The 57,671-nt window shown below is 28.2% G+C and carries 50 protein-coding genes, 4 tRNA genes and 2 pseudogenes (1 of these 56 running past the window's edge); 40 read left to right on the forward strand and 16 right to left on the reverse strand.

Features of this window, described 5'->3' with window-relative positions:
- The 10 genes from fliK to X275_RS02520 form a co-directional block, all read left to right on the forward strand.
- Window positions 1–1,322, forward strand: a 1,322-nt coding sequence (gene fliK, locus X275_RS11660) for a flagellar hook-length control protein FliK (protein ID WP_047267377.1), incomplete at its 5' end; no start/stop codon positions are given.
- A complete protein-coding gene (locus tag X275_RS02475) occupies window positions 1,315–1,977 on the forward strand; it encodes a flagellar hook assembly protein FlgD (RefSeq protein WP_047267378.1) in 663 nt (220 codons plus the stop codon). The genes fliK and X275_RS02475, both read left to right, overlap by 8 nt.
- 28 nt (window positions 1,978–2,005) lie before the next feature.
- A complete protein-coding gene (locus X275_RS10980; RefSeq protein WP_052913549.1) occupies window positions 2,006–4,651 on the forward strand; it encodes a flagellar hook-basal body complex protein in 2,646 nt (881 codons plus the stop codon).
- Between the two features lie 66 nt (window positions 4,652–4,717).
- Window positions 4,718–4,930: a flagellar FlbD family protein gene (locus X275_RS02490; protein WP_231588279.1), complete on the forward strand. Its 213-nt coding sequence runs from the start codon at window positions 4,718–4,720 to the stop codon at window positions 4,928–4,930.
- Window positions 4,931–5,701 (forward strand): motility protein A, encoded by a 771-nt coding sequence (locus X275_RS02495; RefSeq protein ID WP_047267380.1) that lies wholly within the window; start codon window positions 4,931–4,933, stop codon window positions 5,699–5,701. It begins immediately after the preceding gene.
- Window positions 5,702–5,706: 5 nt separating this feature from the next.
- Window positions 5,707–6,585: a flagellar motor protein MotB gene (locus tag X275_RS02500; protein WP_047267381.1), complete on the forward strand. Its 879-nt coding sequence runs from the start codon at window positions 5,707–5,709 to the stop codon at window positions 6,583–6,585.
- A 14-nt stretch (window positions 6,586–6,599) separates the two neighbouring features.
- Window positions 6,600–7,145: a flagellar basal body-associated FliL family protein gene (locus X275_RS02505; RefSeq protein ID WP_047267382.1), complete on the forward strand. Its 546-nt coding sequence runs from the start codon at window positions 6,600–6,602 to the stop codon at window positions 7,143–7,145.
- 14 nt (window positions 7,146–7,159) lie between these two features.
- A complete protein-coding gene (gene fliM / locus X275_RS02510) occupies window positions 7,160–8,188 on the forward strand; it encodes a flagellar motor switch protein FliM (protein WP_047267383.1) in 1,029 nt (342 codons plus the stop codon).
- 24 nt (window positions 8,189–8,212) lie between these two features.
- A complete protein-coding gene (gene fliY, locus X275_RS02515; protein WP_047267384.1) occupies window positions 8,213–9,511 on the forward strand; it encodes a flagellar motor switch phosphatase FliY in 1,299 nt (432 codons plus the stop codon).
- Window positions 9,508–10,140, forward strand: coding sequence for a hypothetical protein (locus X275_RS02520; RefSeq protein ID WP_047267385.1), 633 nt, complete (start codon window positions 9,508–9,510; stop codon window positions 10,138–10,140). Before fliY ends, X275_RS02520 begins: the two co-directional genes overlap by 4 nt.
- Here the strand turns inward: X275_RS02520 and X275_RS02525 are convergent.
- On the reverse strand, window positions 10,120–10,860 hold the full coding sequence (locus tag X275_RS02525; protein ID WP_047267386.1) for an MBL fold metallo-hydrolase: 741 nt from the start codon (window positions 10,858–10,860) through the stop codon (window positions 10,120–10,122). The two genes, X275_RS02520 and X275_RS02525, sit on opposite strands and share 21 nt — an antisense overlap.
- A 104-nt stretch (window positions 10,861–10,964) precedes the next feature.
- On the opposite strand from X275_RS02525, the gene X275_RS02530 reads away from it, so the two are divergent.
- Window positions 10,965–12,701: an ABC transporter ATP-binding protein gene (locus X275_RS02530; RefSeq protein WP_197072580.1), complete on the forward strand. Its 1,737-nt coding sequence runs from the start codon at window positions 10,965–10,967 to the stop codon at window positions 12,699–12,701.
- A gap of 1 nt (window position 12,702) precedes the next feature.
- Entirely contained in the window at window positions 12,703–14,625 is a 1,923-nt protein-coding gene (locus X275_RS02535; RefSeq protein WP_052913552.1) for an ABC transporter ATP-binding protein, read from the forward strand.
- Between the two features lie 101 nt (window positions 14,626–14,726).
- On the opposite strand, the gene X275_RS02540 is transcribed toward X275_RS02535, so the two are convergent.
- Genes X275_RS02540 through X275_RS02550 form a run of 3 tightly spaced genes read right to left on the reverse strand, consistent with a single transcriptional unit; the run spans window position 14,727 to window position 17,700 of the window.
- Entirely contained in the window at window positions 14,727–15,557 is an 831-nt protein-coding gene (locus tag X275_RS02540; RefSeq protein WP_047265913.1) for a carbohydrate ABC transporter permease, read from the reverse strand.
- Window positions 15,554–16,429, reverse strand: a complete 876-nt coding sequence (locus tag X275_RS02545) for a carbohydrate ABC transporter permease (protein WP_047267387.1) — start codon at window positions 16,427–16,429, stop codon at window positions 15,554–15,556. Before X275_RS02545 ends, X275_RS02540 begins: the two co-directional genes overlap by 4 nt.
- Before the next feature lie 8 nt (window positions 16,430–16,437).
- A complete protein-coding gene (locus X275_RS02550) occupies window positions 16,438–17,700 on the reverse strand; it encodes an ABC transporter substrate-binding protein (protein WP_047267388.1) in 1,263 nt (420 codons plus the stop codon).
- Window positions 17,701–18,053: 353 nt separating this feature from the next.
- Between X275_RS02550 and X275_RS02555 the strand changes: the two genes are divergently transcribed.
- The 12 genes and pseudogenes from X275_RS02555 to X275_RS02605 all read left to right on the forward strand — a co-directional run bounded on the left by X275_RS02555 (window position 18,054) and on the right by X275_RS02605 (window position 32,456).
- On the forward strand, window positions 18,054–19,856 hold the full coding sequence (locus tag X275_RS02555; protein WP_047267389.1) for a TIGR03960 family B12-binding radical SAM protein: 1,803 nt from the start codon (window positions 18,054–18,056) through the stop codon (window positions 19,854–19,856).
- Window positions 19,853–20,617, forward strand: a complete 765-nt coding sequence (locus tag X275_RS02560; protein WP_047267390.1) for an inositol monophosphatase family protein — start codon at window positions 19,853–19,855, stop codon at window positions 20,615–20,617. The genes X275_RS02555 and X275_RS02560 overlap by 4 nt, the downstream gene beginning before the upstream one ends.
- A complete protein-coding gene (locus tag X275_RS02565; protein ID WP_047267391.1) occupies window positions 20,614–21,687 on the forward strand; it encodes a glucose-1-phosphate thymidylyltransferase in 1,074 nt (357 codons plus the stop codon). Before X275_RS02560 ends, X275_RS02565 begins: the two co-directional genes overlap by 4 nt.
- A 10-nt stretch (window positions 21,688–21,697) precedes the next feature.
- Entirely contained in the window at window positions 21,698–23,347 is a 1,650-nt protein-coding gene (locus X275_RS02570) for an alpha-amylase family glycosyl hydrolase (RefSeq protein WP_084825080.1), read from the forward strand.
- Between the two features lie 134 nt (window positions 23,348–23,481).
- Complete coding sequence (gene aroF, locus X275_RS02575) at window positions 23,482–24,300, forward strand: 3-deoxy-7-phosphoheptulonate synthase (protein ID WP_052913555.1); 819 nt, start codon at window positions 23,482–23,484, stop codon at window positions 24,298–24,300.
- Window positions 24,297–25,574, forward strand: a complete 1,278-nt coding sequence (gene aroA / locus X275_RS02580; protein ID WP_047267392.1) for a 3-phosphoshikimate 1-carboxyvinyltransferase — start codon at window positions 24,297–24,299, stop codon at window positions 25,572–25,574. The genes aroF and aroA overlap by 4 nt, the downstream gene beginning before the upstream one ends.
- Before the next feature lie 271 nt (window positions 25,575–25,845).
- The gene (locus X275_RS02585) at window positions 25,846–27,681 is read left to right on the forward strand and encodes an ABC transporter substrate-binding protein (RefSeq protein ID WP_047267393.1); all 1,836 of its coding nucleotides are present in this window, start codon (window positions 25,846–25,848) and stop codon (window positions 27,679–27,681) included.
- Between the two features lie 155 nt (window positions 27,682–27,836).
- Window positions 27,837–28,874: an ABC transporter permease gene (locus X275_RS02590; protein WP_047265921.1), complete on the forward strand. Its 1,038-nt coding sequence runs from the start codon at window positions 27,837–27,839 to the stop codon at window positions 28,872–28,874.
- 11 nt (window positions 28,875–28,885) lie between these two features.
- A pseudogene (locus X275_RS11890) lies at window positions 28,886–28,999 on the forward strand (ABC transporter permease); the annotation flags it as partial.
- A 510-nt stretch (window positions 29,000–29,509) separates the two neighbouring features.
- A pseudogene (locus X275_RS11895) lies at window positions 29,510–30,256 on the forward strand (ABC transporter permease); the annotation flags it as partial.
- Window positions 30,257–30,273: 17 nt separating this feature from the next.
- A complete protein-coding gene (locus X275_RS02600; protein ID WP_047267395.1) occupies window positions 30,274–31,281 on the forward strand; it encodes an ABC transporter ATP-binding protein in 1,008 nt (335 codons plus the stop codon).
- Window positions 31,281–32,456 (forward strand): ABC transporter ATP-binding protein, encoded by a 1,176-nt coding sequence (locus tag X275_RS02605; RefSeq protein WP_047267396.1) that lies wholly within the window; start codon window positions 31,281–31,283, stop codon window positions 32,454–32,456. The genes X275_RS02600 and X275_RS02605 overlap by 1 nt, the downstream gene beginning before the upstream one ends.
- Before the next feature lie 202 nt (window positions 32,457–32,658).
- Here X275_RS02605 and X275_RS02610 read toward each other — a convergent pair whose 3' ends face one another.
- Window positions 32,659–33,864 (reverse strand): ISL3 family transposase, encoded by a 1,206-nt coding sequence (locus tag X275_RS02610; RefSeq protein WP_047267397.1) that lies wholly within the window; start codon window positions 33,862–33,864, stop codon window positions 32,659–32,661.
- A 67-nt stretch (window positions 33,865–33,931) separates the two neighbouring features.
- Here X275_RS02610 and X275_RS02615 point away from each other — a divergent pair, with 67 nt between their 5' ends.
- Window positions 33,932–34,651, forward strand: coding sequence for an ATP-binding cassette domain-containing protein (locus X275_RS02615; protein ID WP_197072581.1), 720 nt, complete (start codon window positions 33,932–33,934; stop codon window positions 34,649–34,651).
- Window positions 34,652–34,865: 214 nt separating this feature from the next.
- Here the strand turns inward: X275_RS02615 and X275_RS11820 are convergent, their stop codons facing one another.
- Window positions 34,866–34,988: a hypothetical protein gene (locus tag X275_RS11820; protein ID WP_255350034.1), complete on the reverse strand. Its 123-nt coding sequence runs from the start codon at window positions 34,986–34,988 to the stop codon at window positions 34,866–34,868.
- A 330-nt stretch (window positions 34,989–35,318) separates the two neighbouring features.
- Between X275_RS11820 and X275_RS02620 the strand changes: the two genes are divergently transcribed.
- The 6 genes from X275_RS02620 (at window position 35,319) to X275_RS02645 (ending at window position 40,519) form a co-directional block, all read left to right on the forward strand.
- A complete protein-coding gene (locus tag X275_RS02620) occupies window positions 35,319–36,188 on the forward strand; it encodes a metal ABC transporter substrate-binding protein (RefSeq protein WP_047267399.1) in 870 nt (289 codons plus the stop codon).
- Between the two features lie 4 nt (window positions 36,189–36,192).
- Window positions 36,193–36,576 carry a Fur family transcriptional regulator gene (locus X275_RS02625; RefSeq protein ID WP_047267400.1) on the forward strand — a complete coding sequence of 128 codons (384 nt, stop codon included), beginning with the start codon at window positions 36,193–36,195 and terminating at the stop codon, window positions 36,574–36,576.
- Window positions 36,569–37,309: a metal ABC transporter ATP-binding protein gene (locus tag X275_RS02630; protein WP_047267401.1), complete on the forward strand. Its 741-nt coding sequence runs from the start codon at window positions 36,569–36,571 to the stop codon at window positions 37,307–37,309. Before X275_RS02625 ends, X275_RS02630 begins: the two co-directional genes overlap by 8 nt.
- Window positions 37,302–38,126 (forward strand): metal ABC transporter permease, encoded by an 825-nt coding sequence (locus X275_RS02635; protein WP_047267402.1) that lies wholly within the window; start codon window positions 37,302–37,304, stop codon window positions 38,124–38,126. The genes X275_RS02630 and X275_RS02635 overlap by 8 nt, the downstream gene beginning before the upstream one ends.
- Window positions 38,127–38,321: 195 nt before the next feature.
- A complete protein-coding gene (locus X275_RS02640) occupies window positions 38,322–39,248 on the forward strand; it encodes a magnesium transporter CorA family protein (RefSeq protein ID WP_047267403.1) in 927 nt (308 codons plus the stop codon).
- Between the two features lie 86 nt (window positions 39,249–39,334).
- A complete protein-coding gene (locus tag X275_RS02645; protein ID WP_047267404.1) occupies window positions 39,335–40,519 on the forward strand; it encodes an Eco57I restriction-modification methylase domain-containing protein in 1,185 nt (394 codons plus the stop codon).
- A 75-nt stretch (window positions 40,520–40,594) separates the two neighbouring features.
- Here the strand turns inward: X275_RS02645 and X275_RS02650 are convergent.
- The 5 genes from X275_RS02650 to fabG all read right to left on the reverse strand — a co-directional run bounded on the left by X275_RS02650 (window position 40,595) and on the right by fabG (window position 44,529).
- Window positions 40,595–40,671 (reverse strand) — tRNA-Cys (locus X275_RS02650).
- A 58-nt stretch (window positions 40,672–40,729) separates the two neighbouring features.
- Window positions 40,730–41,185: a flagellar export protein FliJ gene (fliJ, locus tag X275_RS02655; protein WP_047266554.1), complete on the reverse strand. Its 456-nt coding sequence runs from the start codon at window positions 41,183–41,185 to the stop codon at window positions 40,730–40,732.
- Window positions 41,186–41,195: 10 nt separating this feature from the next.
- A complete protein-coding gene (locus X275_RS02660; protein WP_052913557.1) occupies window positions 41,196–42,848 on the reverse strand; it encodes a sigma-54-dependent Fis family transcriptional regulator in 1,653 nt (550 codons plus the stop codon).
- A gap of 11 nt (window positions 42,849–42,859) precedes the next feature.
- The gene (locus X275_RS02665) at window positions 42,860–43,780 is read right to left on the reverse strand and encodes a radical SAM protein (RefSeq protein ID WP_052913559.1); all 921 of its coding nucleotides are present in this window, start codon (window positions 43,778–43,780) and stop codon (window positions 42,860–42,862) included.
- A complete protein-coding gene (gene fabG / locus X275_RS02670) occupies window positions 43,780–44,529 on the reverse strand; it encodes a 3-oxoacyl-[acyl-carrier-protein] reductase (protein ID WP_047267405.1) in 750 nt (249 codons plus the stop codon). The genes X275_RS02665 and fabG overlap by 1 nt, the downstream gene beginning before the upstream one ends.
- Window positions 44,530–44,684: 155 nt before the next feature.
- On the opposite strand from fabG, the gene X275_RS02675 reads away from it, so the two are divergent.
- The 5 genes from X275_RS02675 to X275_RS02695 all read left to right on the forward strand — a co-directional run bounded on the left by X275_RS02675 (window position 44,685) and on the right by X275_RS02695 (window position 50,947).
- Window positions 44,685–46,841 carry a RelA/SpoT family protein gene (locus X275_RS02675; protein WP_047267406.1) on the forward strand — a complete coding sequence of 719 codons (2,157 nt, stop codon included), beginning with the start codon at window positions 44,685–44,687 and terminating at the stop codon, window positions 46,839–46,841.
- Between the two features lie 2 nt (window positions 46,842–46,843).
- Window positions 46,844–47,296 (forward strand): D-aminoacyl-tRNA deacylase, encoded by a 453-nt coding sequence (dtd, locus tag X275_RS02680; RefSeq protein WP_047267407.1) that lies wholly within the window; start codon window positions 46,844–46,846, stop codon window positions 47,294–47,296.
- Window positions 47,297–47,362: 66 nt separating this feature from the next.
- Window positions 47,363–47,560, forward strand: a complete 198-nt coding sequence (locus X275_RS02685) for a hypothetical protein (RefSeq protein WP_047266558.1) — start codon at window positions 47,363–47,365, stop codon at window positions 47,558–47,560.
- An 11-nt stretch (window positions 47,561–47,571) separates the two neighbouring features.
- On the forward strand, window positions 47,572–50,253 hold the full coding sequence (gene polA / locus X275_RS02690; RefSeq protein WP_047267408.1) for a DNA polymerase I: 2,682 nt from the start codon (window positions 47,572–47,574) through the stop codon (window positions 50,251–50,253).
- A gap of 10 nt (window positions 50,254–50,263) precedes the next feature.
- Window positions 50,264–50,947, forward strand: coding sequence for a hypothetical protein (locus tag X275_RS02695; protein WP_047267409.1), 684 nt, complete (start codon window positions 50,264–50,266; stop codon window positions 50,945–50,947).
- 21 nt (window positions 50,948–50,968) lie between these two features.
- Here X275_RS02695 and rbsK read toward each other — a convergent pair whose 3' ends face one another.
- Window positions 50,969–51,883, reverse strand: a complete 915-nt coding sequence (gene rbsK / locus X275_RS02700; RefSeq protein ID WP_047266561.1) for a ribokinase — start codon at window positions 51,881–51,883, stop codon at window positions 50,969–50,971.
- 21 nt (window positions 51,884–51,904) lie between these two features.
- Entirely contained in the window at window positions 51,905–52,966 is a 1,062-nt protein-coding gene (locus X275_RS02705) for a hypothetical protein (RefSeq protein WP_047267410.1), read from the reverse strand.
- A 206-nt stretch (window positions 52,967–53,172) separates the two neighbouring features.
- Between X275_RS02705 and argF the strand changes: the two genes are divergently transcribed.
- The 3 genes from argF (at window position 53,173) to X275_RS02720 (ending at window position 55,843) form a co-directional block, all read left to right on the forward strand.
- Entirely contained in the window at window positions 53,173–54,153 is a 981-nt protein-coding gene (gene argF / locus X275_RS02710) for an ornithine carbamoyltransferase (protein ID WP_047267411.1), read from the forward strand.
- A gap of 23 nt (window positions 54,154–54,176) precedes the next feature.
- A complete protein-coding gene (arcC, locus tag X275_RS02715; RefSeq protein ID WP_047267412.1) occupies window positions 54,177–55,118 on the forward strand; it encodes a carbamate kinase in 942 nt (313 codons plus the stop codon).
- A 104-nt stretch (window positions 55,119–55,222) separates the two neighbouring features.
- Entirely contained in the window at window positions 55,223–55,843 is a 621-nt protein-coding gene (locus X275_RS02720) for an HAD family hydrolase (protein WP_047267413.1), read from the forward strand.
- 40 nt (window positions 55,844–55,883) lie between these two features.
- Here the strand turns inward: X275_RS02720 and X275_RS02725 are convergent.
- From X275_RS02725 to X275_RS02735, 3 genes are all read right to left on the reverse strand, one after another.
- Window positions 55,884–55,960, reverse strand: a tRNA-Met gene (locus X275_RS02725).
- A 10-nt stretch (window positions 55,961–55,970) separates the two neighbouring features.
- Window positions 55,971–56,047 (reverse strand) — tRNA-Met (locus X275_RS02730).
- Window positions 56,048–56,068: 21 nt separating this feature from the next.
- Window positions 56,069–56,157: transfer RNA gene (locus tag X275_RS02735), tRNA-Leu, on the reverse strand.
- A 429-nt stretch (window positions 56,158–56,586) separates the two neighbouring features.
- Here X275_RS02735 and X275_RS10985 point away from each other — a divergent pair.
- A protein-coding gene (locus X275_RS10985) for a GGDEF domain-containing protein (RefSeq protein ID WP_052913561.1) crosses the window boundary here: on the forward strand, window positions 56,587–57,671 show its 5' portion. It continues 436 nt past the right edge of the window; 1,085 of the gene's 1,521 nt are visible here — the first part of the coding sequence; it begins with the start codon at window positions 56,587–56,589; its stop codon lies beyond the right edge, outside the window.

Consider the following 57,671-nt stretch of genomic DNA (forward strand, 5'->3'; position numbering starts at 1 on the left):
AAGGACAAAAAGAAGGAGTAAAGATAAAAGAAATATTGGCAACAGAAGAAGTAAAAAATAAAAAGATAGAAACAAAAGCAAAAAACACAGAGAAGATAAAAGGAAAGATAAATAAAATAATAAAAGAATTAATAGAAAAAGAAAACAAATTGCCAGAAGAAATAAAAAAAGAAGATTATATATTTTATAAAGAAAAATTAGGATTAATTATTTCGAATTTAGATGAAGCAAATCTATTAATAATCCAAAAAAACGTTATAAGTTCTAATATTCTAAAGAAAGATATAAATGAAATTATAAAAGTAAAATTTAATACAGGATTGGTAGGATATATAGAGAATAACAAAAAAGAAAAAATGAAATTAATTTTATTAAATGAAAAAACAAAAAAAATTGATAATGCAAATAGTAATATTGATATATTAAAAAACGATTTAAAAAGCATAATAGAAAATAAGATAAAAATATTTAAAAGAAGCAATGAGAAAAATAAAATTTTATATTCTGATGAAAAGGTGGATTTACTAATAGCAAAACATTCTTTGAAAAAAAACACTTTGAAGAAAGTATTAAAGGAAAAAACCAGTATTACATCGAAAAATATAATGTCTAATGTAAAAATAATAAAAAAGGTTATATCAGATGATGCAGAAATAATACTAAAAAAGAAGAATTCTGATATAAATGTAAAAAATATAATTAAATACATGGATTCTATGACATATAAAATATATAAAAATGATTATAAAGAGGATGAAAAGAATATTTTAAATTTAAAAACATTAAATAAATATAGAGGAAAAACGAACTTAAATTCAAATAATATTAATTATTTACATCCGTTAATAGAATTAAATAATTCAAGTAATAAAAACAATAACGTATACGTAAAAACTGTTTCGCTAAATAAAATACTACCTGAAATACAGAATTTAATTGAAAAAGCACGAAATTTTCCAAAATATTTTGAAAGAACGGTATTTAAAATTAATCCTCCAGATTTAGGAAATATTGAAATTACAATAATAAAATCACACAAAAATGTAAAGATACAATTTTCATTAGAAAATAATGAGAACAGAAAGGAACTAGAAAAAAGAATAGAACCACTATTGATAAATTTAAAAGAAAAATATGAAAAAGTAGAATTTTTATTTGAATCAGAAGTTGAAGAACAAAATAAAGAAAATCATAATAATGATCGTAATAATAATGAAGAGGAAAAATTTTCAGATGAAAACAAATCTTCTAAAAAAAATGAAAAGAAAAAAAGCGAAGACAAACAATTTTTTAATATTTTAAGAGGTGAATATTATGATTAATGGGATAAACAATTTAAATTATTTTTCACCATCCTCTCAATTAAATAGCAATGAACCTAAAAAAGAATTAGATAAAGATGCTTTTTTAAAAATATTAATGACACAGTTAAAATATCAAGACCCAACAAATACAATGAATGATAAAGAATTTATTTCGCAAATGTCGCAATTGTCTTCTACTGAACAGATTATGAATATGAGTAAATCTTTTCAGGAAATGGTTTCTTCACAAATGAATTTATTTAAAGTTCAGGCTTCCAATTTAATAGGAAAAACTGTTGTGGTAGAAAATAACAAAATAAATTTAACAGGTGGTTTTTCAGATGCAATAGTTTATAATCTTGAAGAACCAACAAAAGTATATGTTGACATATATGATAAGAAAAACAATTTAGTATATACCAGAGAATTAGGAATTCAGGAAGAAGGAATGAAAACTTTCAATTGGGATGGAATAAGTACTAACGGAGTAAAAATGCCTGATGGAGAGTATAAATATGAAATATATACATTTAGAGATGGAAAAAAAGAAAAGATTGGTGGGTTGGATGGAGGAAAAGTTGATGCAGTTCAATTTGATGATAATAAATTTTATGTATTAGTAAATGGCCAAAAATACAGTACAGAAAAAATTATTGAAATATCAGAAATATAAAATAATATAAATTTAGGAGGAGATTATTATGTTAAGAGCTATGTTTAGTGGACAAAGTGGATTGAAAAATTTTCAGACACAATTAGATGTAATAGGAAATAATATTTCAAATGTAAATACAGTTGGATATAAAACATCAAGGGTGACTTTTCAAAATACATTGTCTCAAACATTATCAGAAAGTAGAGGTGCAAGTGGGCAATTTGGTGGCACAAATGCCATTCAAGTTGGGCTTGGTTCTAAAATAGCTTCTATAGATAAAATAATGACACAAGGATCACTTCAAAATACAGGGAATAAAACAGATATGGCAATAAAAGGAGAAGGTTTTTTTGTTTTATCAGATGGACTTTCAAAATATTTTTCAAGAGCTGGTAATTTTACATTGGATTCAGAAGGCCATTTTGTAAATCCTTCAAGTGGAATGAAATTGCAAGGATGGAATGCGAAGGTTACAGATACTGGAAAAAGATATATAGATTCTAATGAACCAATACAAGATATTACAATTTCGCCTAATTTAGTAATGGAAGCAAGAGAAACAACATTCTTAAATTTATCAGATAATTTAAATTCTGATGTTGGTATAAAGGAAACAACAATGACAATAAAATCATCATCTGGAGATGTTGTTCCGGTTAAATTTACATTTGAAAGAATAATGTCTGAACAATATAAAGACAGAATTGTATATAGATGGCATGCTGAACCTGTAGATCCAGATAAAAACTATGAATTGCTCGGTGGAAGTAATTACGGAGAAGTCGAGCTTGACGAAGTAGGAAATGTATTAAGATGGTCTAATTATCCAGGGCATGTTGTAAGAGCGAACGCAGCAAATGATTTTAATTCATCATTTCCTGCAGGTTCAAGAATAGATTTAGGTAAAAATGGTATAGATTGGCCATTAAGAGCTTATGGAGATATTTCTGTTTCAGATAGTAATGGATCACCTGTTACACTACTATCTCAGGATGATGATGATGGAAGTGGAACTATAGATGCATCAGATAGACCAGATATTTTAATTTATAGAGATGCTACTAATCCAAATCAAGTAACAATACAGGTTTCTGATAATGCTGGAACAACATATACAGGTACAATTACAACAGATGGTACATTTTATGACTTAAACAGATTATTTGCGCAAGGGGTTACATTAGATGATGGTGCAGGAAATAAGATAACATTAAAAAATTTGATATTAGACTCAGGTATTTCAGAATCCGTAGCGTTATTGCCAGTTGGTCAGGCAAATGCATTGTCTGTAGAACTTTATCAATCAAGTTCTGATGATAAGACAGAATGGGGGCTTGATGGAATATATATGACAGATACAAAAGGAGAATTAATACCAAAATATCAAGATGAAGATAATAGATTGCAATTGACAGATGGAACTAATCAAAGAGATGTGAAATTTTTAGGGGGTATATCTTTAAAAGATAGTCAAAATAATGAAATTTTTTATGATCCGAGAGATATAGCATTTAGTGTAGATGCAACTGGTAATGTAACAATAACTTTAAAAGTAGAAGAGAGCGGAACATTAAAAACTGTAACGTTTACAGATGCAGACGGAAATAGTGCATCTGCTGATACAGTTGAAGAATTTAATTCTAAAATGGAAAGTGGTTGGAAATCTGCAGATGGAAAATATACAATTTCTGGATTGTCTGTTATTGAAGCAAATGCAACAGATACATTTGTGAATACTACTACGAATACAAGTGGTGAAACTTCTGAAGCAGGTACTGTTCGATATGTTGCAGCAAAAAAGATTATTCAAACACCTGTCTCAGGAGAGTTGAGATTAATTGATACAGAAAATTCACAAAATTATAAAATAGCAGAGTATGAAAACCCGAATGTTGTAATATCTACGAAGGTTTATGATTCACTTGGAAATGATTATGATATTAATATAAAATATTCAAAAATTTCTGATAATACATGGTATTGGAAGGCAGAAACAGTTGATGGACAACCATTATATAAAATAACAGAAGATGGTACAACAACATCAGATCCTGCAGAGGGTGTAATAGCATTTGATGGTAAAGGACAATATTTAACCTCAAGATGGAGATTGGACTCTGTTGGATATGTTGATTATAATACTTCAGATAATGATAATGGTTCAATAGGTTTCTGGTTTGATCCAGCAAGTACAGGAGCATCACCTAATGAAAGAGTAGCTCCAGCATCTGTTGCTGCTGCAGGACCTGTAAAGGTGAATTTGAATATGTATGATTTAACACAATTTGCGGCTCCAAATTCAGTTAATATTGCAGATCAGGATGGAAATGCAAAAGGAGTATTACAAAACTTTACAATAAATGATTTAGGCGAAGTTTTAGGGATATTTTCAAATGGGAAATCGGATTTAATAGCTCAAGTTGCAGTAGCAAAATTTACTAATCCTGGTGGGTTAATTGATATGGGAAATTCATTATTTACTCAAAGTGAGAATAGCGGTATTGCTAAAATAGGATCATTTGGAGAAGAAGGAGCAGGAACATTAATATCAGGAGCATTAGAAATGTCAAATGTTGATTTATCAGAAGAATTCACAAAAATGATTACGGCTCAAAGAGGATTTCAAGCTGCAGCAAGAGTAATAACCACATCAGATCAAATATTAACAGAACTTGTAAATCTCAAAAGATAATAATTTATAGATTTCAAATTAATTCACATTAGAGAAAATAATTATTTTGTAATATAATCATCGGAGGTGTGTTATTTGATTAAAGTAACGAATTTAGGAGGTAAAGAGTTTTATATAAATCCTGATATGATTGAAAAAATAGAGGCAAGACCAGATACAACAATTCTTTTAAATAATGGGCATATTTATATAGTTAGAGAGAATATAGATGAAATAATTAAAGAAATAGTAAACTTTAAAAGTAAAATATTTTCTGCTGGTTTTCAAAGAGGTGATTAGATGGATATTTCAAGTATTGTTGGACTTGTTTTGGCACTTGCTGCGATAGGAATTGGGGCAGCAGCTGATCCTACGGCTTTAATTGATGGGCCATCGTTTTTTATCACGGTTGTAGGATCAATAGCCGGAATGTTTATAGCAGCTCCTAAAGATGTATCATTTAAGTTTTTTAGTGCTGTGATGATGGGTATTAAAGAACCAAAAATAGATTCGGTAGATACCTTAAAAACATTATATTCCTTTGCAGAAAAAGCAAGAAGAGAGGGACTTATTTCTTTAGAAGCAGATTTGGAAGGATTAGAAAATGAATTTATGAAAGATGGATTAAGAGCTGCTGTTGACGGAACGGACCCAGAAGAAATAAGAAAAATTTTAGAAATAAAAATGGAATTATTTGAAGCAGAGCAGGGAAAATGGGCAAGTGTTTTAAATACATGGGGAACATTAGCACCAGCATATGGAATGATAGGAACATTAATCGGGTTGATAATGATGTTAAAAACCTTAAATGATCCAACAACAATAGGACCTAAAATGGCAATAGCACTTATTACAACATTATATGGTGCATTTATCGCAAATATTTTTTCTTTACCTATAGCAGAAAAAATTGGTAGAAGAACAGGATTACAGGTAAATCAATTGAGAATGATAACAGAAGGAATATTATCTATAGTTTCTGGTGAAAATCCAAGACTCATGGAAGAAAAATTAAAAGCATTTTTATCACCAGCAGATAAGCAAAAATATGAGTCTGAAAAAGAAGGGTGATTTAAATGGCAAAATGTAAAAAAGAAGAAGGGCCACCACCACCACCTGGTTGGATGGCAACATTTAGTGATTTGAATTCGTTATTAATGACTTTTTTTGTTATGTTGTTTTCTATGTCGTCAGTTTCACCTGGGAAATTTCAACAGGCAGCTGTTAGTTTTAGAAGTCCTTTTAGTGGGACTCCGCCAAGTGTTTTAACGGGTGGGCGAAGTCTTTCAGAAGAGAGTTTGATTACTTCAAATCCTGGTATAAGAGTTGAACTTTTCAGACTTCAAGATAATCCAAAATACAAGGGAAGAATAACAATAGAGGAAAATGATAGAGGAACAATTATTAAAATGCAGGATATGGCATTTTTTGAACCAGGGAGTGCCAGATTGACAGCAGATGCAAAAGAATTGTTATATAAACTGGGTATAATATTAATAGAACATTCCAATAATGAAATAGAAATATATGGTTTTACCGATGATAGACCGCCTCAAAATACATCAATATATCCATCTAATTGGCATTTAGCAGCAGCCAGAGCGGCAAGTGTTGCTAAATTTTATGCGGATGAAATGAAACAAAAAAGAACACTTGAGAGATTAGCAGATGTAAAAGAAGGAAAATTTGATCCAGAATATTATTATAATGCAGATAGATTCTTTCCAATTGCAGTTGGAGATAAAGATATAATAAATGATATAGAAAATTTAAAATCAAATATAGAAGCACAAAAACTAAAATTAAAAGAAGATTTTGAAAAGGGGAAAATAAATATTTCCAATATGAAATTAGAAGAAAAAAAATTAGAAGAGCAATATAAAAAAAATTTGGAAATTTTGAGAAAAAAATATAGAAGAATAGATTTATTGATATTGAGGCAGCGCTTAAGATAGTGAGGTGAATTTTAATGGCTGATGAAGAAATTCAAGAAGAAGGTCAGGAAGAAGGCAAAAAAGGTCCCAATATTATACTATTATTGATAATAGCCGTTGTTATATCTGTAGTATTATCAGTTGGTGGAGCTTTTTTTCTCATAAATATCTTAGGTAAAAACATAGTTCAACAGGCTCAACAACAAGCTCAACAACAGGCTCAAGGAGTTCAACAAACACCACAGGTAGGATTGGCAGAAGTAATACGTGAAGGTCACCAAAGACAGTTTATGTTAAAAGGCGGTAATGAAATAGCCATAGTAAACGCTTTGCAATTAAAAGTAGGAAGTGATGAATGTAGAGCAGCAATAGCCGAATATAATGTGGAGATATTGGAAGCAATAGGATTAATATTCATTACGAAAACGCGTGAAGATTTAACTACTGTTGAAGGTAGAGAAATATTAAAAAATCAAATAAAAAATGCAATAAATGAGATTACGGGATTTGTTGGTGAAAAGGAGAAATTTGGAGTAATTCAGGTTATAATAGATATAGTAGTAATCACATCAGCTTACTAAAGGGTGGTGAAAATATGCCTCCAGATAATGAAACATTGTCACAAGAGGAAATAGATGCGTTATTGCATGCTATGGAGGCAGGGTCGTTAGCTGTTTCCAATGTAAGTGAAGAAGAAGATATTATGGCTAATGTTCGGGAATATAATTTCCGAAGACCAATGAAGTTCTCAAAAGAGCAATTGAGAACATTGCAACTTATTCATGAAAATTATGCAAGAGATGTATCAACATATCTTTCTTCACGTGCAAGATCATATGTAAATGTAACCTTTGCAAGTGTTGATCAAATCACATTTAGTGAATTTCAACAATCTTTGACAAGTCCGACATTTATATCTGTTTTTTCTACGGATATATTACCTGGAAGTGCAGTATTTCAAATGGGGTTGGATATAGGATATGTTTTAGTCGATAAATTATTAGGAGGACCAGGAATTCCCCTTGAAACATTAAGAACACCTACTGAACTGGAACTTGCAATATTAAGAAAAGAAGGATTATCTTTAATTAAAGCATTGAGTAAAGCATGGGCAACAATAGTTCCGTTTGATACAATACTCGAAAAAACAGAATTTAATCCGCAATTTGTTCAAATTGCAGCACCAAATGAAATGACAGTTTTAATTACATTATCTATTAACTTTAGAGATATACAGGGCTTTATTAATGTTTGTTGGCCATCTTCTCTTTTAGAGCCGATTAATGAAAAATTGACTACCAGATTGTGGTCACCCGATCGAAAAACCACGCAAAAACAGATTGAAAAATTGAAAAATTCTGTGTTAATGACCAAAGCAGATGTAAAAGCTATATTAGGTGAAACAACAATACAATTAGGCGATTTTATTAATATTGATGTAGGGGATGTAATAAGATTAAATGCATTTAATGATGAACCTATAAATATAACAATTCAAGACACACCTGTTTTTAAAGGTATTCCAGGTGTTCATAAAGGTCATTATGCTGTTAAAATTGAAAAAGAAGATCCAGAATTGCTTGAAAAAGTTTTAGTTGAAAGATATTTGAAAAGCTTGCAATAGGTAACAATAGCGGAGGTGTGTTACATGTCAGATGAATTTTTGTCTCAAGAAGAATTAGATGCATTATTGCAGGGATTAAATCAAGATGAAACAACGTCAAATCAAGAAAGTACAAATACCAGCTCTTCCCAAATAAACAGTGGAGCAACTCAAGTTGATCCAATTATATTAGATTTAGTTGGAGAAGTGGGAAATATTGCTATGGGAGCTGGAGCAACAACTATGTCTACGCTATTAAAAAGAAAAGTTGATATATCCAGTCCTACTCCGTTAACTTTATTAAAATCAGAAATAAAAAATCAATTCTCAGGGAAATACGTGATAATTTCAATAAATTACAAAGATGGTTTAAAAGGTACAAATTTTTTCCTGTTTCCTGCGAAAATTTCATCTGTAATAGCTGATCTCATGATGGGAGGAACAGGAGAAAATGTTCCAGAAACATTTGATGACATATCAATAAGCGCTTTAGCAGAAGCAATAAACCAGATGATGGGTGCTTCAGCAACATCTTTATCAGAATTTTTAAATACCAAGGTAGATATAACACCTCCGCAAGTAGAAGTTTTAGATTTTGACGATCCTAATGTGTCATTTCCGCCAGAATTAGAAGGAGCATCTGAAACCATAATAGGTATTAAATTTATTTTAAAAATTCAAGGACTGCAAGAAGGGGAAATGTGGCAATTTGTACCAATAGATATAGCAAATGATATAAAAGATAAAGTATTAGCCGCTCAAAATGTAGATGTTGATAAAAGTCAGAAAACTGCCCAGCCGCAACCACAGATGCAACAACAAACTGTACCACAACAAATGCCAATGCAACAACCGATGTACCCACAACAAATGCCAATACAACAACCGATGTACCCACAACAAATGCCAATGCAGCAACCGATGTACCCACAACAAATGCCAATGCAGCAACCGATGTACCCACAACAAATGCCAATGCAACAGCCAATGGGATATATTCCTCCAGAACAACAAATTAATGTTCAGCCAAAGTCATTTAATCAAATTTCAGGAAGTCCTATAGAACCTACTGAAAATGTTGATCTTGAAAAATTACAACTTTTATTTGACGTTCCACTAAATGTATCAGTAGAGCTTGGTAGAAGAAAATATTCTTTAAGAGATATTTTAAATTTTCATCAGGGTTCTATGATACAATTGGATAAACTTGCAGGTGAACCTGTGGATATATACGTAAATGGAAGGTTAATAGCCAGAGGGGAAGTTGTAGTTATAGACGAAAATTTTGGAGTTAGAATAACAGAAATAGTATCATTAGAAGAAAGGTTGAGAGCTTTAAAATGAAGAGAAAAAAAATAATTTTTTTAATGTTTTTCCTTATTTCAGTTAATATGATTTTTTCTTATAATGTTATAGATGTTTTTTCAAAATATACTAAACTTGGTGAATTTAAAATAGAATTAAATATAAAATTTGAGGTGGATTCAACACCCACCTCTGTTTCGATGTATATATACATTGATAATTTTAAATATTTTTATTTTAGAATAAAAGAGCCGTCAATTTTATCTGGTATTGACTACTATTATGATCTTCACAATGATGAGTTTTTAACGGATCTGGAAAAAGATGTTGATAAGTATAAAGGTATAAAAAAAAACCTGGAAATATTTAGAAATTTTATCAGAATTTTATCAGTAACATATTCTTCCGATAAATTTTTTATTAAAGAATTAAAAGAACAAAATTATAAAATATTTTATTTTTATCCAAAATCCAAAAATGCTTTAAGATTTTTAGGTATTGATTACACGCAAATGAAAGTATATTTAAAAGATGAAATGGGAATAAGTTTTTTAGAAAAAATAGAATTTTTAAATTCAAATAACAAAAAAAGAGTTGAAATAAAACTTAGAATAATACCATATAACACCCAATTTATCAAGAAAAAATTATTGGAAATTCAAAAGTAATTCAGGATATTTATAATCTTTAAATTTCTTTAATAAGGCATCTTTTCCATGAGCTTTAAATGTTTTCAAATAGTTTAGCTGATTATCAATTAATTTTTTATCTCCAGGTCTCCCATGACCTGGTATTATTATATTTATCTCCTGTTTTTTTAATTCTTCTAAGATTTTAATCCAATTGTCAATATTTGATTCGTTTAATTCAGAATGTATTTCAGAAACTATAATATCACCAGTAATAACAATATTCTCTGGATAAATTTTATAAATAGTTGAATCTTTTGTATGTCCACCTAAAGTAATCCCACTTATTACTGTTTTAGAAGAAGTATTTAAATTATCTTTTCTAAAAACATTAAACTTACATTTGGATAATTTTTTTTGTAAATTAGAAAAATCAAATTCAGATTCTTCAGAGATTTTTTTTAATAAATCATCATCATATTCAAAAAGTTTCATAAGAGTTTTTTCAGATAAAATGATTTCAAGTTTTTCATAAAAAATAGCACCAAATGAATGATCTGGATGGTGGTGGGTTAAAAAAACCTTTTTTACAGTTTTTTTTGTTCTCAATTGAACCAAATCTATAATTTTTTTTAATTTTTCTGGATATAATGAGGAATCGATTAAAATAACTTCTTCATTCAACTCTATGGCTGTAACATTACTTGCAAAGTTTTCAAACCAGAAAATCAGTATTTTGTTTCCAATCACTTCTAACATAAGTGTTTTCCTCCTTAAATGTATTTCATTTAATAATTCTTTATATATTGATTTTTTTCCTTAAAAATGATAAAATAGTTTGTAATACAAACAAAGTTCAGGGGGTGTTCAAAATAATTAAAGAGTTTTTTAAAAAAAATTGGTGGAGGTATTTAATAGGCATAATATTTTTACTGTTTATTGATTATATGCAAATATTTATTCCAAGAAAAATTGGAGCAATAATGGATGATTTAAAAACAATAGAAGATATGAGTGTAATAAAAACGTCCATCTATTCAATTTTAATATTGGCATTTTCAATAATGATAGGCAGATTTATATGGCGTTTTTTTATATTTGGAACCTCGAGATTATTTGAATTTAAAACAGCCAATAAAATATTTTCGCACATATTAGATCAATCATATGATTTTTATGACAAATGGAGAACGGGGGACTTGATGACCAGATTTACAGAAGATTTAAATTCCGTAAGAATGGCAATGGGTCCGTCAATTGTAATGATAATCGATACGATTTTTATGTCAACAATAACGATAATTGCAATGATGAAATTTGTAAATACTAAATTAACAATATTATCATTAATTCCTTTACCCATAATAGGATTAATAACATTATTTTTTGGTGGTTTAATAAGGAAATTATTTAAAAACCTTCAAAAAACGATTTCAGATTTATCTGACCATACAGAAGAAAGCTATGCGGGAATACATGTAGTTAAAGTTTTTTCACTAGAAAATACAATGAAAAAACGATTTAATGAAAGGTCACAAAAATATTATGACGCTCAAATGAAATTAATAAAAACCTGGGGTTTGATGTTTCCGCTAATACAATTTTTAGCATCGCTTTCAGGAATTCTTGCAATATATTTTGGTGGAAAAATGGTAATAAATAATGAGATAACCTTTGGACAGTTAGTAATGTTTTATTCGTATATAGGAATGCTTGTTTGGCCAATGATGGCGGTAGGATGGGTTGTAAATGTGTTACAAAGAGGGAAAGCCTCTTATCAAAGATTGATGGAAATAATGAAATCAAAATCAAGTGTCTCAGAACCAGATGAAATAAATAAAAATTTTGAATTTAAAGGACATATAAAAATTAATAATTTAAATTTCAAATATCCAAATACGGAAAAATATGCTTTAAAAAATATTAACATGGAAATAAAACCAGGAGAAATGGTAGCATTTGTAGGTAAAATAGGTTCAGGTAAATCGACTCTTCCAAAATTATTATTGAAATTTTATCCAGTTGAAAATAATACAATTTTTATAGATGGAATGGATATAAATAAAATACATTCTAAAATTATTAGGGATAATATAGCCTATGTTCCTCAAGAATCATTTTTATTTTCAATGCATATAGAAGATAATATAAGTTTTGCACACCCTGAAGAAGTAGAAAAATCTCCTGAATATGCTAAATTAGCAAATGTTCATGAAGATATAATGGAATTACCAGGAAAATATAAAACATTAGTTGGTGAAAGAGGAGTTACTCTTTCTGGTGGGCAAAAGCAAAGGGTTTCTATAGCTAGAGCTTTAGCTAAAAACGCGCCATTTATCATATTAGATGATTGTTTATCTGCAGTAGATACCGAAACTGAAGAAGCAATAATAACAAATCTTAGAAATAATGTAGTTAATAAAACAATGATTGTTATATCGCACAGATTAAAAGCAGTTAGAAATGCTGATAAAATTTATGTTTTTGATAATGGTGAAATAATAGAACAAGGAAATCATAATGAATTATTATCATTAGAAAGTGCATATTATGGAATGTATATGAAACAACTAATTGAAGAAAAGTTGGAGGAGGAATAATATGCGAACAGCTCATACAGATATATTAAAAGAAGAAAATCAACGAAGTGTATCTAATATGAAAATATTTTCTATGTTGTGGAAATATATGAAAAAATATTATGTAATATTAATATTTTCTTTTTCATTTTTATTCCTATCCACTGTAGTAGATTTAACAATACCTACTGTGATGAGATATGTAATAGATAATGTGATAAATTCAACATATAAATTTAAAATAGAAAATAATGAATTCATTTCTTCACCGGAGGGGGATTATATATTAAAAAATATAGAAAATAAATACTATATGACAAAAGGTAATGAAAAAATACCAGTAAGCAATGAATTTGTTAATAAAATTAAAGAGAAATCATTAAACGATATTACAATATACTCGTTAATAATAGTTTCGCTTTTTTTTGGACAATTATTATTTAATTATGGGCAAGTGATATTTTCAAATTTATTAGGTCAAAAGGTTATTTATGATATAAGAGATGAATTATATACTCATATTCTTTCTGTTCCCTTGGATTTTTTTACAAAAAATCCTACTGGTAAAATTACAACAAGAACTGTAAATGATACCCAAAATCTTTCACAATTTTTCACAGATGTATTAACAAGTTTAACAAAAGATGTTGCAATTATAGTAGGAGTTATAATTGTCATGTTTAAAATGAATATTAAACTCTCAACATATGTAATATTAATGTTTCCTTTAATAATGATATCAACATGGATATTTGGCGTATTGGATAAAAAAATATACTCAAAAACACGAACGAGGATTTCAGCAACAAATTCTTTTCTTGCTGAAAACATATCTGGAGCCAATGTTACAAAAGCATTTAATCAGGAGGACAGAAAAAGAAAAGAATTTTATGATTTAAGCCATAAATTATATAAGTCAAGAATGCAGCAAATAATATTGAATGGTTTATTTCGACCATTTATGAACGTAATGTATTATATTACAATATCTCTTTTGTTCTGGTTCGGATCAAAATTATTTAAACAAAATATTGTATCTTTTGGAATACTGGTTGCTTTTACATCATATATAGATATGTTTTTTAGACCTTTATTTGATATTGCAGAAAAATATGATATATTACAAAATGCGTTTGCTTCAGCAGAAAAAATTTTCAGACTAAAAGAATTAGAACAAGAAGATTTTGGTAGAGGAAAATACAAAGAGATAAAAATGGGGAGTATAAAATTTAAAAATGTGTCGTTTGCATATGAAAAGGAGAATTATATATTAAAAAATATATCCTTTAAAATTAAAGAAAAGGATAATATAGCAATAGTAGGTGAAACAGGTTCTGGAAAAACCACTATAATTAAGTTAATAAATGGATTATATAGACCTCAAATGGGTAATATATATATAGATGAAAAAGATTTAAATGATTATGATTTACACGCATTAAGAAGGCAAATTGCTGTAGTTCCGCAAGATGTTTTTCTATTCACAGGGACAATATTAGATAATATCAGAATGTTCGATGATAGTGTAAGTGAAAAAGAAGTAATTGAAGCTGCAAAACAGGTTCATGCTCATGAAATGATTGAAAAATTTCCAGATAAATATTATACAAAAATTTTAGAAAGGGGAAGTACATTATCAGCTGGCGAAAGGCAATTAATAGCATTAGCAAGAGCAGTAGTGTTTAAATCAAAAATAATAATTTTAGATGAAGCTACAGCAAATATAGATGTAGAAACAGAGTATTTAATTCAAAAAGCAATGGAAAATCTGATAGGCAAAGTAACTATATTGTCAATAGCTCATAGATTATCGACAATAAAAACATCAAGAAAAATATTAGTTGTTCATAAAGGAAAAGTAGTTGAAGAGGGTTCTCATAATGAATTAATGAATAAAAGAGGAATTTATTATGATTTATATAGATTGCAATATAGCAATACATAAAAAGAAATTATAAATATTTATTTTACACAGCTTATATAATATCATTGTAAAATTCAATATTTAACCACAAAACAAATCCCGGTTTTTACCGGGATTTGTTTTTAGTCCTTTAGACTACCTTGAGTTAAACCTGATATAATATATTTTTGTGCAATGGAAAAAACAATTATAGTTGGCAAAAGAGCTATGACTATTCCTGCAGATAACACATTCCATTGAATTCCTGCTTTTGATACAATTGAATATAAACCAACAGGGACAGTATATTTATCTGCAGTGTTTAAAAACATAACAGCTGTAAATAGTTCATTCCAGTTATTAACAAACGAAAAACTTAAAATTGCAGATAATCCAGGAAGCATTAATGGAACAGTAATTTTAAATAATGATTGTATTTCATTACATCCGTCAATTAAAGCAGCTTCTTCTATGCTCTTTGGAATTCTATCAAAAAAACCTTTAGCCATAATTGTGCTAAATGCTGCACCAAAACCACTATATACTATTATTATACTAATTAATTTATTAATCAAATGGAATTTTGAGAACATAATGTATTGTGGAACCATAATTAGATAGGACGGTATCATTTGGGAGAAAAATAGATATAAAATAACAATATATCTCCATTTGAACTCTTTTCGAGATAATATATACCCACTTAACATTGCAAAAATTGTTGAGATAAAAGCTGCAATTAAAGAAACAAAAATACTATTAGAAAAATATTGTTTGAAATTAACAAATTCAAATAATTTTCTGTATCCGTATAAACTTGGATTATTTGTCCAATATTTTATTGGAAATGTATATAATTCATATACAGGTTTAAATGAAGTTAATATAATCCAGTAAAGAGGAAATATAGCAAATAATAAAAATAATGCTAATAATATAAATCGTACAATTTGCCATATTGTTTTTTTCTTCATAATGAAAACTCCTTTTTAGAAGTCAATTTTAAATACATAATAGTATATAATACAAGAACAGTAACTATAATTACACCATGAGCAGCAGCTTTACTATAATTTGATTCATAAAATACAGTATTAATCATTTTTACTGATAATATTTCTGTGCTTCCAGCAGGTCCGCCTCGAGTCATTCCATATATAACATCAGGGAAATTCATAACCCATATTATTCTTAATAAAATAGTATTTATTAATGTAGGTTTAATATATGGAATAGTTATTTTAAAAAGTTTTGTAAAATAACCTGCACCATCAATTTCAGCTGCTTCATACAATGAATCTGGTATTGATTGCAATGCGGCTAAAATCATAATAGCGAAAAATGGTATTCCATACCAAACATTAACTAATATAACAGAAAACATTGCCAATGACGGATCAGATAAAAAGTTAAAACCTTCTTTAATAAAGCCTATTCGTAATAATATATCGTTTATTACTCCAAATTGACCATTAAGTAACCATGACCATATTAGTCCTATAGCAAAACCAGATATTGCCCATGGATAAAAAACAAACCCTGCATATAATCCTCTTCCTTTAAACGGTTCTTTCATTAATAATGCCAGAATAAACCCAAAGATTAATTGAAAAAATACAGAAAAGAAAATCCATTTTATTGTATTCCAGACAATATCAATGTAAAAAACATCAGAAAAGATTTCTTTATAATTTTCAAAACCTACCCATTTGACTTTTCCAAAATTAAAAATAGAATAATTTTTGAAAGAAAGCAAAACCCCACTTATCGTGGGGTATAAAATAATAAATGAAATTAAAAGAATTGTTGGCAATAGCATAAGTATAATAAATTTTCTTTGTTTCATTTAATCACCTATTTAATACCAGCATCTTTCCAGAAGTCTGACCATTGTTTTAAACATCTAACAACAGAAAGTTTTCCTAATAATACCTGTTGCATAGTTTTTTCTTGAAATTCATTCCATTTTCCCCAATTTTCATTATCTAATGGATATTGTGTGAATTGATAATGTTTAGGATCTTTAAACATTTCTGTCCATCCTTCGAAAATATTAGAACTAAAATATGAGTCGTATTTATAGACGGACTTTAATATAGGTAAAGCACCATAACTCTTACTCCAATATCCGTTGATTTCTGAAGAACTAACAAATTTTATAAATTTCCATGCTAAATCTTTGTGTTTGGAATATGTTGGTATTCCCCAACCAACAAAGCCAAATGTTGGATAAGCTTTTCCGCTTACACCAACAGGCAATGGGGCAGTTTTATATTGCCCAGGTTTTAACATTTCATTTAGCATACCTGTGGTATCAGGATCCTGGAATAATAGCGGAGTTATACCAGAAACAAAAGCGTTAACCTGTTCATCCCATCCCCAATTAACAGAATCTTTTGGAGCAGTATCTTTAAATAAGCTAACATAAAAGTTTAATCCTTCAATAGCTCTAGGGTCATCAAAAATTAATTTCCCATCCTTTGTTAAATACATATTATTTGGATCAATATCATCAAAGAAAGAAGTTACTACAATATCTATAAATGCAGTAGGGTATCCTTTTCCTCTGAAGTCAAAACCATATTGATTTTTCCCAGATTCTGTAAGTTTTTTTGCCATATCGTACATTTCTTGCATTGTTTTAGGGTAATTTTTAAATCCGTATTTAGATAAAATATCAGGTCTATAAAATAACGTTTTTACAAATATTCCATGAGGCAATAAATAAGGTGTATTTTTATATATACTTGCAGCTTCTAAAACCCCATCTATTAAATCATTTTTTTCTGGCCAATTATTAATATAAGGAGTTAAATCTTCTAATTTTCCCATTGCAGCTAAAGTGCTTAAATTCCAATCTCCAATTTCTACAATGTCAAGTGGTTGTTCTGTGCTAACCATTAAATTTATTTTTTGATATGCTGTCTCATAAGGTGGTGAGATGACATTTATTTTTATTCCGGGATTTAATGTTTCAAACATTTCAATTATTTTGTTTAATGTAGGTGTTCTCCACGGACTTGAAAATGCTTCAATTAGATTTAACGTGATAACTTCTTCTGAAAATACAAATAGAGAAACTAAAAGAATAGAAATAATCAAAAACAACCTTTTCATACATAACACCCCCTGACTTATGATTGTGTTTACAATTTAGATCGTCCAAACAGTAAAGCCGCTCAAACCTTGATTGTTAATCTTCAAAAATAGCTCATTCTCGCCGATCGTATCAGACTCACATCCATGTTCGGCTTCACTCAATTTTGCATCCGTGCAAAATTGACCGGCTTCATTCGCCATTTTTTCAGACAATCTGCGAGTTTTCGCTTGCTTTACTTTTTAGACATTCTATTCACAATTTATTATATCATATTTAACATAGATTAATCAAAAAGTTTTTTTCTAAATTTTACATATATTAAAAACAATTATGATATACTTAATCATAAAATGGTTTTAGGAGGAAATATATGAATATAGGAAAGTGGTTATTTGCATCTGGAGTTTTACATCGAGTTAGGAAACCTGCAAGATATATAGGTGGAGAATATAATTTAAAAATAAAAAAAGTGGAAAATAAAATAAGAATCGGATTGATGTTTCCTGATTTATATGAAGTTGGAATGTCTCATACAGGATTTCAAATATTAATACATTCATTTAATCAAAAGGAAAATGTATTTGCGGAAAGAATTTTTTTACCTTGGAAAGATATGATAGAAGAAATGAAAAATGCAAATATTCCGTTATATACTCTGGAAACATATACACCAATAAAAAAAATGGATTTAATTGGAATAACGCTTCAATATGAGCTTTCATATACAAATATTATTCATGCTTTAAAACTTGGAAATATACCAATATATTCTAAAGATAGAACAGAAAATGATCCTATAATTATAGCAGGCGGCCCTAGTGCATCTAATCCGGAACCCATTGCTGATTTTATCGATGCTTTTTATAATGGCGATGGCGAAGCAGTAATAGATGATTTAATAGAAATATTATCCGGTGATTTAACCAGAGAAGAAAAAATAAAAAGAATTTATGAAACAGAAGGTTTTTATGTGCCGAAATATTATAAATTAAAGGAGACTGAATCAGGGTTTGTAGTTCCGGATTATGAGAAAAGGATAAAAATACGAAAAATTAGGAATCTCAATAATATGGCATTTCCAACTGAGCAAATTGTTCCTAAAATTAGAACTATACATAATAGAGCGATAGTGGAGATAATGAGGGGATGTAATAGAGGATGTAGATTTTGTCATGCGGGGTTTTATTATAGACCAGTAAGAGAAAGAACAGCGGAAAAAATAATAAAATTATCTTTGGAAACGCTTGAAAAGACAGGTTATAATGAACTATCCCTATTATCTTTAAGCACGTTAGATTATACTGATTTGGAAAATGTTTTAAATGAATTAGAACCATTTCTTAAAGAAAATAGAATTTCCATATCTCTTCCTTCAAGTAGAGTTGATAAATTTGGAATAGAAATTGGAAGCAAAATATCAGGTGCAAGAAAAACAGGATTAACCTTTGCACCAGAAGCTGGTTCTCAAAGGTTAAGGGATGTGATTAATAAAAATATATCTGAAGAAGAAATTTTGAATGTTGTAGAATATGCTAAAAAAAGTGGCTGGAGAAGGATAAAATTATATTTCATGATAGGTCTTCCAACAGAAACAGAAGAAGATGTGAGAGCCATAGTTGAATTAACAAAAAAAATAAAAAAAGAAATAAAAATAAAGGATATAACAGTGAATGTGTCAATATTTATTCCAAAGCCGCATACACCTTTTGAAAAAGAGAGATTTTATCAACCAAAAGAGATAAAAGAAAAAATAAAGATATTAAATGAAGTGAAACGTTTTGCTAAATTAAAAGTACATGATCCGTACATTAGTTTAATTGAAGCGTTATTGTCAAGAGGAGATAGAAGATTATCAGAACTAATATATAAAGTAGCATTAGAAGAAAATGCAATATTTGATGAGTGGGATGAAGAATTTGATTTCAGAAAATGGGCAAGAAAAATAAATGAATTAGGCATTGATACTAAAAAATATCTTGAAAAAATAGAAACTAATGAATTACCATGGAAAATAATAGATATTTTATTAAAGGATGATTTTATAAATAACGAGATGAAAAAAGCGACAGATGGAAAAACAACAGATGATTGTCGATGGGATATATGTACATTATGTGGTGTATGCATAAAAACAGGATTAAAAAATATTTTAGTTAAGCGGGTGGAAAAATGAAAGAATTTGATTTTTTGAAAGAAAAAGTAATTGAAGTTGGAAAAAAACTTCTTGAATGGAGAGAAAAAGAATTTACAATATCGAGCAAATCATCAAAACATGATTTAGTAACTTCTTTGGATTTGAGAGTTCAAGAATTTTTATATAATACATTAACACAAAAATTTCCAGATATAGGTTTTTTAGGTGAAGAAAATGGAAAAGATAAAAAACCTAAAACAAATGGGTATTGGGTAATAGATCCAATAGATGGAACTGTTAATTTTTCTAAAATGCTACCAATGTTTTGTATATCCGCTGCTTATGTTGAAAATGATGAACCAAAATATGGTATAATATATGCTCCAGTAATAAATCAAATTATAACAGCCGAAGAAAATAAAGGCATAAAGTATAATGATGAAAAAATTATACCAAATTGGGCTAAAAGTTTGGATGATGCAATGATTTCAATGGGAAACATAAGAGGAAAAACGTTTAAATTTTTTGAATCCTTTGAGACAAAGGTTATGAGAATAAGATTACTTGGGACCGCAGCATTACAAATTGCATATGTTGGTACAGGTTATTTTGATGCATTTATTTCGGTAAAAGGCAATCCCTGGGATGTTGCAGCTGGTTATATAATAGTAAAAGAAGCCGGGGGAATAATTACTGATTATTATGGTAACAAGACAAATATATTTAATAAAAAAAATATTTATTCAAATCCATATATCTATAAAGATATAATTAAAAATTTACAGGGGGTGTTGTTGTGAAAGCATTAATATTATGTGCAGGTAAAGGAACAAGATTAAGACCATTGACTTTTACAAATGCAAAACCATTAATACCAATTGCAAACAAACCAACTATTGTATATAGTTTGGAAATGATAAAGGAAGCTGGAATTAATGATGTTGGAATTGTTGTTAATCCTGATAACAAATCTGATTTTGAAACAACTTTAGGTGATGGATCAAGCTTAGGATTAAATATAACATATATAGTTCAGGAGGAACCAAAGGGTTTAGCTCATGCTGTAGCTATTTCAGAAGAATTTTTGAAAGATGAAGAATTCTTGATGTATTTAGGAGATAACCTGGTTACAGTAGATCTTGGAAAATTCATAAAAGAGTTTGATAATAATGATATGGATTCATTTATTCTTTTAACTCCAGTGGAAGATCCATCAAGATTTGGTATTGCTGTATTAAAAGATAATAAAGTTATAAGGGTTGTTGAAAAACCGAAAGATCCACCATCTAATTTAGCTATTATAGGTGTATATATCTTTAAACCAATTGTTTTTGAGGCTATAAAAAATATAAAACCTTCGTGGAGAGGGGAATTGGAAATAACGGATGCTATACAATGGTTATTAGAAAATAACAAAAATGTTGGAGCACACATTGTATATGGATGGTGGAAGGATACAGGAAAACCGGAAGATTTAATAGAAGCAAATAGAAAAATATTAGAGCAATTAAAAGAAAGTAAAAATGAAGGTATCGTATATGAAAATTCTTCAATACATGGAAACGTAATAATAGGAAAAAATTCTAGAATATTAAATAGTGTTATTAGGGGTCCTGTAATTATAGGAGATAATGTATTAATTTCTGACTCCTATGTTGGGCCATATACAAGTATTGGAGGAAATGTAACTATAGAAAATGCTGAATTAGAAAATTCAATTATATTAGATAAAGCAACAATAGCACATTTAGAAACAAGATTAGACTCAAGTATAATTGGAGCAAATGCCACTGTTATAAGCTCAGATTCGAAACCAAAATCAATAAAATTGGTAATAGGTGATTATTCAAAAATAGAAATTCCAAGATAGAGGTGTTTACATGTTAAAACATATAGAAAAATTATGGTATGATGTTTATCCCAAAAGTACAGAAAATAAATTAAAAGAATTAATTGAATACTTAAAATCTGAAAAACAGCTATTTTCCGAAAAGGAATTAGACTCTGAATGGTATAAAAAGGCAGTAATATACTCACTTTATGTGGATTTATATGCAGGAGATTTCAAAGGATTAACTGATAAAATCGATTATTTGTCAGATTTAGGGATAAACACAATCTGGTTATTACCAGTTTTGGATTCACCTCTAATGGATCAAGGATTTGACATCAAAGATTACTATAAAATAAGAAAAGATCTTGGAAGCAATGAAGATTTCAAATTATTTCTTGATAAAGCCCATGAAAAAGAAATAAGGGTAATATTTGATATAGCTATTAATCACACATCAAATGAACATCCGTGGTTTAAATCATCTAGGAGTTCAAAAAATTCTCCATATAGAGATTATTATATCTGGAATGAAAATACTGATAAATATAAAGAAGCAAGATTATTATTTAAGGGAATGGTTAATAGCAATTGGGAATATAATGAAGAAACAAAAGATTATTATTTTCATAGATTTTATCCTTTTCAACCAGATTTAAACTATAAAAATCCACAAGTACTAATTGAAATGATAAAAATATTAGTATTCTGGAAAAAAATGGGAATAGATGGTTTTAGAATGGATGCAGCCCCATTTTTATGGAAAGAAGAAGGATCAAATTGTGAAAATTTACCTCAAACACATACAATATTAAAAATTTTTAGAAATTCATTAGATTATTTAGAAAAAGGTACAATATTAGTTGCAGAAGCTAATTTGAAACCAAGGGATGTAGTAAAATATTTTGGTAATGGGGATGAATGTCATGCGGGATATCATTTTCCATTAATGCCAAAGATTTTTCTTACATTAGCTGAAAAAAATTATATGCATGTTTTTGAAGCTTTAAAGGTAGAAAACACGCCAAATATTCCTGAAAGTTGCAGATGGTTTACGTTCTTAAGGTGTCACGATGAGTTAACTCTTGAATTTGTAACAAAAGAAGAAAGAGAAAAGATGAATAAATATTATTTAAAAAATAGACTCTGGATATTTAGAGAGGGTGAAGGAATTTCAGGAAGATTATATGAATTGTTAGATAGAGACATAAGAAAAGTATTATTATCATTTTCGATATTGTTTACAACAGAGGGTTCTCCTATTATTTATTATGGAGATGAGATAGCTTTAGAAAATGACCATGATTTTTACAATAAAATGGTTGAAAAAACAGGTTTTAAAGACTCAAGATTTTTAAATAGAGGTCCTATTAATTGGGATGAAATTGAAAAAAAATTAAAAAACAAAAGTTCAAAAGAATATATAGTATTTAATACAGTAAAGAATATGTTGAAAATTAGGAAAGAAAACATAGAGTTTTTTGAACAAAAAGGTGAAGTTGTGCCTGTAAAAGATAGAAATATTTTTGTAGTAAAAAAGAGATTAAAAAATAGAATGTTGTTGGCCTTTCATAATTTATCTGAGGAAAATAAGAGTATTGAATTGAAAAATGAAGGTTTTGAATTATTTAGTAAAGAAAAAATCTTAAAAATCAAATTGAAACCTTATGAATATTCATGGATAATTTTTAAAGACTAAAAAACTTGTGCAAATCGCACAAGTTTTTTTAATCAAAAATTACTATAAATTTTTAAAAATCGATGCTATAATAATTTGTAAGATGTTTTTAGGCAAATAGTTTTTAAAAAAATAGTTTTTTGTTGGAGGATAAAATGGATTTAAAATTAGTGAATAGAAAATCAATAAATGAAAATACAATTATTGATTTAGAAGATGTAAAAATAGGACAAGATTATTTTCCGATAATAGCAGGACCTTGTTCAGTTGAAAATAAAGAAATAATAGAGGAAACAGCACATTTTCTTTCCGAATTAAATGTAAAAATAATGCGTGGGGGAGTTTTTAAACCGCGAACTTCTCCATATTCTTTCCAAGGTTTAGGTAAAAAAGGACTTGAATATTTGAAATTAGCAGCAGAAAAATATAATTTGAAAGTAATTACTGAGGCTTTAGATGAAGATAGCTTGAAAATGGTGAATGAATGTGCAGATATAATTCAAATTGGTTCTAGAAATGCTCAAAATTTTGGATTATTGAAAAAAGTAGGGAAATTAAATAAACCAGTATTATTAAAAAGAGGGTTTATGATGACAATAGAAGAATTTTTATATTCTGCAGAATATATAGCGTTTGAAGGAAATAAAAATATTATATTATGTGAAAGAGGAATAAGGACTTTTGAAACTAAAACAAGAAACACATTGGATATTTCTGCAATACCCGTTTTAAAAAAAGAAACACATTTACCAATAATTATAGATCCAAGCCATGCGGCGGGAAGAAGTGATATTATTCCTGATTTAATAAAAGCATCTTTAGCAGTTGGAGCACATGGAATAATGGTTGAAATACATCCAAATCCACAAATAGCATTATCTGATGGAAAACAAAGTTTAATGTTCAAAAGTTTTGAAACAATCGTAAAAGAATTGAAAAAAATATCAAGAGCTTTTGGAGTAGAAATATTATGAAGATAAAACCGATAAGAAAAATAAGAGCAAAAATAATAGTTCCAGCTGATAAGTCAATAACCCATAGAACATTGATACTATCTTCTATGGCGAAGAATGAAAGTATAATACATAATCTTTTAAATGCTAAGGATACAAAAAGAACATATAATATATTAAAAAAGTTAGGTGTAAAATTCAAAGGAGATTCTAACAAGCTGATAGTAGTACCAAAAAACATAAAAGAAATAGAAAGCCCATTATATTGTGGAAATTCAGGAACAACAGCCCGTTTAATGAGTGGCTTTTTAGCATCTAAAAATGGATTATTTATATTATATGGAGATAAATCGTTATCAAAAAGACCTATGAAAAGAATAATTGAACCATTGAATTTAATGGGAGCAGAAATAAAATCAAGAAATGAGAGAATGCCATTAATAATTAAAGGTGGTGAATTAAAGGCTATTGAGTATGAAATGCCTATTCCAAGTGCTCAATTAAAATCTTCTATAATTCTTGCTGGATTAAAAGCTAATGGAGAGACAATAATAAAAGGGGATAAAGGAACGCGAGATCATACTGAAAGATTATTAAAATTTATGAATGCAAATATTGAAATAAAAAAAGATTCAATTAGAATAAGAAAATCTGATCTTGAGCCATTAAATTTCAAAATCCCGGGTGATTTTTCTTCAGCTTCTTTCTTTATAACCCTTGCAATATTACATCCAAACGCAAAAATAGAAATAAATAATGTAAATCTTAATCATACAAGAATAGGAATTTTAAAAATATTAGAAAAAATGAATGCAAATGTTTATTATGAAATTCATGAAAACGAGCCAGAACCAATTGGAAAAATAATAGCTGAAACTTCTAATGATTTAAAAGGGATTGTGATTCCTGAAAAATTAATCCCAAATGCCATAGATGAACTACCTTTACTATCTTTAATTGGAGCTAAAGCACAGGGGAAAACAGTACTAAAAAAAGCTAAAGAATTGAGAGTAAAAGAAAGTGATCGTATAAAATCAGTTGTTGAAAATATGAAAAATATAGGAATTAACATTAAAGAATTAGAAGATGGATTTGAAATAGAGGGAAAACAGAAAATAATTGGTGGGAAAATAAAAACGTATAATGATCATAGAATAGCAATGATGTTTTCAATAGCTGGATTAATAAGTGAAGAGGGAATAGAAATAGACAATACAGTGTCTGTAAATGTTTCTTTTCCAGGGTTTTATAAAGTTTTACTTAATATTACTGAAGAAAGTAAAAAATTTGAATAACAATCAAGTCTTTGCTTTTTGAAGAATTCAAATAATAAAATATATTCAGTTTACATAGAATTTACAAGTAAAAACTCAAAATAAAGAGATTATGAAAGAAAATTCATAATAATAAGAAAATTGTAAATGTTAAAATTTATTATAATGAAATATGAAAGATAATAATGTCGAAGATGCTTAATATCTAAGAAACTTTGATAAAGTATTTGTAATTTTAAATTTTTTGTGGTAAAATATATCCGGAATAAATTTTATATAAGGAGGGGACTGTATGAAGAAACTTTTAGTAGCATTATTGTTAGTATTTTCTATCTTTACATTTGCAGCAGTTATGAACCCCAATACAATCGTTGACGTAACAATTGGGGAACCAGACACATTAGATCCACATCAAGCATATGATACAGCAAGTGGAGAAGTTATTTATAACGTATATGATAACTTAATTCAGTACAAAGGTTCAAGCTTAAGTGAATTTGAACCAAGAATAGCAGAATCATGGGAAATAGACGGAAATACAGTAAAATTCAAAATCAGAAAAGGGGTTAAATTCCACAGCGGAAACGAATTAACACCATATGACGTAGAATACACATTTGAAAGAGCATTAATTGGAAATCCTGGTGGAGGACCAATCTGGATGTTATACGAAGTATTCTTTGGAGATTACTTCAGCTTAAAATCAGCAGTAAAAGGATTAACTGGAAAATCATGGTCAGAATTAGTAAATCCTGAAACAAAAGAACCAGTAAATGATGAAGCAAAACAGATATTATTAGATTTCTATGAAAAATATATAAATTCAAAAGTTGAAGTAGATGGAGATTACGTAGTATTCCATTTAGCAGCACCAAAAGTATACTTTTTAAACATCATAGCTCAGGGTTCATCATGGGGAGCAATATTAGACAGTAAAGCAGCAATGGGATTAGGATTATGGGACGGAAAAGCAGACGGATGGTGGAAATTCCATGATTGGAAGAAAGAAGATTCACCATTATATGCAAAAGAAATAGGTTCAGGACCATACGAATTAGTAGAATGGAACAGAGCAGAACAGAAAGTAACATTAAAAGCATTCCCAGAATACTGGAGAGGTCCAGCAAAAGTTGAAAACGTAGTTATCTGGGGAGTAGATGAATGGTCAACAAGAAAAGCATTATTAGAAAAAGGTGAAGCTGATATTGTAGCAGTTCCAGCACAATACTTAAGCCAGATAAAAGGAAATCCTGATATAGAAATTATCGAAGGATTACCAAGTGTATCTGTAACAACATTAAACTTCAATTGGCAGGTAAAACCAGATTCTCCATATATTGGAAGCGGAAAATTAGATGGAAATGGAATACCTGTAGATTTCTTTGCAGATAAAAATGTAAGATTAGGATTCATATATTCATTTGACTACAAAAAGATGATCGATGAAGTATTAGATGGATATGGCGAATTAGTACCAACAGCAATGCCAAAAGGTTTCTTAGGATATGACGATAATTTACCAAAACCAAAATTCGATTTAAAAGAAGCAACAAAATACTTCAAGAGAGCATTTAGAGGACAATTATGGAGAAAAGGTTTCAAAATGACAATACTTTACAACACAGGAAACGCAGCAAGACAAAAATCAGCAGAATTATTAGCAGATTCTTTAAAGAAAATAAATGCAAAATTCCAGGCAGAAGTTAGAGGTGTTCAGTGGCCAACATTCTTAGATGCAAGAAAAAATGGTAAAATGCCATTATACATCTTAGGTTGGTTAGCAGATTATCCAGATCCAAACAACTTTATTTATACATTCTACCACAGTAATGGTGACTATGGTTATTACTTTGGTGAAAAATATGCACAATTTGCAAACAAACCACAGGCATTCTTTGGTGGAAAAACATTAAATGAAATGATAGAAGAAGCAGCATCATTAACAGATCCTAAAGCTAGAGAAGAAATCTATATTAAAGTACAGGAATTTGTAATCAGAGAAGGATTAGGTGTTCCATTATATCAACCAGTAGGTGTAAGAGTACATAGAAAATGGTTAAAAGGTTGGTATCCAAATTCAATTAGACCAGGTGACGATTATTACGCATACTGGAAATCAGATGAATAATTTAGGAAAATTCAGTTATAACTTTTAATTTTAATTTTAAGGGGAGGGGAAGGTCCTTCCCCTATTTTTTTTGTTTTTTAATATTTTTTTTCTTTAATGTTTTATTTCTATGGTATAATAAATTTGTTTTATAAAATCTTTATGGAGGTGCTTGTATGACGGCGTATATTATCAGGAGGTTATTATTACTACCTCTTATAATTTTCGGAGTAACCTTAATAGTTTTCTCCATGATGCAATTGCTTGGAGAAGACCAGTTGTTAGCTGCATATGTGGACCCTAATTCTCTTGATAAAATGTCAGTAGAAGAATTAGAAATGGTAAAAGAAAAATATGGATTAAACGATGATCCATTTACGCGATACGTAAAATGGATCGAATCTGTTGCACGTGGTGATCTTGGTTGGTCTATAGTTGGTAAAGAACCAGTAACTGATGCAATATTAAACAGATTACCATCGACAGTGGAACTTGCATTATTTTCAATTTTTCCTATTATTGGTATTGGAGTGTGGCTTGGAGTTCAGGCAGCATTGCACAGAAATAAGTGGCAGGATCACTTAATAAGAATATTTTCTATAGTTGGATGGTCCTTTCCAGATTTTGTATTTGGTCTGGTAATATTAATGGTATTTTATAGCTGGCTCGGATGGTTCCCCCCTGGAAGAATTAGTCTGGATATTGAAAACATAATAAAATCTCCAGACTTTCATCAATATACAAAATTAATCACTATTGATGGATTATTAAATGGAAGAATAGACGTATTTTGGGACGGATTGAGACATTTAATAGGTCCAATATTAACATTATCCTACTTATGGTGGGCATACTTAATAAGAATTACAAGATCATCAATGCTGGAAGTTTTAAGTAAAGATTATGTAAGAACTGCAAGAGCAAAAGGATTATCAGAAAAAGTAGTTATACATAAACATGCAAAAAGAAATGCATTAATACCAGTAGCAACAGTTGCTGGCTCCATGATTATTGGGTTAATAATGGGTGTTATTATTGTAGAAACAATATTTGTAAGACCTGGTATTGGAAGTTTTGCAGCAAAAGCTGCAGGACAACTCGATTATGCTTCTATAATGGGAATGTTATTATTCTCATCATTGCTTTTGATAGTTGGAAACTTGATAATCGATATATCATACGCATTAATTGATCCAAGAATTAGATACGAGTGAGGTGAGTAGAAATGAATGAAGAATTTAAAAGAGCACTTAGAAAATTCTATAAAAACCCTTCAGCAATGTTAGGAATAATATTATTAATCTTTTTTATATTGGTAGCAGCATTTGCACCGCTTTTAGCTCCACCTCAAATACCAATAGATCCTGAAATAGAAGATATGGAAGCAATGATAAATAATCTTGAAAATACAAAAAATCCTTCAATAATAGAAGATTTAACATCATCTTTTACAGATTATTATGATTTCACATATGGTTTCTACCTTGATTATGCAAATGATATAAGAAAATTAGAAGAAACATTAAAACAATATCAATCAAACAGAAATGATGAAAATTATAAAAAATTAATAGAAACATTATCTCCTCTAACAGAAGAATATATTTTAGATGCATCATATTTTGACAATCTTGAAAATAACAAAGATGATTCTAAAAAATTCAATGAAGCATTGAAAGATCTTGAAAATGGAATAAAAGGTTTCCTTGCAAAAGCAAAAAATGCGGAAAAAATGAAAGAAGAATTAGATGAAATTACTTCAAAAACAACATCAGTAGATGAGTTTTTGCCGGCAGCAAAAAAATATTTCAAAGATTTAAAGGAAAATTATATAAAAGACTTAAATTATGACCCTTATTTAATGCCTATAGTAACATATGAAAACACTCCACAACCACCATCAAAAGAACATCCGTTTGGAATAAGTAATGGAAGGGACATATATTATGGTGTAGTATGGGGTACAAGAACAGGATTTAAAATAGGGTTGATTGTTGTTATAACTGCAACAATCATAGGATTATTTATTGGTTCAATCTCAGCTTATTTTGGTGGCTGGGTTGATGAAATATTAATGAGAATTACAGATATATTCATGTCAATACCATTTATGTTATCAGCAATGGTGTTGACTACGGTTTTAGGAACTGGGCTAGATAAAGTTATGATAGCTATGATAGTATTTGGATGGATGGGCTCAGCAAGACTTATAAGAGGTAATATTCTTCAGGCTAAAAATGATCAATATGTATTAGCTGCAAAAGCTTTAGGAGTAAAAGATTCAAAAATAATTATTAAACATATATTGCCTAATACAATATTCCCTGTATTAATACAGGCATCAATGAGAATAGGTTCAATGGTTATAACTGCAGCAGTATTGAGTTTCCTTGGTGTAGGTGCTCCTCAGGGGTATGCAGATTGGGGATCGATACTGAATTATGCAAGAAACTGGATATTAGGTGGAACAGGTGGAGCATTTGAATACTGGTATACAATAGTATATCCTGGTACAGCAATGGTATTATTTGTATTAGCCTGGAACTTAGTTGGAGATGCATTAAGGGATATCTTTGATCCGAAACTACGCGGTTAGTTGAAAGGAGGAAAATAATGAAAGACCCAATATTAAAGGTCAATAATTTACATACATATTTTGATACAGAAGATGGTGAAGTAAGAGCTGTAAGAGGTGTGTCATTCGAAGTGCATGAAGGAGAAACATTGGCAATTGTTGGAGAATCAGGTTCTGGTAAATCTGTAACCTCATTAAGTATAATGAGATTGTTAGATGAAAATGGAAGAATAGCAGATGGAGAAATAATATATAAAGGAACAGATATAAGTAAAATTCCTGAAGATGATATGAGACATATCAGGGGAAAAGAAATAGCAATGATATTCCAGGAACCAATGACAGCATTAAATCCTGTATTTACAGTTGGAGATCAAATAATAGAAATGATAATGTTGCATATGGGCATGGATGCAAAATCTGCAAGAGAAAGAGCAATAGATTTATTAAGAAAGGTTGGAATACCAGAACCTGAAAAGCGTGTCGATCAATATCCGCACGAATTATCAGGTGGAATGAGACAAAGAGCAATGATAGCAATGGCATTATCCTGTAACCCGAAAGTATTAATAGCAGATGAACCAACAACAGCGCTCGATGTTACAATACAGGCTCAAATATTGGAATTAATGAAAGAATTGCAAAAAGAATATGGAATGGCAATAATATTTATTACACATGATCTTGGTGTAGTAGCAGAAATGTCAGATAAAGCAGCTGTAATGTATGCTGGAAAAGTAGTAGAATATGGAGATATAGTATCGGTATTTAAAAGACCAAAAAATCCATATACATGGGGATTGATGCAATCAATACCAAAATTGAATGATGAAGTTGACAGATTAATGTCAATTCCAGGAACAGTTCCAAATCCAAGAAAATTTCCAAAAGGATGTGGATTTTCTAATAGATGTTTCCTTGCAAAGGAAAAATGTAAAGATGAAATGCCAGAATTGATTGAAGTAGAAGCTGGACATTATTCAAGATGCTTCTATATTGAAGAACTTGAAAAAGAAGTTGAAAAAACAAGGGCAGGTGGAAAATAATGTCTAAAAAAGTGTTATTGCAGGTAGACAATCTAAAAAAATATTTTCCGGTTAGAGCTGGAGTATTTAAAAGAGTAGTAGCCCACGTTCAGGCAGTAGATGATATATCATTTAAAGTATTTGAAGGTGAAACAATAGGACTTGTTGGTGAATCTGGTTGTGGTAAAAGTACCACAGGAATGACAATATTAAGATTATTAAATCCAACAGCTGGAAGAATAGTTGTAGATGGATTGGATACCACGCCGCTATTCTTGCCAAAAACAAGAGCAAACAAGTATATACATGAAATGTATATTGACAAATTTAATAAACTTAAGCAAGAATACAAAACTGAAGAAGAAGTAATAAATAATTTAAAAGATGAAATTGATAAAAAATATGCTAAAATTTATTTCGAAAAAGGTGCTCATGGATTATATCATGAAATGTTATCAAATTTAAATGAAAAAAGAAAATGGTTCAGACGAAACATGCAAATAATATTCCAGGATCCATACTCATCATTAAACCCAAGATTAAGAATTAGAAGCATAATTGCAGAAGGATTATTCACACACGGATTGGTGCAAAACGGAGCAGAAGCAACAGAAAAAGTTAAAGATTTACTTGATAAAGTAGGATTATCATCAGAATACATATACAGATTCCCTCATGAATTCTCTGGAGGTCAAAGGCAGAGAATTGGTATAGCAAGGGCATTGGCACTAAATCCAAAACTAATTGTTGCAGATGAAGCAGTATCAGCGCTTGATGTATCAATTCAATCACAAGTAATAAACCTATTAGAAGATTTACAAAAAGAATTCAAATTAACATATGTATTTATAGCCCACGATTTAGCAGTAGTAAAGCATATATCAGACAGAGTAGCTGTAATGTATCTTGGAAAAATAGTAGAGCTTGCAGACAAAAAAGAATTATTTGACAATCCTTTGCATCCATATACAGTATCATTAATGTCAGCTATTCCGATTCCTGATCCTGAATACAAGAAAAAAAGAATAATATTGCAGGGTGATGTTCCAAGTCCTATAAATCCACCAAGTGGGTGTAGATTCCATCCAAGGTGTCCTATAGCAAAAGATATATGTTCAAAAAAGGAACCACCATTGGTTGAATTAGAAAATGGACATCAGGTAGCATGTCATTTTGCAGGTCAATTCAAAGGCTAAAAAATCCCGGGAATTCCGGGATTTTTATTATATACACTGAAATATTCTAAATCAATATCTACTGTATTTTTACTCAATGAGAAAATATAAAAATTGATAGAAACGTTCAATTTTTGCATTGTGTATTAAAAAAATAATTATGAAGAAAAATTAAAAATAAAAGAGCCAGAAATATTGGTTCTCCCACGAAAAGAGTGGGTAATTAAGAAAAAGACAATTTACCTAAAGCCAAAAAAATAGTAATGGATAAATATTTAAAAGACTTAAAACCATAAGCCCTTTTAGTAAAAGTTCTAAGCTTTGAATTCATGCCCTCAATTTTAGCATTGGTTAATCCTGTTTTTAAATGCATAAGAATACCTTTTATATGTTTATATAAACTCTTAGCTGCTTTTTTCATTTCTGGTATATTTGATTTTAACGTTTTGTCATACCATTTTTTAAAGAATTTTGATGCATATGCTGGTTTTTTATAATCAAATATTTTTTTTAATTCTAGAATTAATGAATAGGCTTTTACTGTATCAAGATATTTGTATTCCATTAATTGCTCAAGTTTTTCATTTTGTTTATTTGTTAGATTTTTTGGATTTTTTAAGAATATATATTTTGTTTTATTTAATAAGTCTTTGTAGTCTTTACTTTCTCTTTTTCTTATTTTATTTAGTTGTTCGTTTAATAATTTTATTATATGAAATTTATCAAATACTAATTTTGCTTTTGGAAAATGTTCTTTCGCTCCTGATTTAAAAGCTACTGACATATCCATACATATTGTTTTTATATCTGACACTTTCCCTTTTTTTTCTATATATTTAGTTTTAAATTTTTTAAATGTTTTTGCATCTTTTCCTTTCGCTATGAATACTACTTTTCCTCGTTCTACATCAACAAAATTTGTTACATATACATGATTCTTTTTTCTTGCTATTTCATCTACTGATAATATTTTTATTGGTTCTTTTGAAAAGTCTTGTTTTTTTAGTTCTTTCATTACATGATGTTCTAATATCCTCCATATTCTATTTTCTGTCACTTTATATTTCTTTGATATTTCTGCTACTGTCATATGTTGATACATTTCTAATACAAATGCTTCGAATAATAATGTAAATCCACTATTCGGCCTTGACCAAGGAACTTCTATTATTTTTATCCCATCTTCTGTTTTTATTCTTGGTACTCTTGCATGTATATACGTTTCATATTGAAATAAATTTAAATGTCTCCATGTCTTTTTGACTGTATCGTAGGCTCCATATCTCTTCCCGTTTATTTCAAATTTCGCTCCTCTTTTGAAATTTACATATATGTTTACTTTATTTCCATCTTGTTCTATTTTTTCTATTCTCCATGGTTCATTTATATTTAGTATTTTTTCAAAAAATCTTGGTAATTCATTCATCATTTTGGTCCTCCTCCTTTTTTCTTTCATTCCTATAATATCATATTTTTTCTTTTTTTACCCACTTGTTTTGGAAGAGAACCATTTTTATAATTATAATGAAGAAAAAAAATTAGTCTTAGAAAATGGTAATAAAGATAATATTATAGAAATAAAGGATTGTACAATATATACGGAAAATAAAGAAAAATTATTAGAAATAGAAGATTTTATAATAAATAAAAGTAATGGATTATATATTATAAAAGGAAAAAATGGAAGTGGAAAAACAACTATTTTAAATTTATTAACGCAAATAGCTTCACCTGAAATAATCAAGAAAAATAAAAAGAATTCTGCATTTTATTTTTCTAAAGAGTTTATTGAAAGTTGTTCATATTTATATAATCCTGTATATCTTTTTGAAGGTGATGTTAAAACAAATATTATATTTAACAATACAGAAGATCCCCAATATCTAAAAGAGATAATTTCTATGCTAAATATAAATAATTTAGATAAAAAAATAAATTTTCAAAATTTGAATATTTCATTGGGTGAAAAACAGAAAATACATCTGGCAAGAGTTTTGTATTTTTCAAAAGATAAAAATATTTTATTATTAGATGAGCCACTTTCAAATCTTGATTATAAAACCAAGGAAAATATTAAAGACTATTTGGGTAAATTAAAAGAGGAAAAAATAATACTGGTTGTATCCCATGAAAACCTATTTGATGATATTGCTAATAAAATTTATAACATAATTGATAATAAAATTCTTGAGGAAAGGAAGGAGGTGATAGAATGAAAGAAATTTTAAAACCATTAAAAGTTAAAAAAATAGGATATACCGCTGAATGCGGCGTAGGTGGAGTTTCAAATTGTTGTAATGGAACATCTTCTAAATTAAACTAAAACTTGTAGAAGGGTTCACCCTTCTACTTTTTATGATGTATCAAAGAATTTGTAAATTTATATAAATCTCATTGAATTTTAAAAAAATTACAAATAATATATAAATTTTATACTCTCAAAAATTTCTCAATAATAGAATCAAGAAGTTTTTCTTCAGCATCTTCAAAAGAAAAATAACCTAAAGCAACTCGTTTTTGAGTAATATTATACTTCAAAGCAAAAGATTTCAAATTACCTCTAATTTTTGGAATAATAGGTCATTTAATATCATGTCTAACGGCATTTCTTAAAAATACATCAAAGATTTTCATTTCTTCATCATTAAGTTCAAAAAAGTATCTATATGATTTAATAAACAGTAGAAAGTTCTATTTTCTTTCAAGACTAAGGAGATTTAGAAAGAGTTATATTATTATATAATATAAAAAATATTTTGTTGACAATCTGAGGTGGCACAAAGTGCCTCTTTTTTTATATTATGGTAATATTGATTTAATAACAAAATTTTATAATTGCAAATGATTTGCAAATGCAAATAAATTTTAATTGGAGGTGAAAATATGCATAAGAAATATTTATTGATATTATTTTTATTTATTGGGATTTTAGGATATTCTATAAACATTTCTGTTTCTATAAATCCTTATTATTTAATTTTAAAAGATATTATTGATAAAAATGATACTATAAATGTGATAGTTCCTTCAGGCAAAAGTCCTCATACATATTCATTATCCTCAAAGGATATTATAAATATTTATAAAAGTGATCTCATAATTTTTAACGGATTAAATTCAGAAATATTTATAAATAAAATCATTACCAATATTAAAAAGAAGAAAATTCCGTACTTATTTATTTCTGAAATAATTCCGCGGAATGAATTGATTTTAAGTGATGAACACAATAATAAAAACAGCCATAATGAATTTTTTAATCCACATGTATGGTTAAATCCTTGTTTAGTATATAATTATATAATACCAGATATTGTTGAAAAGCTAGTTGAAATTAATCCTTCAAAAAAGGATGTTTATATTAATAATGCAGAAATCTTAAAAGAAAAATTAAAACTTTTGGATGCATATTTATTAATAAAATCACGAGAAATAGAGGGCGGTATTATTACTTTTCATAATTCATTTCCATATTTTGCCAAACGATATAATATAAATATTGCAGGAGTGATTGAGAACTCACCAGGTGTTGAACCGACAATATCTGAAATGAAAAAATTAACGGATTTAGCTAGAAAAAACAAAGTAAAAGCAATTTTTTCTGAGCCTCAATTAAATAAGAAATTAGCAGAAAAATTAGCAAAAACTTTAAATTTAAATCTTGGAATTTTAGATCCACTTGGTACAAATGTTAATTCTATAGATGAGTTATATTTATCGACATTTTTAAATATATTAAATGCGATAAGGTGATATTATGAAATTAACAAAACCAAGGCGAGATATTTTGAAGATATATGAAAGGATTGAATATCCTTTAAATGCAGAGGAAATTTATAACCTTTTAAATAATGAATATGATCTTTCAACTATATATAGAAATCTAAATTTTTTTGAAAAAGAGAATATTTTAAAATCCATAGTTTTTTCTGATAAAATTACATATTATTACAAACCACAAGGGCATTTCCATTTTATCTATTGTATAAGATGTAAAAGATTTGAACGTCTGGATTTATGTTTTGAAAAGCAATTCAAAGACTATATTGAAAAAAATATTCAGTTTAAAATTACAGATCATATTTTGTATTTTGAAGGAATTTGTTCTGAATGTCAAAAAGAGGGTGAATTTAATGTATGAAAAAATGATTGAAGTTAAGAATTTAAATTATTCAGTAGATAATAGTGATATTTTAAAATTTATAAATTTTGATATATATAAAAATGATTTTGTTGGAATTATAGGTCCTAATGGTGCTGGAAAATCTACTTTGATAAAAATTTTAATTGGAGAAATAGAGAATTACACTGGAGAAATTAAAATTAATGGAAAAATAGGGTATGTTCCTCAAAAGGATGAAATTGATAGAGAGTTTCCAATAAGGGCATTTGAAGTTGTTTTAATGGGGCTATATAACGAAGTTGGGTTATTTAAAAGATTTAAAAAAGAACATTATAAAAAGGCGAAAGAGATTATGAAGATGCTTGATATAGAATATATATACAATAGGCCAGTTGGAAAACTTTCAGGGGGTGAATATCAGCGCTTGATTTTAGCCAGAGCTTTGATTGGGAATCCGGAAATTTTAATATTGGATGAACCAGAAGCTGGTGTTGATAGTAAATCTCAGTCAAAGATATATAATATATTAGAAGATTTAAATAAAAAAGGAATGACAATTATACTAATAAGTCATGATATTTCTATGGTTGTAAAGAAAGCCAATACTATAATGTGTTTGAATAAAACTTTACATTGTCATAAAAACTCTGTTGAGATGACAGCAGAAGATTTAAAAAAGATTTATTCAGAAGATTTAGAATTATTAATACATATAAATAAACCGTTAAAAGTGGTGAGTAGAAATGATTGATTTATTTTCTTATGATTTTATAATTTATGCGGTAATTGCTTCTATTCTGGCAAGTTTCAGTGCATCAATACTTTCAAATTATATAGTTTTAAAGAAAATGGAATTTATAGGAGAAGGAGCTGCTCATACAGCATTTGGAGGTATAGCATTAGCTATATTATTAAATCTTAATGTTGATTTAATTAGCATAATTACTGCTATGTTATTTGGAACAACTATTTATTTTATTGGAAAAAGAGAAAAAATTAATGAAAATAGTGTAATTGGAATGATTTTATCATTTTCAATGGCTTTAGGGGTTATTTTTTTATATTTAAAACCTGGATATACACCAGAAATTACAAGTTATTTATTTGGTGATATTTTAATGGTAACCTCTAATGATGTGATGATTTTAAGTTTTATATCATTTGTTATTTTTCTTTTTGTAATACTCTTTAATAAAGAATTGAAATATTATGCTTTTAATCCTAAAATGGCAAAAAATTATGGAATATCTGTGAATATGATTAATTATTTGTTTTTAATAATAGTATCTGTTGTTGTGGTGACTTCTGTGAAAATAATCGGAGTTATTTTAGTTACTTCTTTATTGATTACTCCAGGTGCCATTTCTAAATTATTTGCTAAATCATTAAATCAGATGCTCATAATATCAGGCTTTATAGGTATTTTTTCCGGTTTTTTAGGTATATTAATTGCTTATTTTATAAATATTCCTCCTGGACCGTCTATAGTTGTTACGTTATTTTCTATATTTATATTTTCATATATAATTAATTACTTAAAAAATAAAACATTTTCTAAAAGAGCCTAATTAACATCTTTAAATTTTTTTGTTAAAAAAGAGATTTAATTTCATTATGATTCTGAAAATATGATATTTTATATGATATAATTAAATGGATATAATTAAATTCAAAAAAGAGAGGTGAAAATTATGGATTATTTTAGTTGTAGCGAAGATCCGTTGTCTAGACCGCCATAGCAATATATAAAAGGAGGAGATAATATGGTAAAATTTTATAGTAGAATTGAACATAAATTAGTGGAGGCAAAAAGCTTCTCTCAAGATGCATTAATAAAAGTTATAAATCCATCTCAGGATGAAATACATATGCTATCAAGTTTGTTAAATTTTGATCCTGATTTTATTAATGATTCACTTGATGATGATGAAAGATCTCGTATAGAAATTGATGAAGATACAATTTTATTAATATTAAAAGTTCCTATGAGAAATGAAGAAGATGAAAAAATACCATATAAAACAGTATCTCTTGGTATTATTATAGGAAAAAATTATATATTACTTTCAATGAAAAATGAAATAGATTTCATTGAGAAAATGATAGAAGCAAGTTTATTGAATCCTCATAAAAAAAGTAAAATGATTTTTCAAATTTTCTTTAAAAATGCAAAATTGTTTTTGGATTATCTAAAAGAAATAAATAAAACTATCGACTTAGTTGAAGAAGAATTACATAAATCTATGAAAAATTATGAGTTAGAAACATTAATGTATCTTGAGAAAAGTTTAGTGTACTTCACTACATCATTAAGATCAAATGAGATAATGATGGAAAAATTGTTAAAAGGTAAGATTTTAGAATTATATGAAGATGATCAGGATTTATTGGAAGATACCTTAATCGAAAATAGACAGGCAATAGAAGTAACTAATATTTATAGTAATATCTTATCTGGTATGATGGATGCTTATGCGTCTGTTATTTCAAATAATTTAAATATTGTTATGAAAATTTTGACAGTTGTAACCATATTGCTTCAAGTACCAACAATATTGACGAGTTTTTATGGAATGAATGTAAAATTACCGTTTCAAGAAAATCCTCTGGTATATATAAATATAATTATTTCATCATTAATAATCATGTTTATGACATTTTTGTGGTTTAAAGGGAAAAAATGGTTATGAAAAATGGTTATAACAAAAGAAACTTCCTATGGAAGTTTCTTTTTATATTCTAAAGTAATTATATTTAAAAAATTTTTGGAGGGAGTATATTGAAATATAAGGAAAAAAATTTAGGTCAGATTTTTACACCATCACATATAGTTGAAAAAATGGTTAGATTAATAAGATATGGAAATAATATTTTAGAACCGGCTGTAGGGAATGGAGAATTTTTAAAACAATTAAAAAATTATAAAAATATTATATCTATAGAAATTGATAGAAGTTTTTCATTTGATATAATATCAGAAAACCTTCCGTCAATTATTTTTAGTGATTTTTTTGATTACTCAATAAAAAATAAATTTGACACAATTATTGGAAATCCTCCATATGTAAAATATTCAAATATAATTCCAGAAACCAGAAAAAAGTTAAAAAAATTTAATATTTTATTTGATGGGAGAACAAACCTTTTTCTTTACTTTATTTATAAATCGTATCTTCATTTAAAAGAAAAAGGAGAAATCATATTTATTGTACCAAGAGAATTATTTGATTTAACTTCTGCTTTAAGAGTCAATCAATTACTTCATGAGAATGGAACTTTTACACATATATATACTTTTGGAGATAAAAAAATATTTGGTAAGGGGTTTTCACCAAATGTAATGATTTTTCGATATGAAAAAGGTAATATGTCTCATGAAACTATATATAATGATGAAAAAAGATATCAATATTGTTCAAAAGGTTTTATTTATTTTATAAAAGAAAAAAATTATTCTATGCATTTAAGCGATATTGCATATGTTAAAGTAGGAGGAGTAAGTGGGGCTGATGAAGTATTTGCTCATGAATCTGGAAATATAGAAGTTGTTTGTTCTTACACACAAAAAACAGGAAAAACTAAGAGGATGATTTATAATACTATTAATGATCACCTTCTAAAACATAAAGAAAAATTATTAAAAAGAAAAATTAAAAAATTTGATGAAAACAATTGGTGGAAATGGGGAAGAGATTTTTATATTTCTGATAGACCAAGAATATATGTAAATGCCAAAACAAGAAACAAAAAACCTTTTTTTATTCACGAATCAAAATATTATGATGGAAGTATTCTGGGTATTTTTCCAAAAAATAAAAATATTGATTTAGTAGAATTAAGAAACATGTTAAATGATTTAAATTGGGAAGAATTGGGTTTTATTTGCGATGGAAGATATATATTTACGCAAAAAAAATTAGAAAATGTAATATTACCAGAAGATTTTCAAAAATTTATTTAATAATAAAATTTTTTAAAAGAAGATTAATTATAAAAACAAAATCCCCCATCTGGGGGATTTTTATATTAATATTGATGGAGGCAACGGTGGGATTTGAACCCACGAATAGCGATTTTGCAGACCGCCGCCTTAGACCCCTTGGCTACGTTGCCTTAACCGAATTTATTATACCATATTTATTATTAAGGTATATGGAAGAAAATATAAATTTTACTTAAAATCTTTCTTTTTTCTATAATACATTTGAATTCCAATTTCATCTAAATTTCTATTTTCCTCTCTCTGGTATTCTATTTTGTATTCCTCGAATTTTCTTTCCTTTAATTTTTCTAAAATGATTCTATTTTTACGAGCTTCTAGATATTCTTTTCTCTTTTCTTCTTCTATAGCAACTTTTTCTCTATATATATCGCCTAATTTTATTTTTTCTTTTTCTAAAGATTCTAGATAAGATCTCCATTGCTGGATTTCCTGTATAGTCATCAGGTTTTGTGAAATTTGTTTAATAAATCTTTCATTTTCCAATTTTATTTTGTTATTTATGGCAACAAGCTTTTCCTCTGCTTTTATTCTTTCAGCAGTGGCTTCTAAAAAAATTCTTTTTGCTTCTTCTTCAAGGCGTTCTCTTAAATTTTTTAATCTTTCAAGATTAAATTTAAATCTCATCAAATCACCGTTATTTCAAGCCTAATTTTTCAAGTTTATAATATAAATTTCTTACAGTCAAACCCAATTTTCTGGCAGCAGCTGTTTTGTTTCCCTGACAATCTTTCAATGTTTCTATAATAATAAATTTTTCATATTCGTCTAATAATTCTTTTAATGTGCCATTTATTTTGTTCTTATCTAATTCTATGGTTTTTAATTCTGGAAGATGTATTGAAGTAACTATTGTGTCAGATTGAGACATGTTCATTAATGCTCTATCCAATACATTTTCAAGTTCTCTTATATTTCCTGGCCATTCATAACTCTCTAATATTTTTATAGCATCCTCTGAAAAATCATAAACGACCTTTTCATGTTTTTGATTTAATATATGTAATATCTGTTTTGCCATTTTTGGTATGTCATCTTTTCTTTCGCGTAATGCGGGAACCTCAATTGTAACTACTGATATTTTATAATAAAGTTTTCTGGAAAATTTTCCTATTGACATTAATTCCTTTAAATTTTCAGGAGTAGCAAAAATGATTTTGGCGTTTAGGCTTATTTTCTTATTTTTATAGAATACTTCACCATCATTCAAAAGTTTTATCATTAAATTTTGAACTTCTGGTCCCATTAAATGTGCATTATCTATAAAAATAGTACCTTTTTCAGCTCTCTCTATTAGATTGTCTTCATTTTCAAAAAAATTTTCCAGCTGTTTTTTTTCATCTTGAAGTAATAAATTTGTGGATAAAAAAGGAAACTCTCTTCTTTTACTGTAATTATGAATGGCCTGAGCTAATATTTCTTTACCAACACCTGCTTCTCCATACAATAAGATATTTACATTTGTATTAGCGGCTTTTTTTGATTGAAATACAACATTTTTCATTATCTCCGATTCGGCAACAATATCTTCAAATGTATATTTTGCTTCTTCTTTTTTTAAAAGTCTTTTTGTTGCTTCAAGTTCTCTGATTAATCTTTCTATCTCAGAAATATCATGAATAACACCTACACTTCCTTTGAATTCGCCTTTTACGAAAATAGGATTTACATTGATTAGAACTTCTTTTTTATTGGTAGATAATTTAGTTTTTACATTTAATATGGGTTGCTTTTCTCTTGCACATTTTATATGCATGCTTTCATGACCTTCTGCAATATCATATGTAGCTAATTTGCCTATTACCTCTTTTGGAGTTAAACCAGTAACCTTTGTGTATGCCTTATTTACCATAACTATTCTACCTTCTTCGTCGGCAACTGAAATAGCATCATACGTGGAATCTATTATAGCTCTTAATAGAGAGTCTAATTCTCTTAAATTGGTTACTTCTTCTGCTAATTTTTGAATACTTGTTATATCTCTGAATATTGCCGCTGCTCCTATAATAATGTCCTCTTCGTCTCGTATAGGAAACCTGGATGTAACTATAACCTTCTTCCCAAGATTTTGAATTCTATCCAATTCTGGGATACCAGTTTTTAATACTATATGAAGTCTTGTGTCTGTTATAGTGTCGGTAACTTTTGTGTTTAAAGCCTTTTTTTTAGGAATTCCTAGTATTTTTGACGCTGAATTATTTAAAAAAATAATTTTCTCTTCATGATTAATAAGAATCACGGCTTCTTGAATGTCATCGAGAATCCTCATTATCATTTCGTCATTTTTCATCTTTATTCCCCCTATAACAATTTATGTTCTTGAATCCAGCCGTTAAGGTCTAAATCTATCATTGTATTTATAACCTTTTCATATTCGGTTTGTTTTAAAAGTCTATTTATTTCAGGATATTCTTTTGCTTTATATACAGGCACATATTGATCCATTAAACTGACAAGAATATTTTTGTTTATTTTAGAAATAAATTTCAAAGCCTCTTTTGCTTCATCTATATTATTCGGTAAAACCAGAATTCTTATTATAAGTCCTTTTTTCATTATATTATTTTCAAAAACATATTCTCCTTTTATTTGAGTATACATTTCAACTATGGCATCCTTTGCAAATTGCCAATAATCAGGAGTTTTAGAGTATCTATTTGCAGCATATTGAGATGTATATCTTATATCTGCAAGATATATATCAACAATACCATCTAAAAATTTTAACGTCTCAACAGTTTCATATGAGGAAGTATTCCACAACAAAGGTATTTTTAATCCTTTTTCAATTGCTAAAATTAATGCATCATATATAAATGGTAAATATGGCGTAGCAGTTACCAAATCAATGTTTTGAACATTCTTTTCATTTTGAAGCCATATAAATTTATTTGCCAGTTCTTTTGCTGAAAACTCTTTACCAAAACCTTTTTGCGAGAAATTAAAATTCTGGCAATATACGCACCTCATTGAACAATTACTAAAAAAAACGCCACCAGCACCTGTATTTCCTACCAAAGGGGGTTCTTCGCCTTTATATAATACAAATTCTGAAACTTTTATTTTATCTCCTACTTTACAAAAACCAATATTTTTATGTCTGTTTATTTTACAATTTTTAGGACATAAATCACATGAAACTAATTTTTCATATAATAAATCCCTTCTCTTATGTAAGTCTCGAGTTTCGTATAATTTAATATAGCCTGGGGTGTAATTCATTACAATGATAAACCTCCATCTATTCTGATAATCTGGCCTGTTATATATGATGAATCATCAGAAGCTAAAAATAACACCACTTTAGCAACATCTTCAGGAGAACCAAATCTTTTTAACAGTATCCTTTTTAATGCTTCCTCTTTAAATTCTTCATTCAATTCCTTTGTCATATCTGTTTCTATAAATCCAGGTGCAACAGCGTTAACTCTTATCTGCTCACCTTTCATGGTTAACTCTTTAGCCCATGTCTTTGTCATTCCAATAACTCCCGCTTTGCTTGCGGAGTAATTGGTTTGGCCGATATTTCCATCTAATCCAACAACGCTTGATATATTTATAATTGATCCACTTTTCTGTTTCCTCATGAATTTTGCAACGGCTTTGGTAACTAAAAAAACCCCTTTTAAATTAACATTAATAACAAAGTCAAATTCTTCTTCTTTCATTAATAATAATAACGTATCTTTTGTAACGCCGGCATTATTTACAAGTACATCTATTCTTTTATATTCTTTAAATATTTCTTTAACTGCTTTATTTACTTCATCAGTATTTGATACATCAACTTTATAACCTTTAAATATTCCTTTTTTCATAGAATTTAATTCATTTTCCACATTTTTTAATGCTTCGATATTTCTGGCAAAGCCTAAAACGGTAGCACCTTCTTCCACAAATTTTTTGCTTATTTCTTTTCCTATACCTCTATTTGCACCGGTTACTATACATATTTTATCCTTTAATTTCATTTTTTCCCTCCTAAACAAACTAATTTTTTAAAGATTCACAAACAATTTTTGTGTGAATTTGGATTTTTGAACTTCCTGTATACAACATATTATATCATAAATTTTATTAGACTTATCTTTTGTGATATAATTTAATAGTGAAAGGATGTGAGTAAATGGATCAGGATTTTAAAGTTTATAAGGAAGAAATAGAGAAAATTTTAAATAAAGATTTAAACAATTCTGAAGTAGAACTTTTAGAAAAAGCATATTTTTTAGCTAAAAATGCCCATGAAGGGCAAATGCGTGATTCAGGAGAGCCTTTTTTTGAACACCCTAAAGCTGTTTCTAAAATATTGGCCGAATTAAAAATGGATATTGAAAGTATTGTGGCAGCCTTATTGCATGATGTTGTAGAAGATTGCGATGTTCCAATTGAAAAAATTAATAAAGAGTTTGGAACGGATATTGGAAGAATCGTAGATGGTGTAACTAAGATTAGCAATCTGAAATTAAATGAAAAACTAAATAAAGTTGACATGAAATCATTAGAAAAAATTGAAACGATCAGGAAAATGCTTCTTGCTATGTCCCATGATATAAGAGTTATTATAGTAAAGCTTTCAGATAGATTACATAATATGAGAACGTTGCAATATGTACCACATAAAAAACAAATAATAAAATCTCAGGAAACACTTAAGATATATGCTCCAATAGCTCATCGATTAGGTATTCATAAAATAAAAGCAGAATTAGAAGATTTATCCTTTAAATATTTATATCCAGAAGCTTACGAAGATTTAAAGGGGAAGTTAGAAGAAAAAGTTAGAAATGTCCATAATAGAATGGAAGATTATAAAAAAATTATATTTGAAAATTTAGAAAAGCACAATATAAAAGCGACTTTACAGGGGAGAACAAAACATCTATATAGTATATGGGAAAAAATGTTGAGAAAAAACAAAAGTTTTGATGAAATTTATGATTTTATAGCATTAAGGATAATAACCGAGTCCCCAACTGCATGTTATGCGTCTTTAGGTGTTGTGCATTCAGTTTGGAGACCTGTTCCAGGAAGAATAAAAGATTATATAGCTGTTCCTAAATCAAATGGTTATAGGTCTATTCATACTACTGTTATTACAAATAAAGGTGAAACTTTAGAAATTCAAATCAGAGATTGGGAAATGCATGAAGAAAGTGAATACGGATTGGCTGCTCACTGGGCATATAAAGAAGGTGTGGATACCAAAAAATTATATTTTGTAAAAAGACTGATGGATTTACATAAAGAAATTGCCCAATCCGCTTTTAATTTGAACGATATAGAAGAAGAATTAAAAGCTCATGAGGTTTTTGTATTTACTCCGAAAGGTGAAATCTTGCATTTACCATATGGTGCAACGCCTATAGATTTTGCATATGCGATACATACAAATGTTGGCAACCATTTTGCTGGGGCTAAGGTAAATGGAAAAATCGTTCCAATAAGCTATGAACTTCAAAATGGAGATATTGTGGAAATAATAGTAAATAGGAATTCTTCAGGTCCAAGTATAGACTGGTTAAAATATGCAAAATCTTCAAGAACCAAACATAAAATAAAAAGACATTATAGATTAAAAAATGAAAAAAATCTTGAAGAAAAAGGTAGGGAAAAACTTAGAGAAATTGCAAAAGAATTAAATATGTCTATAGACAAATTAATCCACGAATTAAAAGATAATCAAGTTTTTTGTGAAAAAAACAAAATAAAAAACGAAGAAGATTTATATATAAGATTAGGTTTTGGTGATGTAAATCCAAGGGAAATTTATAAGCTTTTTGAACCTAAAGATATTGAAATAAAAAAGGCAGAGGAAAATTTTCAAACCTCAAAAATATCTTATAAAAGAAAAGGAATTGGAGTTATAGTTGATGGTCAGGAAGGTATAGATGTGTATTTTGCAAAATGTTGTAATCCGGTATTAGGTGATGATATTATTGGGATAGTTAGTAGAAGAGGTATAGGAATTCACAGAAAAAATTGTATGAATATTAAAGAGGTTCCAATTTCAAGAGTAGTAAAAGTATCCTGGATTGCAGAAGATTTAGAAAATTCCAAATTTATTACACACTTACTTATAGAAATGGAAAACAAATCTGTATTAAATGATATTAGAAAAAAGATAAAAATTGAAAAAGCGAATATAGAAATGTATGAAACTTCCAGAAAGGTTGACAGAATAGATTTAAAAATGAGGCTTTCGGTAAAAGATGTACAGCATTTAATGAGGGTTTTAACATCAATAAAAAATATAAAAGGTGTATATAGCGTAAGGAGGAGTTAGTATTGAGAGCAGTAGTTCAAAGGGTTAAAAAAGCTCATGTTGATGTTGAAGGGGAAACTGTTGGAAAGATAGATAAAGGTATTTTGGTGTTGCTTGGTGTTGGACAAAATGATGATGAAAAAGATATTGAATGGTTGGCAGATAAAATTCTTAATTTGAGAATTTTTGAAGATAACGAAGGAAAAATGAATCTATCTTTACTTGATATAAAAGGAGAAATCTTAATTGTTTCTCAATTCACTTTATATGGTGATTGTAGAAAGGGTCGAAGACCGTCATATTCTTCAGCGGCAAAACCTGATAAAGGGAAAGAATATTATGAAAAATTTATAGAATTTATAGAAAAAAAATATAAAATTAATGTCGAAAAAGGTATTTTTCAGGCAGAAATGGAAGTTAACCTAATTAATGATGGGCCTGTTACATTGTTACTAGATTCTGAAAAAACTTTTTAGATAGCGTATTTAGTGATTTTTTGACAAAATATTAAAATTTATCAATAAAACATTGGAGGTGTTATTATGAAAGAAGTAGAAGTAACTGTATTTGTGTATTCAGAACAACCATTTGATGTACATATTAGCGCAGAAGGAGCAGAATATGGAATTACTCCTCAAAATATATATAAAATATATAAAGGTGAAGAAAAACCCGCTAAAGGGATTGTTGTTAAATTCAAGATGCCTGATGGCACAAAAAAATATGTACGAGCTGAATAGAGGAGGCATATATGGGAAATTTGTATTTAATAGATGGAAGTGGTGTTGCTTATAGAGCTTTTTTTGCACTAGATCCTAATCTTAAAACTACATCAGGCATACCCACAAATGCTATTTATGGGGTTACAAAGATGATTTTAAAAATTTTAGAAAAATATGTAATAAAAAATGAAGATGCCATTATTTTTGTAATGGATAAAAAAACAACTACATACAGGCATAAATTACTTGAAAGTTATAAAGCAAATAGACCGGAAACACCTAAAATTTTCAAAGATCAAATACCTTATATTCTGGAAATTGTAAATGCTTTAGGTATTAAAACAATTGCTGAAGAAGGTTATGAGGCTGATGATGTAATTGCAACACTGGCTTTAAATGGGCAGAAAATATTTAATCAAATATATGTACTATCATCTGATAAGGATTTAATGCAATTGGTAAATGATAAAATAAAAATGCTCAGAATAGGTAGAGGAATTACCGATATTAGAGAATATGATGTAAATAAAGTTTATGAAAAATATGGATTTGGTCCGGAAAAAATTCAGGATTTTTTAGCTTTAACTGGAGATGCTGTTGATAATATTCCTGGAGTTAAGGGAATTGGAGAGAAAACTGCAACTAAATTAATAAAAGAATTTGGTTCATTAGAAGAGATATATAAAAATGTTAGAAGTACAACGAAATCTATACAAAAGAAACTTATTGAAGGAAAAGAAATGGCGTTTTTAAGTAAAAGGCTTGTTCAGCTGGTTACTGATGTTCCGTTGGAAATAAATTGGGAAAGTTATGTATACAGAGGATTTAATGAAACTTTAGAAGATTTACTTAATGAATTTGAATTTAAATCTATAATTAGAGAGTTAGGTTTTAAAGAACAGAAAAAAGTTATAAAAATTAGCAATCTTCCAGGAATTGAAGATCTATCTTCTAAAGGAGAATATGAATTATTAACAAAAAAAGATTTAAATAAGATTTTAGATTTAATTAAAAAACAGGATATTATTTCTTTTGATTTAGAAACTACATCTATTGATCCTTATCAGGCGGAAATACTTGGCATTGCAATATCTTTTGAACCTAAAAAAGGATACTATATAGATATATCAAACGAAGGTAATGAAACTAAAAAAAGTATTTTAAAAAAATTATGGGATATATTAAAAGAAAAAAATTTAGTTGGACAAAATTTAAAATATGATTTATCAATTATGAAAACAGCGGGATTTGAGATGAAAACTCCTTATTTTGATACGATGATTGCTGCATATTTAATTTCTCCAGATTCAAGAAGATTTAATATGGATGATCTGGCAAAAAAGTATTTAAATTATGAAACTATAAAATACAATGAAATTGTAAATGAAACATTATTTGCAAACACTCTAAAAGATGTAGATTCAAAAAAAGTGGCAGAATATTCAGGTGAAGACGCAGATATCACTTTAAGACTATTTCACATTTTAAGACCGAAAATTTATGAATTTGAATTAGAAAAGGTTATGTTTGAGATAGAAAATCCTCTAATTCCTGTTTTGGCTAAAATGGAATTAAATGGTGTTTATTTTGATATTCCATATCTAAAAAAATTAGAGAAAGAATATACAGATATATCAAACAATATATTACGTGAAATAAAAGAAATAGCTGGTTATGAGATAAACCCGAATTCACCCAAGCAAATAAGAGAATTGTTATTTGAAAAGCTGGGATTGGTTCCAAAAAAGAAGACAAAAGGTGGTCAATTTTCTACAAATGCACAGGTTTTGGAGGAAATGAAAGATGATCATCCAATTATTCGGAAAATATTGGATTTTAGAAAATATCAGAAATTATTATCAACGTATATTCAGTCAATTCCAAAATTGGTTAACAAAAAGACGAAAAGGGTACATACATCATTTAATCAAACAGGTACAGCTACAGGAAGATTAAGCAGTAGCGATCCAAATCTTCAAAATTTACCTATTAGAGATGTAGAAGGAGAAAAAATAAGAAAAGCTGTAAAAGCGGAAAAAGATGGTTATATTCTTTTAAGTGCTGATTATTCCCAAATTGAACTACGTGTATTGGCTCATATGAGTAAAGATCCTGTTTTAATTGAGTCATTCAAAAATAATTTAGATATTCATACAATAACGGCTGCAAAACTTTTTGATGTTTCAGAAGAACAGGTTGATTATAAAATGAGACAAATTGGAAAAATGATTAATTTTTCAATTATTTATGGAGTTTCTTCTTATGGTTTATCAGAACGAACTGGAGTTTCTATTAATGATGCAGGAATATTTATAAAAAAATATTTTGAGTTATATAAGAGTGTAGAAGAATATCAACATAAAATTTTATCAGATCTTTCAAAGAATGGATATGTTGAAACATTATTTGGTAGGAAAAGATTTTTAAATAATCTAAGATTGAATAAAAATGATTTAAAGAGAATGGCTGTAAATACTCCAATTCAAGGGACCGCGTCTGATATTATGAAATTAGCTATGATAAAATTAGATAAAGAATTGCCAGAATATGCTAAGATGATACTTCAGGTTCATGATGAAATAGTTATAGAATTACCTGAAGATAAAAAGGAAGAAGTTGCTAATATTGTTAAGGAAATTATGGAGAACGCCATTGCTTTGGAGGTTCCGCTGAAGGTTGATATAAATATATCAGAAAGGTGGACTAAGTGAGGCGATTTTAATGAAAAAAATGTTATTTTTTTTGATCATTATTTTTAGTATAATATCTTTTGGATATATCTCTATGGATTTTAATTTTATTTTCTCATTTGGTAGTACCGGAACTTCATATAGCCAGTATGTGAAATTGCACTATATAGATGATTCAATGATTTCAACCGTCACATTTCATTTAAAGCAATATCCTCAGGAAATTATAATAAATGATGAAAAGTATAATGTCTTTTCATGTTCTCAAAAATTTATTACTGGTTCTGGAATTTTAAAAGTAAAGTATAAAGATAAAACTTATGAATTTTTGTTAAATAATGAAGAATTAAATATTAGTTTAGATAAAGAAATATATCCAGTTATAAAAATAGAATCTTATACCAAAGAAGTTTCACCAAATGACGATTGGTATAATGACAGATTGAAAATTCTATTATACTCAAATACATATGCAACTATAAAATTAGATAAATATAAGAAAAGTATATACCCGGGAAAGAATGAAATTTATTTCCCTATAAATTATGAAGATGGAAATTATAAGATTAAAATCCTAATTTTTAATGAAAGAGGAAGTTACGAACAGGATATAACTATCAAAGTAAACAGACAAAAAAGAACACTAACAAAATATATAGTTTTAGGGATATTTGGATTGTTTTTAGGAATGATTACATATATTTCAATAAAATAAAGAGGCTTAAGCCTCTTTATTTTATTTTGAACTTAAAAAATTATCCACTTCATTTCTTGTTGGAATTGAAGATTGAGCGCCTTTTCTAGTTACGGAAATTCCAGCAGCAGCGGCAGCAAATTTAATAGCTTCTTTTATATTTTTTCCTTCTTCTAATGCAACGGCAAGCGCACCATTAAACACATCTCCTGCAGCAGTTGTGTCTACAACTTTATGCATTTTAAATACAGGAATTTTTAATATAGAATTCCTATTATACAAGATAATCTCCTTTTCACCGCGTTTTAAAATTATGTTTTTGACTCCCAATCCAAAAAAATTCCTTAAAGTTTCTTTTAATTGTTTTTCCGGGTTTAAATTAAAAAATGTTTCTGATAGATATTTGAATTCTTCCTCGTTTGGGGTGAAATAATCAACATATTCAAAAATTTCCTTTTTAATATTTTGAGCTGGAGCAGGGTCAAATATAATTATTTTCTTTTTTGACTTAAGAGTTTTAGCTATGTGAAAAGACGTTTCAAACGGTATTTCATTTTGAAGTAAAAAATACTTATATTCCTTTAATATATCTAATTTGTTTTCAACAATTTCTGGTGTAATAAAACTGTTGGCTCCCTCGAAAATTATTATTCTATTACATCCGCTTTTTGTAACTTCAATATATGCTCTTCCTGTTGGTAAGTCGGTATACACATAACCTTTTATTCCGAATTTATCAAAATTCACTGCCAGAGATTTACCAAAATCATCATTTCCTAATGACGTAAAAAAATAAACATCATTATTTGAAAGCTTTGCAGCAGTTACGGCCTGATTAGCGCCCTTTCCACCTGGGAAATATTCTAAAGAAATAGCTTTTTGGGTTTCGCCAGGATTTGTAAATTTTTCAACTGTTAAAACTATATCCATATTTGAACTTCCAATTACACCTATCATTTTCTCTCCCCCTCACGCACACTATTTAATATACTTAATTAATTTTTGATATAACATATCTAAATAAATTGCAGAATATAATATAGATCCTCTTATTGTAATTAAATCCCAATCTGAAAAATATGTTTCTTCATTTCTATTATTCCCTAAATAAAAATAAGAAATCAAATCAAAACTTCTTTCTCCCTTGTCGCCATCACCTATAGTTTCATCAGTATTCGAAATATAAAGAAAGTCTGCATCTATTAAAACATGTGTTAAACCAAAAGATAATGCGTATATATTTCCATTTGAAATCTCTGCTCTAAATGATCCTGGAAAAAATTTTGACTCCTGATACATTATTGCGAGTATCAACTCAACAGGTATATGGTTTAATTTAATAACTTCCGGATATAACTCTGAACCTGTATACTGCAATCTTTTTAGTTCTATATCTGAATTTGTATATGCATAAACAATATCAACAAGAAATTTTGAGTAAAATAATATATTGTCGTCATTGAATGTAATGTCTTTAAAAAATTTATCATACCAATACTTGAAAAGATAATTATTTGAATAATCTCTTTTAATGAGATTATAAACTTTATTAACTAAAAAATCTCTTTTTTCATAACTTTTTATTGTATTTGGATTTAAAAATTCAAAATCACGATCATTTTTTATAGGATTTGTTGGAATTTTTGAATCGAAAGCATCAATAAAAAAATTTTTATTAGAATTGTCTGAGAATCTATTCATAATATTATTTACATATTCTTTTATTCTATCATCATCAGAAACTAATGATTTAACACTAATTACTTTTGTTGGTGGAGTGTTTATTTTCCCAATAAAATACTTATAATTATATAAAACATTATCATCATAGTCATCCCCGTTTTCATTTGCTAATTTTTTTAAGTTTTCAAATGAATACCCACCTCCACGGTTATATCCAGTCGCAATTAATCTGATTAATAACTCTTTTTGTGAGTTAGTTAAATCATTAAAGTTAGTATCTTCTACTTTAATTGGTTGTTTTATACATGAAGATAAGATGAATACTAATATTAGTATAAATATTATTTTTAATTTCATAATATCACTCCTTTGAATTATTATACCATAAAATTTATATACGTAAGCATACTCTCTTATACTTACGCATACTCATAATAAAAAGGAATAATCATGAAAGTTTCTTCATACTCGCCAATTTTTCTAAGATTTTTCATTTTGAGAAATTGAAAACAAAATGTATAATAGACATTGTCAAGTTTATTTTATTTAAAGGAGGAGATAATATGCCAATTAATTTAAAAGGAAGAAGTTTATTATCATTGAAAGATTATAAACCAGAAGAAATAAAATATTTATTAGATTTAGCTTTTGATTTAAAATCTAAGAAAAGAGCAGGCATTAGAACTGAAACATTAAAAGGTAAAAATATAGTATTGATTTTCGATAAAACATCTACAAGGACCAGAACTGCATTTGAGGTTGCTGCTTTAGATGAAGGAGCTCATGTAACATTCTTAACAAATAGTCAAATGGGTAAAAAAGAATCTATTGAAGATACGGCTAAGGTTTTAGGAAGAATGTACGATGGTATTGAATACAGAGGATTTAAACAGAAAGTTGTAGAAGATTTGGCAAAGTACTCAGGTGTTCCTGTTTGGAATGGGCTAACAGATGAAGCTCATCCTACTCAAGGATTAGCAGATGTAATGACAATGATGGAATTTATACATAAACCATTAAATCAAATGAAAGTAGTTTTTATTGGTGATACGAGAAATAACGTTGCAAATACATTAATGAGAATTTCTGCAAAATTAGGAATGCATTATGTAGCTGTAGGACCAGAATCATTAAAACCTTCTGATGAAATGATGAACGAAGCTTTAGAAACTGCTAAAGAAACTGGTGCTGTAATTGAATATACCTCCGAATTAGATGGAGTTAAAGGGGCTGATGTAATATATACTGATGTATGGGTATCAATGGGAGAAGAAGATAAAATGCCAGAAAGAGTTGAACTATTAACCCCATATAGAGTTGACATGGATTTAATTAAAAAAACAGAAAATCAAAATGTGATTTTCTTACATTGTCTTCCATCATTCCATGATTTTGAAACAATTGTTGCTAGAGAAGCTAAAGAAAGAGGTCTTGATATTAGGGAAGTTACAGATGAAGTATTTAGAAGCAGACATTCAAAAGTTTTTGATCAAGCTGAAAACAGAATGCATACAATAAAAGCTATTATGATAGCTACACTATAAAATTTAGCAGGGGAGGAATTTATATGAAAAGATTAGCTGTTGTTGCCATTGGGGGAAATGCAGTTAACAGACCTGGTGAAAAACCAACTGCAGAAAATATGTTTAAAAACATAAGAACAACTGCATCCTATCTGGCTGACATGATTGATATGGGATATGACCTGGTAATAACACATGGAAACGGTCCACAAGTGGGAAACTTATTATTGCAGCAAGATATCGCTAAGGGAACTATTCCACCATTTCCTATGGATGTATTAGGTTCAATGACACAGGGATATTTAGGTTATATGATCGTTCAGGAATTAAAAAATATTCTAAATGAAAGAAAAATAAATAGAGATGTTGCTGCGGTTGTTACACAAATTGTAGTAGATAAAAATGATCCTGGATTCCAAAATCCTTCAAAACCCGTAGGTCCATTTTATACAGAAGAAGAGGCTAAAAAAATAATGGAAGAAAAGGGTTGGATGTTTAAAGAAGATTCAGGAAGAGGTTGGAGAAGAGTAGTTCCATCGCCAATTCCATTAGATGCAATTGAAAAAAATACTATAAAAGATTTAGTAGAGAATGATGTGATTGTAGTTGCAGGTGGAGGAGGAGGAATACCTGTAATTATTGAAGAAAGTGGTGAAATAAAAGGAGTAGAAGCTGTTATTGATAAAGACAGAGCTTCTGCATTATTAGCAAAGATTTTAAATGCTGATGAATTTATTATTCTTACAGCAGTTGAAAAAGTTTATCTAAATTTCAATAAGCCTGATCAAAAAGCATTAGATACAATAACTATTGAAGAAGCAGAAAAATATATAGCAGAAGGTCACTTTGCAAAAGGTAGTATGTTACCTAAAATAGAATCATGTGTATCCTTTGTAAAAGACGCTAAAAAGCCAGCATTAATCACAGATATGGAAAAATTAAAAGAAGCTTTAGAAGGAAAAACAGGAACAAAAATAATACCATAATAAAATTTTAGAACTAAAACCATTGTCTGGATTGTGAATCTCTCCCTCTCCCCACAATCCAGACCTTTTTATTTAAAAAGCTGTTTTTTAAAAGGAGGATTAAAATGTATATTTTTTTAGATTATGATGGGACATTGATAAAAAATGAAGAAAATGAATTCCAAAAGATATACTTTAAGAGTTTTTTAAAATATACAGGGTTTAAAGAAAAAAAAATAATGGATATAATTTATGAATGTACGGTTGAACTTATTAAAAGAGTTGAAGGAAAAGAAAATAACTTAGATTATTATTTAAACTCTCTTTCCAAAAAAACAGGAAAAAGTCAAAAATATTGGTATAATATTTTTCTAAATTATTATGAAAATGATTTTCCAAAATTAAAAGAAATAGTTGTTCCAAATTTTGATTTAATAAATAAAATAAAAACATCAAAACATAAGTTTATTTTTGCATCTAATCCTGTATTTCCAGAAATTGCCGTTCATCATAGAATAAATTTTATAGGTTTATCACCAAATAATTTTATTTATGTATCAACGATGGAAAATTCCCATTTTTGTAAACCAAATCCAAAATATTTTATGGAAGTTCTTGAAAAATTGAATATAAATGCAAAAGATTGTATTATGATTGGAGATACAGATTTTGATAGATCTTCCTTGAAAGCGGGAATTGAATTTATACATATTAATGAAGAAAATAAATGGAAGGAAATTTTATAATATATAAATGAAAAAAAGCAGCCAAAGGCTGCTTTTTTATTGGTGGCGGCGAAGAGACTCGAACTCTTGACACTGCGGGTATGAACCGCATGCTCTAGCCAACTGAGCTACGCCGCCATAAAAAAAATGGTAGCGGGGGCAGGATTTGAACCTACGACCTTCGGGTTATGAGCCCGACGAGCTACCAGACTGCTCCACCCCGCACCGAGTAGGAGAAAATAAAAATGGTGCCGAGGGTGGGACTTGAACCCACACGAGTGTCTCCACCCAACGGATTTTAAGTCCGCAGCGTCTGCCAATTCCGCCACCTCGGCAACCTTTCAGGCATTTCAACCGTATTTATTCTATCATTTTTTCGCTCTTTTGTCAATACTTGTTCGTTACAAGTTTCTTATGAATTTATTGGTGTTTTTTAAATAATATTTATGTAAAAAATTCTAAATGTAAATTAAGACTGTCTAAAAAGTCAAATTCACTCAGACAGCTTGATTGCTTATCCTTAAAATTATTCATTCTCAGCCGTCGCTCAAACAATACATCGTGTATTGTTTCGCTCAAAATTACATCCATGTAATTTTGACGGCTTTCATTCATAATTTTAAGGGCAATCTTCGAGTCTTCGTTTCATTTGAGACTTTTTAGACAATCTATGTGAATTTTAATATCATTATATTGTTTTTTGTAGAAAAAATTGATATAATAAATCATGTATGTTTGTTAGAATGGTTAAATGGGGGGTATGTATGAAAAAAAAACTACTTTCTCTTTTAGGTATTGTAATTTTTTTCATATTATTAATTTCAAGTTATAAATTAAATAATTTATCCGGTTATAAAGTAAGTGAATGGTATGATGAATATGGAAATAAATTATACACACCTATTATTAAAGAAACAAAAGGTGAAGAATATATCTTAATTTCTTATTTTCCAAAAACAGAAAATCAATATATTGTTTTTCCTGAAATTTCTGCTAATTATGCTGAATTATACTTAAATGATGTTTTGATTAAAAAATTCGGATTCAATAAAAATAATTTATTCAATATTTACTTAAAACCCCATTTGATACTTTTAAATAATTTAAAAGATCAAAATAAATTAAAGCTTGTTATTTACGATCTATATAAAGGTGGTATCCGTATTACACCAGTATTGATACCAGAATCAAAACTTCATGAATATCTTTTATTATATTTTATTAATTATGGTTTAATATCTTCTATAGGGGGAATAATATTATTTCTTATAATATTGATTATCAGTTATATTTTCTTTTTAGATAGGAAATCTGTTAATCATTTATACAATTATCTTTTTTCCATGTTTTTTTTATTTATAGCAACAATTGATTTTCATTATTATTCTTTTGGAAATATGTATACCTTTTTATTATTAAAAAAAATTTTTTATATTTCCATGCTTTTAGCATTTTTATTTTTCTTAAATACAGTAACTTTAAAACAAAATAAATATAAGATTATTAATATTATTATAAAAATTTCGATTATTATACCTATTTTCTTTTATTTGATAGCAAAAGATTATTACCAACTTATGAATTATTATAATTTATTTTCATGGATTCCAACAGCATTATTGTTATATATAATTATTTTATATAACAATAATGTGAAATATACTTTTTTATTAACTTTTTTAGCTGCAACTATTATTCATGATTTGATTTTAGTCAATTTCTCTATAAATAATAGTAAATTTTTATTTTCTTATGGTATTTTTTCCTATACAATATTAGTTGGTATTTCTTTAGTGGAAGAAATTAGAAAAGCTCATATAAAAATAAGAAAAATATCTTTGAAAGCTTT

Origin of the sequence: Marinitoga sp. 1197 (assembly GCF_001021165.1) — a bacterium.
GTDB lineage: Bacteria > Thermotogota > Thermotogae > Petrotogales > Petrotogaceae > Marinitoga.

Excerpts from the sequence above, each read along its gene's own strand:
- X275_RS02475 (WP_047267378.1), top strand. The coding sequence starts at position 1,315 with ATGATTAATGGGATAAACAATTTAAATTATTTTTCACCATCCTCTCAA.
- X275_RS10980 (WP_052913549.1), top strand. The coding sequence starts at position 2,006 with ATGTTAAGAGCTATGTTTAGTGGACAAAGTGGATTGAAAAATTTTCAG.
- X275_RS02495 (WP_047267380.1), top strand. The coding sequence starts at position 4,931 with ATGGATATTTCAAGTATTGTTGGACTTGTTTTGGCACTTGCTGCGATA.
- X275_RS02500 (WP_047267381.1), top strand. The coding sequence starts at position 5,707 with ATGGCAAAATGTAAAAAAGAAGAAGGGCCACCACCACCACCTGGTTGG.
- X275_RS02505 (WP_047267382.1), top strand. The coding sequence starts at position 6,600 with ATGGCTGATGAAGAAATTCAAGAAGAAGGTCAGGAAGAAGGCAAAAAA.
- fliM (WP_047267383.1), top strand. The coding sequence starts at position 7,160 with ATGCCTCCAGATAATGAAACATTGTCACAAGAGGAAATAGATGCGTTA.
- fliY (WP_047267384.1), top strand. The coding sequence starts at position 8,213 with ATGTCAGATGAATTTTTGTCTCAAGAAGAATTAGATGCATTATTGCAG.
- X275_RS02520 (WP_047267385.1), top strand. The coding sequence starts at position 9,508 with ATGAAGAGAAAAAAAATAATTTTTTTAATGTTTTTCCTTATTTCAGTT.
- X275_RS02525 (WP_047267386.1), bottom strand. The coding sequence starts at position 10,860 with ATGTTAGAAGTGATTGGAAACAAAATACTGATTTTCTGGTTTGAAAAC.
- X275_RS02535 (WP_052913552.1), top strand. The coding sequence starts at position 12,703 with ATGCGAACAGCTCATACAGATATATTAAAAGAAGAAAATCAACGAAGT.
- X275_RS02540 (WP_047265913.1), bottom strand. The coding sequence starts at position 15,557 with ATGAAGAAAAAAACAATATGGCAAATTGTACGATTTATATTATTAGCA.
- X275_RS02545 (WP_047267387.1), bottom strand. The coding sequence starts at position 16,429 with ATGAAACAAAGAAAATTTATTATACTTATGCTATTGCCAACAATTCTT.
- X275_RS02550 (WP_047267388.1), bottom strand. The coding sequence starts at position 17,700 with ATGAAAAGGTTGTTTTTGATTATTTCTATTCTTTTAGTTTCTCTATTT.
- X275_RS02555 (WP_047267389.1), top strand. The coding sequence starts at position 18,054 with ATGAATATAGGAAAGTGGTTATTTGCATCTGGAGTTTTACATCGAGTT.
- X275_RS02560 (WP_047267390.1), top strand. The coding sequence starts at position 19,853 with ATGAAAGAATTTGATTTTTTGAAAGAAAAAGTAATTGAAGTTGGAAAA.
- X275_RS02570 (WP_084825080.1), top strand. The coding sequence starts at position 21,698 with ATGTTAAAACATATAGAAAAATTATGGTATGATGTTTATCCCAAAAGT.
- aroF (WP_052913555.1), top strand. The coding sequence starts at position 23,482 with ATGGATTTAAAATTAGTGAATAGAAAATCAATAAATGAAAATACAATT.
- aroA (WP_047267392.1), top strand. The coding sequence starts at position 24,297 with ATGAAGATAAAACCGATAAGAAAAATAAGAGCAAAAATAATAGTTCCA.
- X275_RS02585 (WP_047267393.1), top strand. The coding sequence starts at position 25,846 with ATGAAGAAACTTTTAGTAGCATTATTGTTAGTATTTTCTATCTTTACA.
- X275_RS02590 (WP_047265921.1), top strand. The coding sequence starts at position 27,837 with ATGACGGCGTATATTATCAGGAGGTTATTATTACTACCTCTTATAATT.
- X275_RS02600 (WP_047267395.1), top strand. The coding sequence starts at position 30,274 with ATGAAAGACCCAATATTAAAGGTCAATAATTTACATACATATTTTGAT.
- X275_RS02605 (WP_047267396.1), top strand. The coding sequence starts at position 31,281 with ATGTCTAAAAAAGTGTTATTGCAGGTAGACAATCTAAAAAAATATTTT.
- X275_RS02610 (WP_047267397.1), bottom strand. The coding sequence starts at position 33,864 with ATGATGAATGAATTACCAAGATTTTTTGAAAAAATACTAAATATAAAT.
- X275_RS02620 (WP_047267399.1), top strand. The coding sequence starts at position 35,319 with ATGCATAAGAAATATTTATTGATATTATTTTTATTTATTGGGATTTTA.
- X275_RS02625 (WP_047267400.1), top strand. The coding sequence starts at position 36,193 with ATGAAATTAACAAAACCAAGGCGAGATATTTTGAAGATATATGAAAGG.
- X275_RS02630 (WP_047267401.1), top strand. The coding sequence starts at position 36,569 with ATGTATGAAAAAATGATTGAAGTTAAGAATTTAAATTATTCAGTAGAT.
- X275_RS02635 (WP_047267402.1), top strand. The coding sequence starts at position 37,302 with ATGATTGATTTATTTTCTTATGATTTTATAATTTATGCGGTAATTGCT.
- X275_RS02640 (WP_047267403.1), top strand. The coding sequence starts at position 38,322 with ATGGTAAAATTTTATAGTAGAATTGAACATAAATTAGTGGAGGCAAAA.
- fliJ (WP_047266554.1), bottom strand. The coding sequence starts at position 41,185 with ATGAGATTTAAATTTAATCTTGAAAGATTAAAAAATTTAAGAGAACGC.
- X275_RS02660 (WP_052913557.1), bottom strand. The coding sequence starts at position 42,848 with ATGAAAAATGACGAAATGATAATGAGGATTCTCGATGACATTCAAGAA.
- X275_RS02665 (WP_052913559.1), bottom strand. The coding sequence starts at position 43,780 with ATGAATTACACCCCAGGCTATATTAAATTATACGAAACTCGAGACTTA.
- fabG (WP_047267405.1), bottom strand. The coding sequence starts at position 44,529 with ATGAAATTAAAGGATAAAATATGTATAGTAACCGGTGCAAATAGAGGT.
- X275_RS02675 (WP_047267406.1), top strand. The coding sequence starts at position 44,685 with ATGGATCAGGATTTTAAAGTTTATAAGGAAGAAATAGAGAAAATTTTA.
- X275_RS02685 (WP_047266558.1), top strand. The coding sequence starts at position 47,363 with ATGAAAGAAGTAGAAGTAACTGTATTTGTGTATTCAGAACAACCATTT.
- polA (WP_047267408.1), top strand. The coding sequence starts at position 47,572 with ATGGGAAATTTGTATTTAATAGATGGAAGTGGTGTTGCTTATAGAGCT.
- X275_RS02695 (WP_047267409.1), top strand. The coding sequence starts at position 50,264 with ATGAAAAAAATGTTATTTTTTTTGATCATTATTTTTAGTATAATATCT.
- rbsK (WP_047266561.1), bottom strand. The coding sequence starts at position 51,883 with ATGATAGGTGTAATTGGAAGTTCAAATATGGATATAGTTTTAACAGTT.
- X275_RS02705 (WP_047267410.1), bottom strand. The coding sequence starts at position 52,966 with ATGAAATTAAAAATAATATTTATACTAATATTAGTATTCATCTTATCT.
- argF (WP_047267411.1), top strand. The coding sequence starts at position 53,173 with ATGCCAATTAATTTAAAAGGAAGAAGTTTATTATCATTGAAAGATTAT.
- arcC (WP_047267412.1), top strand. The coding sequence starts at position 54,177 with ATGAAAAGATTAGCTGTTGTTGCCATTGGGGGAAATGCAGTTAACAGA.
- X275_RS02720 (WP_047267413.1), top strand. The coding sequence starts at position 55,223 with ATGTATATTTTTTTAGATTATGATGGGACATTGATAAAAAATGAAGAA.